This is a genomic window from Leptotrichia hongkongensis (assembly GCF_041538065.1).
Taxonomy (GTDB): Bacteria; Fusobacteriota; Fusobacteriia; order Fusobacteriales; family Leptotrichiaceae; genus Leptotrichia; species Leptotrichia hongkongensis.
On sequence record NZ_JBGORW010000009.1, the window covers coordinates 57,672 to 115,342 of the forward strand.

Sequence of the window (57,671 nt, forward strand, 5' to 3'; positions counted from 1 at the left end):
AAAAAATATCATTTATTCAGTAAAATTTAAAAAATAAAAAAGGAAAAATTATATGAAAAAACTTGAAAATTATGAACAAATACTGAATAAAATAAAAGAAGAAAAATATTTTTTATTATATGTTTCAATAAATAATTGCAGCATTTGTCAGATTGATATGCCAAAAGTTGAGAAAATTGTTAATGAAAAAAATTTTACTGCTTATTATATAGAAGCATCTGAAATTCCTGAAGCAGTCGGACAATTAATCCTATTTTCAGCTCCAGTAGTTATTCTATTTTATGAAGGCAAGGAGATACATAGACAGGCTAAAATTATTGATTTTGAGGAATTAAATTATAGAATGGAACAAATATGTGAAAATAAATAAATTAAAAGGGAACTGATTCTAATAAAACTAGAACCAATTCCCTTAATTTTATTTATCCAATAATTTCAACCCATAAGATCTAAAAATTTCTTCAGCTTTTTCAACTAATTCTCTCGTTGGTGTTGGAGTATCTTTCAGTTTATATTCTTTCCCAACTTTTTCCCATTTATACTGCCCCATTTGGTGAAATGGTAAAACATCCACTCTTTCCACATTCTTTAACTGGGAAGTAAACTTTGCCCACTCATGCAAATCATTTTCATCATCAGAATACCCAGGAACTAACACATATCTTAACCAAGTCGGCTTATTAATCTCATTCAAATATTTTGCAAATTTTAGAGTATTTTCAAGCTCTACTCCAGTTAATATTTTATATCTTTCAGGATTTATCTGCTTAATATCAAGAAGTACCATATCTACAAGCTCCAACACTTTTTTTGCCTTTTCATTAAAAATATACCCGGATGTATCAAGTGCCGTTTGAATCCCATTTTCACGACAAAGCTTAAACAGCTCCATCAAAAATTCAGGCTGCATCAAAGGCTCACCACCAGATACAGTAACCCCTCCAGTCTTTATAAATCCCTTTACTTTTAAAATTTCATTCATAACTTCCTGAGCCGTCATAATCATCTTATTGTCCTTAATTTCCCAAGTATCCACATTATGACAGTACAGACATCTAAGAGGGCATCCTTGCAAGAACAGCACAAATCTAATCCCAGGCCCATCCTTAGTCCCAAATGATTCGAATGAATGTATATACCCTTTTACTTCCATATTAGTTTTCTCTCTTTCTTTTTTATTCAATAAATTATTTGATAACTTAAATTTTATTTTATACTATTTCCTAGTGAAATTTAATACTATATTATTTTCCCTTTTTAAACATAGTCTCGTATAAACTAATCCGTCGGAGCATTTTTCTGTGCTGGCAAAACTGTCTGAGCATAGCGAGTTTTTTGTCAGTGCAGAAAAATGTCGTAGACTAGCCATAGGTTATTGCGTAGCAATCTTGCCAAATATTTTGATTATCAGGATAAACCTTTACTGCAAGATAAGGTTTTGCGGCAATGAGCAATCCTACGAAAATAAAAAAGAAAAAACATAGTAATATGAAAAAATATTTATTAATTAAAATATCTAAAAAATAATAAAAAATAATTTAGTTGAACGCTTATGAACTAACTATCAAACAACCCTATTATAAAAATTTATTTCCACTTTTAAATAGAGTTTAGTATAAATTATCATATAATAGAAAAGAATGCCGCATAACTCATATTTTATGAAACTATGCGACATTTCTCATATTAGTTGAAAATTATCGGTTAATTTTCAGATTTTTTATCAATTTTAAATTACATTTTATTTGATATTGTTCTGTTAATTACATCTAATTGTTGTTCTTTAGTCAATTTAACGAAGTTTACTGCATATCCAGAAACTCTGATTGTTAATTGAGGATAATTTTCAGGATGTTCCATTGCATCTTCCAACAATTCTCTTCCGAATACGTTTACATTCAAGTGATGTCCTGTTTGATTGAAGTATCCATCCATTAATCCAACTAGGTTAGTTTGTTTTTCATTTGAATTTTTACCTAATGTTTCCGGTGTAATTGCAAATGTGTAAGAAATTCCATCGTTTGCATCTTCAAATGGGATTTTAGCTACTGAGGCAAGTGAAGCAACAGCTCCTCTTGTATCTCTTCCGTGCATAGGGTTTGCTCCTGGCCCAAATGGTGCTCCAGCTCTTCTTCCATCAGGAGTATTTCCTGTTTTCTTACCATATACTACGTTTGAAGTAATTGTTAATACAGATTGTGTTGGAGTTGCATCTCTGTACATTTTATGAGTTCTTAATTTGTTCATAAATCTTCTTGTAATGTCTACTGCAAACTGATCTGTCGCATCATCATTATTTCCAAATGGAACATAGTCTTTTTCATTGATATAGTCAACTGCATCCCCTTCTTCATCTCTTACAACTTTTACTTTACCATATTTAATAGCTGCCAATGAATCTGCAATAATTGATAATCCCGCAATTCCAAATGCTTCTGTTCTTCTGATATGAACATCATGCAATGCCATTTCTAACGCTTCATAAGAATATTTATCATGCATGTAGTGAATAATGTTTAATGATTTAACATAAGTTGAAGCTAACCAATCTAACACTTTATCAAGTTTTTCCCATACTTCATCAAATTCAAGATATTCGCTCTTAATTGGTTCAAATTGTCCTTCTGGAGTTACTTGTATTTTTAATTTTTCATCTTTTCCACCATTAATTGCATACAATAATGCTTTTGGCAAGTTTACTCTTGCTCCAAAGAATTGCATTTGGTGTCCGATAGTCATTGGAGATACACAGCAGGCAATTCCGTAGTCATTACCAAATTGTGGTCTCATAATATCATCATTTTCATATTGTACTGATGATGTATCAATTGATACTTTTGCACAGAATTTTTTCCAAGTTTCAGGTAATTGTTCACTCCATAGAACTGTTAGGTTTGGTTCAGGTGAAGTTCCCATGTTATATAATGTATGTAAAATTCTGAATGAGTTTTTAGTAACTAATGATCTTCCATCTTCTCCAATACCACCGATTGATTCAGTTACCCAAACTGGATCTCCTGAGAATAATGCATCATATTCAGGTGTTCTTAAGAATCTGATTATTCTTAATTTCATAACAAAGTGATCCATTATTTCCTGAGCTTCTTTTTCAGTCAAAGTACCTTCTTGTAAATCTCTTTCCAAGAAAATATCTAAGAATGTAGAAGTTCTTCCAATACTCATTGCAGCTCCATTTTGATCTTTTGTAGCGGCTAAGTATGCAAAATATAGCCATTGTACAGCTTCTTTACCGTTAGTAGCTGGTCCAGAAATGTCAAAGCCATAAGATTCAGCCATTCTCTTTAAAGCATGCAATGCTTTAATTTGTTCAAAAACTTCTTCTCTAAGTCTTATTACATCTTCTGTCATTTCAGCCGGATCCATATTTTTCAATTGATTTTGTCTGTCAGCAATTAATCTGTCTACTCCGTAAAGTACAACTCTTCTATAATCTCCAATAATTCTTCCACGTCCGTAAGCATCTGGAAGTCCAGTTATAATTCCTGTTTTTCTTGCTTTTCTGATTTGATCAGTATATGCTGAGAAAACTCCATCATTATGAGTTTTTCTATATTTAGTAAAAATTTCTTCAGTTTGGGGATCTAGTTCATATCCAAATGCTTCCAAACTGTTTTTTACCATTCTCAATCCACCATTTGGGAAAATTGCTCTTTTTAAAGGTGCGTCAGTTTGCAATCCTACAATCTTTTCCAAATCTTTATTAATATATCCTGCTCCATAAGCGTCAATTTGTGAAGGTATCTTAGTTTCAGCATCGTAAATACCTTTTTCTCTTTCTACCTTAAATTTTTCTGAAAGGCTTTTCCATAGTTCAGTAGTAGCTTCTGTTGGTCCTTCTAAAAAACTGTCATCTCCTAAATACTCAGTGTAATTTAATCTGATAAACTCTGTAACATCAATGTTGTCTTTCCAATTTCCTTCTTTAAATCCTCTCCATGCGTCCATTATTTAACAACACATCCTTTCAATTTATATTATATTTACCATAATTTTATAATTATTGTAATATCATCTCCACTCTATGATAATTATACCCCAAAAATTTTGAAAAGCAAATACATTTTAGGATTTTTTTAATTCTATAATTTTGATTTTTTACGAAATATTTTTCTATCTTTCTTAAATTCCAAATATTGAAACATCATTGTCCGTAAGTATATCATTTGTTTTAAAATATACGTTCTGCTTTGCAAAGTTCCTTTTTCTTTTCCCAATTCAAAATGATAAATCGGGATGCTCGAAAAATTTCTTATTATGTTTACAAATTTTGAACTTGAAATTAACAATATCTGTTCATAGTTGCTATTATCTTTTGTTATAATTTTTTTAAAGCTATTTAGATGTTCGACTCTCACTATTTCTAAAAAATTAAAGACTTTTCGTACTTTATTAAACGTCTTTAAAATCTGATTTTCTTCCAAATCAACTAAAACTAATGTTTTAATTTTAGGCATTTCATCTGGCCGTATATACTGTTTTACAAGTTTTTTATTTAACAAATTTTCATTTTCAAAATTTACAGATGATTCTGCAATACTATAAATCTCGATTTTATCTCTATCTCTTTTTTTCTTCACTTCTATTTTTTTAACTTCTACATTTTTTATACTTTTTTCTAATTCTAAATCTTTATTAATCTGATTTAATATTTTTTCAGGATTTCTTTTCTTTCTGTGTAATTTTTTATAAAATATTGTAAGGAACTTGTAATTCATCTTTAGCTTTTCTCTTTTATAAATTTTATCCATCATTATAAAAAACTCTTTATTTTCATCAGTTTCTTTTATCTGGTAATTAAACTTTATATCTGGATTGTGTACATTTAAAATAAAATACATTAATATTGAATATTTTTCATCCATAGAAATTATATCTGTAAACTGTTCCATATAAATAAAAATAAGCTTTTTTATATATTTGATACTTTTTATTTTCAAAATTTCCTGAAGCATCTTAAAATAAAAATTTTCCTGATATGTACTTTTTCCAATATAAACCTTCTCCATCCTTCTCATTAGCATTTCCTTCAAATGATTTTCTCTCAGTTCTTTAAAATTATAATTCCTGCTTTCAAATAATTTTTCAAGATTTGTTGACTTTGCATATTCTGAATGCTTTATATTGTAAAGTTTCAAGATTTGTTTCAAATCATTCTGAATGTTTTTAGTATTTTCTTCAGTCCTTCTAATTTGTTTGTTAAATTTGTAAATATTTAACTTTTCTTTTCCAAGAAGTAAAATAAGCAGGATAAATTCTCTTCTAAATGACATTTTCAAATTTATGCTTCTATCATTTACTTTAAATAAACTTTCATAATATTTTCCAAAGTAATACAAATAATTTTTACTTTTATGTATTATTCCGTTATTATTTTCACGTAAAAAATTATTTACATGCTCAATTGTGTAATCCAGCCTTTTAAATCCGTATCTTTCCTCCAGTTTTTTCCTATTAACAATTTTAAAATTTAAGACATCTTTCAACAAATCTGTTTCATTAAAATCAATTTCCATTGATTATTTTCACCCCATAATTATTATTCACCTTGTAATACCGATAATTACAAGCATTTTCATAATAACAATTATGAGTTTATTTTTTTAGACGAGATTTTTGATTTTCTTGTTTGATAAAAACACCCTTTAAATACTGGGTTTGAACGATTTATAAAAATTAATTTAAAATTAAATGATGATAATTATAATTCAAAAAATATACTTTAAAAATACTGAATTTATTAATTAAATAAACACTAATAATTTTCAAAATCTATGATTTTTTTTGTAAAAAAATAAAATTTATCAATATTCCAGTTAAACACTAGATTAAATCAGATTTTGAAATAATTTATACATTAATCCATTAATTATAATAACTTATTTTTTGACTAAATCTCTATACAAAAATTTTTACAAAGCAAAAAATAGATTTTAAATTTTATAAAATGATGTATAATAGTAAAACTTATTTAAAACCAAACTCAAAAGCTATGACTATTTTACTCAAACCATAAATTTATATAATTTTAGCAGTTTAATTTAAAATAGGTTTGAGTATATCTTTGAATACGAAACTATTCATAAGTGAAATTTAAATATAACAAAAATCCCCTAATCTTAATTGACTAGGGGTATTTATTTTAAAATTTTTGAAATAATTTTGAAATTTCAGATTTTTTCTGTTCCAGCCGATCTTCCAGCTCATTCATCCACACCAGCGGATCTTTAGGATTTACGAGCCTTTTTATATTATCTCGATTTTTTTCTTCATCAAACCAGATAAGTTTCGTAATCGCTCCAGCTCCAATTCCAATGATTGTCTTATTTTCCTCAATCATTTCTATATTGTAAATCGACTCGCTTCCATTTAGTGAATATCCTAGATTTTCTCCCCATTGAAAGCTATTTTTCTGGCGATACATATAATATGGAAAAAGCTCTTTATTTTTAGTTACATTTTCGATTTTTTCGTAAATTTTTTCATAATCTAATATGTCTTCGTGAGCATAATTTTCTTTGTTAAGACGACTTGCATTTTTTATTGCTAGATTATGAATTGTCAGATTTTCCATATTATATTTGGAAATTTCGTCCATTGTGTACAAAATATCTTCTGTAGTTTCACGTGGCAAGCCTAAAATCAAGTCCATATTTATTTCCAATTCATAATTTTTAGCAAGTTTGTAGACATTATCAAACTGTTCCCTGTCGTGATAACGATTTACAAGTTTTAAAGTTTTTTCATTAAAAGACTGCGGATTTATACTAATTTTATTTATTCCATAGCTTTTGATAATAGCTAATTTTTCTTCATCCAGTGTATCAATTCTTCCAGCTTCAAATGTAAATTCCTTTAAATAATCTAAATTATAGTTTTCTTTTACTGTTTTTAGCAATTTGTCAATTTCTTTCGCCGTTAAAATTGAAGGTGTTCCTCCACCAATATAAATCGTGTTAATTTTTAAGCCTAATTCCTGTGTTAATTGCCCAATTTCACGCACTTCGTGATAAATAGACCCTATGTATTCATCATATCGCTCTGCATATTTTCCACGTAGCAGATAGGCTGGGAATGAACAATATGAACATTTTGTAGGGCAAAAGGCAATTCCTATATAAATTCCAATTGTTTCTTTGTCCAGATATGGCTCTTGACGTTTTACAATGTTTAGCAGAAGTTTCCTTTTTTCATTGCTTACAAGATATATTTTTTCCAATATTTCGTTAATTTCATTATAAGATAACCCCATCTTTAAAAAACGCCCTATAATCTTTGTAGGACGTACTCCTATTAAAATACCCCATTTATATTCATTTTGTTTATCAAAAAGTTTCATCAAGGAACTTTTTGCCATAACTTCTGCCTGATCAAAATATTCTTCATTGACTTTCTTATGTGAAAATGTTACTTCTTTTAAAATTTTTCCATTTTTATTATCAATTAATACTGTATTTACAGTAATTATTTCTGTGTTATCACTTTCTGAATCTTTTAGTTTTCCACAATCGTTGTCAAAGTTTTCCACATCTTGATTTTTTCTAAAATTAACACTAATTTCCACATCATTTTCACTATTTTCAGAAAAAATATCATAATGCTCAGGCAAAAGCACACGCATAAATTCCTCAAGTTTATTCTTATTAATCTCAATATTCGCTCTTATCATCTATTTTATAACTCCCATAAAGTATAATAACAGCACAACTATCCCAAGAACAATCCGATAATATCCAAATATCTTGAAATCGTGCTTTTTAATGTAATTCATAAATACTTTTATCACAGCATACGCAAATACAAATGACAGCACAAAACCTAATGCAATTAAAAACCATTCATATCCGCTTAAAGCTGTACCAAGTTTCACTAGTTTTAAAAGTGTCGCCCCAAGCATTGTCGGAATCGCAAGAAAAAATGAAAATTCCGTTGCTAAAACTCTATTTAATCCTAGCAAAACTCCACCAATAATCGTAGCAGCCGATCTCGAAGTTCCAGGAATCATCGCAAGACATTGAAATAACCCTACTCCAATTGCAGTTTTTACTGACATCTGAGTAATTGAAGTAATTCCGCCTTCCTTTTTCTCTCTTGACTCAAGCCAAATAAGTATAACTCCATAAATAACCAGCATTACTGCCACAACTACGGAATTAAACAGCACTTTGTCAATAATATCATCAAAAAGAAGTCCCAGCACAACTGCAGGAAGCACTGCAATTACTATTTTTATCCACATCTGAATAATATCTGCTCTTTGACTCTTGCTAAGCCCTTTTGCAAATGGAAAAATTCTTTTCCAATAATATACAACTACCGATAAAATCGCTCCAAGCTGTATAATTATCTTAAACGCATTGGCAAACTCCTCGTTTTGAGAAAGCTGCAAAAACTGATCCACAATAATCATATGCCCTGTACTGCTGACAGGTATAAACTCTGTAAGCCCTTCCACAAGGCTTAAAATAAATACTTTAATAATATCTGCAAACATAATATTTTCCTTTCTACTTTATTAAACCTATTTTTTAAATTATCATTTATTATATCACATATTTTTTACTTTATTAATAGCCATAAAATTTTCTTGTTTATTTATTTTAAATGTGATATTCTAAAATCATAACTATTTAAAGAGGAAAGATAAATGAAAAAAAATAAAATTCTTTATACTATAAATTACGATAAAATCGTAAATTTCAAAGAAAGAGTTACTCGATTTACAGTAAGATTTGAATTTAAAAGCAACTGTAAAAATGAAGATTATTCTGGAAAAGATTTTGCTCATTTACATGATACGGGCAGGCTGACGGAATTATTGATTGATGGAGCTGAATTGCTTATAAAAAAGGCTAATAATGAGAATCGAAAAACTAAATGGGATGTAATCGCAGTAAAGGTTCATGGAGAAATTATACTTATTAATACAGCTTTTCATCGCTACATTACAGAATCTATATTTAACAATGCACAAATTTCACCATTTGGAAAACCTTTGTATATAAAGCCTGAAATTAAGTATAACAATAGTAAACTTGATTTCTACCTGGAAACTGAAAAAGATAAAATTTACGTTGAGGTAAAAGGCTGTACTTTGGTAAATGGAAAAACTGCCCAATTTCCTGGCTCTCCTTCCGTGCGTGCCTTAAAACATCTGAAAGAACTAATAGAACTTAAAAAAGAGGGATTTAGAACAGCTGTCTTTATTTTGATTTTTAGAAAATCAGAAATTTTTGCACCTGAACATATTATCGATAGGGACTTCTCAGAAACTTTTTATGAAGCGATAAAAAATGGAGTGGAAATTTATCCAATGCTTTTGGAATATAGAGAAGATGAAAAGGTAAGTTTTGTGAAAAATATAGAAGTTGCAAAAAAACTGTTTTAATATCCAAATAAAAAAAATCGGAAAATAGTTTGAAAATTTAAATCAATAAAAAATCGGAATTAATCAAATATTTTGAATATATTCCGATTTATTTTTTTATACTTACATTTTATTCAACTTTTCTTTTGCCTCTTCCACAATGTATAACTTATTTCCGTTTTCAATAACTTCTTCGTATAATTTTTTTGCTTCTTCCATTTCACCTACTTTTGACTTATAATTTGCTAATAAATGTTTAATTACCAAAACTTGACGTTTAACGCTTAACCTTTTTAATGTTTCTGATAAAATTTCTATCATTTTTGTGCTATCATTTTCATAAAATAAAATTCCATTTAAAAATTCAATCATAGCATTTGTTTCATCAAGTCCTTTTTTAGTTTTAAATTTCTTCATCATTTTTAAAACTTTTTCTTTGTAAATCACTATTGCCTCTTCTTTTCTTTCGAGTCCATGCAATAACAGCGCTTCATTATAATAATACAGGATTTTATCCTGTTCCCTGAATAATGATTTTTTAGATAAATCTATATCCTTTAAATTTTGATACGCTTCTTCTACTTTTCCTAGTGAAGAATATCCCGCACAAAGATTCAGTTTCATATAATTTCTATATCGCTTATTTTTATTTCTGTCGTATTCATTTTGCGTAATTTCTATAAATTTTTCAGGATCAAGTTCTTCATTTAATATATTCATATATTTTTGATAAAAGTACACATACATTCTTTTATCTATTTTCAGAAATTCAAATACCAAGATTAACGAAATAATCAATATGTAATTAAAAATTGAGTGTTGCATTCGTAACCACAAAGCGAATACAATTAGCAATACAAATATCGTAACGGAAAAATTTATTAATATATATTTTTTTCTTATTGTCATTTTTCTCCTTTCACAAAAAACTGAAATCAAACTTATAACTTTTAAATCAACTCTGTCTTTATTTTAAGAAAGATTCCGATTTTTTATTTTTCATTTTTTAGTAATTATTTCTTCTCAGAAAACATGAAATCAAATTCATAATTCATATCTGTCATTTTCCCATCCTTTATTTCTTCATAAATACTTTGTAATGAAATTTTGTAATTTATATTTCCTGCTGTTCCAATGTATTCAAAGTCTTTTTGAGGAACTTTGTATTCTTCATCTTGACTTCCTATATTTTCAAGTTTCAAAGTTTTTAATTTTGCTGATACTTGCTTTATTACATCTTCGTAATTAAATTTCGCAAGTTCTGTACCGTTTTTAGCACTTATTGTTATCATTTTATTTAGAATAACAACTTTGTATTTATCAGATTCATTTGTCTGAGTAGATGCTTCTCCCCAGTCTTTTCGGTAATGAATGACATTATCATAGCCATTTGTTTCCAAAATAGCTGAAGTATTCTCGTTTGTCTTTAAGTTATATGTAATTACTTTTCTTTCATCGTAACTTTCTCTGTCATCATCTTCAATACCATAAGAATAATACTCTCTCCAAGAATCTTTAATTCCCAAATCCTTTTCCAAATCATGAGAAGTTTGATAGATTTTTCCAGCAGAATTTTTTAATCCAAGATTTTTAACCGATGAGCCTTGCCTAGTAGATATATAGTCAATCGCTGTATAAAGTTCATTTCCTTGTCTATTAGTCAAGTTTTGTGTAGTTTTGGAAACTTTTCCATCTTTTAAAGCTCCATATTTTACAAGCATTCTCTTCAGTCTTTGACTTTGACTGTAAACACTCACTTTTTCTGCACTAAATGGAGTATAAACAGCAATTATTAAACAAATAATCAAACTTATAAAAACTCCTGTCACTTTTGATTTTATTATGTATAAAATCATGCAGAAAAATAGCCAGAATATAAGAAGAAGCACATAATATCGGTTCTCTGTAATTCCATACTGGTAAATTCTTTGAAAAATTGCAAACAGTGAAACAAAAATTAAAGGTATAGAAAAATATGGAAAATATTTTTTAAAATTACCTAAAAATTTGTCATTTTTAGCAAACGGAGTTATCAAAATTATAATAATAAGGCTAAACGCTATGTACCAAAGGACAAAACGAGAAATTATCCCCTTTGGTAATTTCATAAATATAACTACAGTTGCAATATAAACATATAAAATCCCTGTATAAATAATAATTAACGGAGTAATTACAAATTTTATAAGCATTTTTAAAATATATGGAAAATCATAATTTTCCAAGTTATCACCAGGATTTTTCAACAATGACAAGAAAAACGATATTCCCAAAACATCAAATACAAATACCCCCAAATACATATAAAATCTTAAAACAAAGCCATAAAACAACTCAAACCCAAATAATACAGTAATTGTTGCTAGAATTAAAAAAATCCCAATATAAAGCACAGTTGCAAAAATTGATGATACAACAAAATTTACAAACACAGACTGTAAATATTTTTCCTTATTTTCATTTTTTAAAATAGGTACTAAAAGAAAAATTAATATTGAAATAGGCAACAACATCCAAAATCCGATTTCAAAATTATAAATAACAAAGCAAAGAACATAAGCTCCAAATCCGATAATAACAGTTAAAACTGTATAAATAGTTCTAATTATCCATTTTTTTCTTTCTTCAAAATATTGTTCCCTAATAACTTCAAACATCGCAGTTAAAAAAATACCAAGCACAAAGCATTTATTTACCTCTATCAAACTCGAAGAAACAACAGAAAGCTTTTCATAACTAAGATTCTCAAGTTCTGTAGTCAAAACAACTAATCCAAAAACCATTAACGTAAAGACAACCGTCACTCTAAACCTGTCAACCCCTCCCTTAAAATATCCAAATAACTTCTTAAATTTTTCTGTAATTTTTCCCATTGATAAACACCTCTTATCATAATTTTTGATTTTGCTATTTATTTTTATATTATAATATCACATTCTTAGCTAAAAAAAATGAGAAAATTATTTTATTTTCTTTTTTCTCCCTCAATAAAGTTATTTTCTAAATTTTCTTTATATTTTTTTGGTTAATAATAATTTTTTTATAATTTTTATATTTTGCCTTTTTTTAAGTATAAAGGGGATCAATCGCCATCCCCTTTATAATCCTGGCTCGTCTAAGCATTTTTTTGAAATAAAATTGAAACTCGCTTTTTAATAAAATTTATTATTAACTCTTAAATTGATTATAACTTAAATGTTTTGAAAAAGCTCAAACAGTCAATTTCATTCCAAAAAAATCACGACAATTTTTAGTATAATTACAAAAGATAATTTCATTAAAATAAATTCCAAGCAAAATTTCGTTAGAAGAAAAATAGCTGTTTGAGCTTTTGGAACAAATTTTAAATTAGATAAGATTGTTTGAATTAAAATTATTTATATTCAAAAGCGAGTTCTATTTTTCTTATATAAGAAAGTTTTGCGTAAAGCGGGGTTGTAAGGGCATGGCGTCTGATGCCCTTACGTCAAAAAAGATTTAGAATTATAAATAAAAAAATAATAATTAATTAAAATAATCTAGAAAATAAGTGATTTATAAAATAACTTAATTAAATAAGCAAAAATTTTCTTTAATGATTACAAAATAATAAAATCCAAATTTTAATTTTTTTATCTATCAAATAACAAATCAATATGGTATAATTTGTCATAAAATATAAGTTATTTTATTTAAGTGGCAGATTTGGGGGAAATTTCAAGTATAATATAATCAAAAGGGGGATTATTTATGAAAATAAAATATGTCATTATTTTTGTAATGCTGTTAATTGCGGGAAATTTTTTAAGACTTTTAATCGAGGACAAAAATATTCCTGAAATTGAAATTAGTAAGGAAAAAGATTATAAAAAGGAAAAGGCTAAAAAAGATGCTGATTTGACAAAAAGTAATGTGAAATTTGACATTAATAATGTTGAATACAAGGATTTGCTAAAATTGGGAATTAATAAAAATAAGGCTGAAAAATTTGTAAAATATAGGGATGAAGTTGGTATTATTAAAGATGTTAATGAAGTAAAAAATATTTCAGGATTTGGAAAATCTGGATTGGAAATCGCACAAAAATTTTTGTTCGTGGATAATGAAAAAATTCAGGATTCAACCAAAAATTATGGACGTGAAATTACAAAATACAACATTAACAAATTAAATGAAAAAGAATTAAAAAAAATAGGATTTACAAGTAAAGAAATAAAAAAATTACTTCCTGAAATTGAAAAAAATAGCATAAGATCGAATGTCGATTTAGAAAAGATTATTGGAAAAAAGCGTTATGCAGAAATTGAAGATAAAATAAAATTTATTGAATAAAAATATAATGTATTAAATTAAAAAAATCTGCTGCTTAAATAATCTAATTTATTACTACTTTTATTTTATTATTTTATTAAATTGTCAAATTTATCCTTAATTATCCAGATTAATAATTTTTAATTAAAATTGATAAGAGCTATTTTTATTAATAAATATTTTTTCTACTTTTTTATATTTTTTCTTTTTTATAAAGCAAAGGAGAACAAACGCCATCCCCTTTGCAAACCCGGCTTGTCTAAGAATTTTTTTGAAATAAAAACGAAACTCGCTACGTAAAACTTCGCTCAAACAATCGTTTTCATTCCAAAAAAATCACGACAATTTTAGATTAATTATAATGTTAGTTTAATTAATTCAAATAACAAGTAAAATTTCGTTAAAGGAAAAATAACTGTTTGAAATTTTGGTATAAAATCGAAATTGTGTTTGGTTAATTGTATCAAAATAATCTTTATTCAAAAGCGAGTTTTATTTTTTATAAGAAAATTTTGCGTAAAGCGTGAGTAGTTCGTAGAACTTTCGCAAACATTATTAAGTGTTAATTCGTTAATTATACTAAAATAACTGTTATTGCGAAACAGAGGAGATGGCGTCTGATCTCCCTGCTTAAATAAACTTAGATATAAACAAAATAAAAAAATATAAAAAAAAGAAAGAAAGGGGATATATTTATGATAAAAAAAGTATTGATTGCAAATCGTGGGGAAATTGCGGTTAGAATTATTAGAGCTTGTAGAAATATGGGGATTTTGAGTGTTGCAATTTACTCAAAGGAAGATAAGGATAGTCTTCATATAAAATTGGCTGATCAAAGTATTTGCATTGGAGAAGGTCCTGCAAGAAATAGTTATTTGAATAAGGAAAGTATCATTACGGCTGCCTTGAATGTGGGAGCAGATGCGATTCATCCTGGATACGGCTTTTTGTCGGAAAATTCAGAGTTTGTAAAAATGTGCGAGGAAAATGGAATAAACTTTATTGGTCCAACAGCCAAAGTTATTGACAGAATGGGAAATAAATCTCAGGCTAGAAAAACAATGATGGATGCTGGAGTCCCAGTTGTACCAGGAACAAAAGAACCTATTTACGATGTAGAATCTGGAATGAAAGCTGCGGAAAACATCGGCTACCCTGTTATGGTAAAGGCTTCTTCTGGTGGTGGCGGAAAAGGGATGCGTGTTGTAAAGGATAGGAATGGTTTTGAATTTTTATTTAATGTGGCTCAGCGGGAATCTATAAATGCGTTTGGTGATGATACTATGTACATTGAAAAATTTATAGAAGATCCAAGACATATAGAAATTCAAGTAATTGCTGATAATTTTGGAAATGTAGTGGCTCTTGGGGAAAGAGACTGTTCCGTTCAGAGAAACCATCAAAAATTAGTAGAAGAATCGCCATCTCCTGCAATTTCCCCAGAAATTCGGGAAGCACTAAATAAATATGCTATTCTGGCAGCAAAAGCAGTAAATTATACAAACGCTGGAACGATAGAATTTATAATGGGTGCGGATGGCTCATATTATTTTATGGAAATGAATACCCGAATTCAAGTAGAACACGGAGTTACTGAAATGGTGACAGGAACAGATTTAATCATTGAACAGATTAGAGTGGCAATGAATGAAAAATTAAGTTTTGCACAGGAAGATATACAATTGCGAGGACATGCAATAGAATGTCGTATAAATGCAGAAATTCCTGAAAAAAACTTTATGCCAAGTCCAGGAAAAATAACAAACATACATTTACCAGATGGTAATGGAATAAGAGTTGATACTGCCATTTACACAGGCTATACAATACCAACTGAATATGATTCAATGATTGCCAAAATTATAGTTCACGCTCCAACTCGTGAAATGGCACTTCAAAAAATGCGTTCAGCACTAAATGAAACTGTTATTTTAGGTGTAGAAACGAACTTAGATTTTCAATATCAAATTATGAGAAACGAGGTTTTCTGTCAAGGGAAAGCAACTACAAGTTTTATTGAAAATGTATTGCTTTATTAAAAATTTAAATAAAAAATGAAAAGAGGTAAAATATGGCTTTTAAAGTGGATTTGAACTGTGATTTGGGAGAAAGTTTCGGTAATTATAAAATTGGAGGAGATGATAAAATTATTCCTCTTATTTCCAGTGCTAATGTAGCTTGCGGATTTCACGCAGGAGATCCTGTCGTTATGAAAAAAACGATAGAAACTGCTAAAAAAAATAACATTGGAATAGGAGCTCACCCTGGATTTCTGGACTTAATGGGATTTGGACGACGTGAGATGAAAATTTCAATAGACGAAGCGAAAGCCTATGTGCTGTATCAATTAGGAGCTTTAGGAGCTTTTTGTAAAAGTGAAGGTGTAAAGCTGCAACACGTAAAGCCTCATGGAGCTTTGTATAATATGGCTGCAAAAGACTATAATCTGTCAAAGGCTATTTGTGAGGCTATTGCTGATTTTGACAGTTCTCTCATAATTCTTGGACTTTCGGGAAGCGAAACTTTAAAAGCTGCAAAAGACTTAGGTTTAAAATATGCCAGCGAAGTTTTTGCAGACAGGGCTTATGAAGAAGATGGAAGCCTTGTGGCACGTTCAAAGGAAGGGGCAATGATTCACGATGAAAACGAAGCAATAAAACGTGTAATAAAAATGATAACAGAACAAAAAGTAACTTCAATAACAGGAAAAGAAATACCGATAAAGGCTGATTCCATTTGTGTTCACGGCGATGGTGAAAAAGCTTTGCTTTTTGTAAAAAAAATACGTGAAAAATTAGAAAATGAAGGGATTATAATTCAAAAATTATCAGAAATTATATAATATACTAAACCTATTTAAAATTAAACTACTAAAAATTATATAGATTTAGGGTTTGAGTAAAATAGTCATAGCCTTTTGAGTTTAGTTTTAAAGCAGTTTTACTATAAATTTGAAGTTTGTTAATTGATTGAATTAAGCAAATCTAAAAAATAAGAAAGGAGTTTTATTATTTTTCTTAAAAAATAAAATTAAAAAATGAGTTTACTATCAGATATTGCAGTGCCAATCGCAAAATTGGTGAATATGAAAAAATATAAGGAAAAAGATTTTTTAAATCCAAGGAGAGATACAGATTTTTTGAATAAAAAAAATTTTGACAAATCGCTTATTATTGACGAACAGTTTATTGATGAATATCAAGTTTTGACAGTTTTTTCAGAAGAAAGCTATAACAGACACGTTGTTTTTCTACACGGTGGAGCTTATGTAATGCGTGCTGTCAAAGCTCACAAAAATATTATTGAAAAATTAGTAAAGAAATTTCATTTAAAAGTTACATTCATTGACTATCCACTTGCTCCAGAAAATACTGCTGACAAAGCTCATAGAGTATTAATGGATGCCTACAGACATATAACTAATAACTATAAAGATGATGAATTTTACTTATTTGGTGATTCTTCTGGCGGTGGCTTGGCACTTGCATTTTTACAAATATTGAAAAATAAGAAAGATTTGCCATTTCCAAAGAAAACTGCGTTAATGTCACCTTGGGTAGATGTTTCAATGACAAATGAAGAAATACCCGAATTTGCTGAAAAAGATCCTCTCTTGCCGCTGAATGGACTTATTATAACAGGAAAACAGTTTGCAGGAGAACTGGATGTGAAAAATCCTATGATTTCACCAATTTATGGAAATATGGATAATCTTGGAGAAATTTTTCTAATTTTCGGAACAAATGAAATATTATATCCTGATTGCTTAAAATTAAGTGATTTGATGGAAGTTGCAATCGGAACAAGTGTAGAAATAAAAATTGGGGAAAATTTGTGCCATGACTGGATTTTGGCACCTCTCAAGGAATCAGAAGAAACTATTGATGAAATTGGAAATTTTTTTCTGAAATAAAATAATAAATAATAAAACGAGGAATTTTAATTATGTCTGAAAAAAAACAAAAAAAGAATATAGAAAGCAATGAAATTAGCAAAAGAATTGATAAGGATAAACACGAAGAAATTCTTAAAATTTATAAAGAAATAAAAAAAGGTATCGAAAAAGCTATAGAAGGCTATAAAAAGGCTTGGAAAGGTACAGAAAAAGAAGTATTTGCGGAAATGGCATTTTGTATTCTGACACCTCAGTCAAAAGCAAAAAATGCTTGGCAAGCCATTACAACTTTAGTAGAAAATGGACTGCTTTACAACGGAAAGCCTGAAGAAATAGTAGAATTTCTAAATATTGTCAGATTTAAGAATAATAAATCACGATACTTGGTGGAATTACGGGATTTAATGACAAGAGATGGAAAATTGCAGCCAAAAAAAATATTATCAGAAATTGGTGATACTCTTGAAAAAAGAAAATGGATTTTGAAAAATATTAAGGGAATGGGATTAAAAGAGGCAAATCACGTATTGCGAAATCTTGGATTTGGAGAAAATATTGCCATTTTAGATAGACACATTCTAAGAAATCTTAAATCACTTAATGTAATTAGTGAAATTCCTAAAACAATAACAGAAAAAAAATACTATGAAATTGAAGAAAAAATGCAGGAATATTCAGAATTTTCTAAAATAAAAATGGATGAGCTGGACTTGGTTTTATGGTACAAGGAAGTTGGCGAAATTTTTAAATAATTTTATAGTGAATTCTTTTTCAAAATATGATAAAATATCATTGGAAAATTATTATAAATGTCAAATTACACATAATTTAACTTTAAAAAATAAATTTATAAATTAAGATTCAAAAAACAATATTAAAGTATTGAAAGGAGAGTGTTTTTTATGACTTCTAATTTAAAGCAATTAAAAAATGATATAAAAAAAAGGTCAATCCTTATCGGAATAGCTGCTTTGCTAGTTAGCTGCGGCGGAGGTGGTGGTGGCGGAGGTTCAACATCAGCTGCAACACCAACTACACCAACCACTCCTGCTACACAGCCTACTACCCCAGCACCTGTAACAAATAAACCAACTGTAACAACAACAGCATCTGGGTTAACATGGAATGATACAACTCTATCATATAACAAAGATAACCCACATAACAATTCAAATACTGCACTTACAGGTTCGAATGTTAAAGTAGGAATTATTGACGTAGGATTTGAAAACTCAACTTTTTCAGCTGATCTTACACAAAAATTTGGAAGCCGTTTAACAAAACTTACAGTTCCAGGATTCACATCACAAGCTACCGCAAATGATGATCACGGAATAGTTGTCGCTGATCTTGCAGCAGGCGCTTCTAATGGAATTGCTAAAGGTGCCAGCGTTTATGCAATTGATGCAGCAAAACATGAAGCAAACAAAAGAACATACCCTCATGTAACATTAGATATGTACCAACAACTAAAAAATCATGGTGTTACTATTTATAACCAATCTTTTGGAATTGATGGAGTTGTGACAGATTTTAACAGCATTCCAACGTCAAGCCGTTATTATGGTTATCAAATAGGAAATGATATCCTTAACTTCTATAAAAACGAAGTAAATAATGGTTCATTATTTGTATGGGCTGCAGGAAACGACTCATCTGATAAACAACCTACTCTTGAAGGAGGATTGCCATATTTTGAAAATAGCCTTCAAAAAGGATGGATAAATGTTGTTGCTTTAACTTCAAAAGTCGAATCAAAATTGGGAGACACCAGCTGGAATAACTTGACTCCCCTTTCGCCAGCAGGAGTTGCTAAGAACTGGACTGTAACTGCGGTTGGAGATCAAACATTTACAATAAAAGGACAAAATTATGTTGGTGGAGGTTCTTCTTTTGCAGCGCCACTTGTAACAGGAACTGCGGCATTGCTTAAAGAAAAATATCCTTGGATGGATGCTAGCCTAATTCGTCAAACAATCTTATCAACTGCGACAGACATAGGAGCAACTGGGGTTGATGAAGTTTATGGATGGGGACTTTTAAACATTGATAAAGCACTTAAAGGACCTGCATTATTTGATAAAAGCCTTGCACTTGGAGATACTGTAAATATTAATATTCCTAATGGAAGTTATACTTTTTCAAATAATATTTCAGGAGACGCTGGTGTAATTAAAGATGGAAATGGAGATTTGATCTTATCTGGACACTCTACATTTACAGGACCTACGACAGTAAATGCGGGAAGATTGCAAGTAAACGGTGTTTATTCTTCCTCTATTAGTGTAAGAAGGCAAGCTACTCTTTCCACAAATAATGCTGTAATAAAAAATGATATTACAAATAATGGAACTCTAGAAAACTCTGGTTCAACACAAATTACTGGAAATTATGAGGCTTTGGAAAATTCAAGAGTTGTATCAGATTTAAATTCTAATATTCATGTAAAAGGAAAAGTTAATTTAAACAATTCAAGACTTGAAATTAAGCCAGAAGAAAATGGTGAAAGAAAATACGTAACAGCTAATGGGACTACACAAAATGTAATTACGTCAGATAACAAAATTGATGGAAACTTTGAAAATGTAAATACTGATGATATGCTAAATGCTAAAATCAATCAAAATGAAAATACTGTTTCAGCAGAAGTAAGCAGAAAAAATGTATTAGAGTATGTAGAAAAAATAGCAGAATCTGACGAAATGCAGAAAAATACTGCTCAAAACTTGGAAACTGCTTTCCAAAACCTAGATCAAAGCATTGAAAACGGAACTGCTGGAAATGTAGCTCAATTTGAAAGAAAAGCTGCCACTCTACAAGCTCTTACTTCTTCTAACAGGGCTGCAGTCCTAGACAGTCTGTCTGGACAAATTTACGCTTCTGCACAAGCACTTACATTCCAACATTCACAAACTGTAAACAAGGATTTATCAAACAGATTAGTTATGCTTGGAACTCTTGATAATGTTGGGGATAAATTTGGACTATGGATTTCTGGTTTTGGTGCCAATGGTACGTTAAAACAGGATGGATATGGTAAGGGAGATACTAAAGTTGCTGGTGGACAAGTTGGAGTGGACAAGCAGTTTGGTGAAAACCTTATCTTAGGTACTGCACTTTCCTATTCAAAAGCTGATGTTAAATTTGACAGATATGGTGGAAAATCTGATGCTAACAACTTTGGAGTTTCATTATATGGAAGATTAGGAAACAAGGATGTTCCGTTCTACCTTCAAGGCCGTCTTGGTATCGGATTTGTTGACAGTGATGTTGAAAGAGACATTATTTTAAGCAATAATGATTTTACAAGAGCAAAAATTAATCATAATGACAAAGTTTATTCTGGATATTTAGAAACAGGATATGATATTAAAAATAGTAGTGGAGATTTCGTTGTAACACCATTTGTAGGATTAACTCATGATACAGTTGTAAGAGGTTCATTCTCTGAAGAGAAGAGCCAGTTCGGACTGACTGCGGACAAGAAAAACTACAACCAGACAGCAGCATTACTTGGACTTAGAGTTGGGAAATCTGTAAACTGGAACAATGGAAGCAAGACTACATTCCAAGGTTATGTAACGCATCAGAGAGCATTCAATGAGCAGGACTTGAGCTTTGACGCAAGATATACTGGACTGCCTGGAGCAACTTTCAAGGTAAAAGGTATTGGACTCTCTAAGAACAAGACCTGGGCAGGAGTTGGAGCATTGACAGAAGTAAATTCCGGATTTGGATGGTATGTGAACTATGACGGTTCTATTGACAGTGGAAAAGGTAAAGGAAATAACAATGTCTTTACTACTGGTCTTAGATTTAACTTCTAATATGATTTTGTCATAAATAATTACTTCTAAGATAGGAAGGGCTGTAACATAAAATTTGAGTTACAGCTTTTCTTGTTTACTTAGATTTTTTAACACGAACTTCCATTTATAAAATAAGAATAAATTTTTTAATAGTGATATTCAATAGTTAATTCACAATTATTCAATTTTTTATTTTATGCTAAATCCTGTTAAAAAAATGAAAACCATATCTTAGAATTAATTGAAAATATTAGGTTTATATCCTTTATAAAAAAGTTTGTAATAAACTTGTTATTAAAATAAAGTTTAGTATAAAATTATAAAAATGACTTTGTTGACTTTTGGTATAACAAGTGTTACAATATTATAAATGAAAAAAATGGAGGTTTTAATTATGAAACAGAATGCTTTGATTAACAATATCATTAAAATTGAAACAAAAGAAAAAGAAATTTTAAAAAATATTCTTTTAGTATTAGGAGGAGTAGCATTTCTAAGTTTAATGGCTCAAGTTATGATTCCGTTACCTTATACTCCTGTACCAATTACACTTGGAACATTTGGAGTTACATTAATGGCATTACTATATGGTAGAAAATTAGGAACTGCTACTATACTTTCCTATGTTGCGGCAGGTAGTCTAGGCGCTCCAATTTTTGCTGGTGCCAAGGCAGGATCTTTATTTTCACCAACAGGAGGATATCTTTTAGGATATATTGTTTCTACAATTATTTTAGGATACTTAGCTGACAAGGGAGTTACAAAATCTTATGTAAAAACAATTCTTTCATTAATGCTTTCCAGTACGATTATTTTGACATTAGGTGCATTAGTGCTATCATTATTCGTAACTAATAAAAATGTACTTATGATAGGTGTATTGCCTTTCCTTCCAGGAGATGCATTAAAATCAACTGCTGTAACATTGCTTGTTCCTACATTATGGAAATTTGTTCCTAAAAATGATAAATAATAAAATTTAAATATTATAAATTCCCATTTTTATGAAAAATCTAGATGGGAATTTTTTTTATGTAACTAAAATCACGCTATAATTCTAAAAAAATGTTGTACAATAAAAATGGAGAAAAAATTAAATTTGAAATTGATTTAGGAAGTTATATATAAAACTGAGTAATTTTTTTACTTGGTCTTCTATATCTTCTTTATCTTTCATTCAGTTAAGTGCACTTTAACATCAGTTAAATCTGTATTATAAAGTGCATTTTTTTATTTACCAGATTTTAAAAGTATTTTTAGTATAATAATTATGATTTTTAAATCAATCTTACTAATTCTTTAAAAGTTTTATTAATTGGTATTGACAATTTAAATATTTGGTGGTAATATAACATTGTTAGGTTTGCCTAATTTTATAATTAGGCATATCTAAGAAAGAAAGAAAGGAGTTGAGATGAGTAAAAGTATTGAAGATTATTTAAAAGGGATATACACTTTGAAAAAGAAAAAAGAATACTCCAACAAAAACCTTGCAGAATATTTAAATATATCTCCAGCATCAGTTAGCGAAATGATAAAAAAGCTAGTAAATGAAGGATATTTAACTATTGAAAAAAAGAAAGTGAAGCTTACTGAAAAAGGAAGTAATTTTGCATTAGATATTATTCGTAAACATAGAGTTTGGGAAGTTTTTCTATTTGAAAAACTGGGATATGATAAGGAAGATGTTCATAAAGAGGCTGAGATTTTAGAACACGTTACAAGTAACAAACTCCTTCAAAAACTTGAAAAGTTTTTATTTTATCCAAAAGAATGCCCGCATGGAAGTCCAATTTTTTATGATTTGAAAGACTTTGATGAAGGAAATGTCATAAAATTGTCAGAGGCTGAAGAAGATGATGAAATTGTTATACTGAGTGTAGAGGATAATATTGAATTATACGACTATCTGCGGGATTTAAATATAAATTTAAAAGAACAGTATATTGTTGAAAAAAAAGATCCCTTTGATGGTCCAATATATTTAAAAAGTAAAGAAAATAATAAAAAAATAGTAGCTTTTAATGCAGCAACAATGATTGAAGTTTATAAAAAAAATAAAGACTTGGAGGAGATTGACTATGAGTAAAAACAATATTCTTAAAAAATTAAATTTATTAATTGCAATATGTGTAGTAATGATGTTACTTGTATCCTGTGGAAAAAATGGATCCTCATCAGGAAAAAAAATAAAAGTTACTACTACTACTACAATGCTTACTGACCTTGTAAGAACAATCGGTGGAGATAAAGTTGAAGTTACAGGTCTTATGGGAGAAGGAGTAGATCCACATTTATATAGTGCCAGTGCAGGAGATATTGAAAAACTTGGAAATGCAGATATTATAGTGTATGGTGGATTACATCTGGAAGGTAAAATGACAGAAATTTTCGAAAAATTAACTTCTCAAAACAAAAATATATTAAATGTTGGGGACAAACTGGATAAAAGTAAAATTCATCTAGTTGACCAAAATACTCCTGACCCGCATGTATGGTTTAATACTGAACTATGGGAAAAAGAAGCTGAAGCTGTAGAAGCTGAATTAAGTAAATTTGACCCTAAAAATAGCGACTACTACAAAGAAAACTTAAAAAAATATAAAGCTGAACTAAATGAACTTACAACTTATGTAAAAACAAGAATCAAGGAAATTCCTGAAAAAAGCAGAGTCCTTGTAACAGCTCACGATGCATTTAACTACTTTGGAGAACAATTTGGACTAGAAGTAAAAGCAATACAAGGTGTTTCTACAGATTCTGAAACTGGTACAAAAAACATAAGCGACTTAGCCAACTTCATTGTTCAAAGAAATATAAAAGCAATATTTGTAGAATCTTCTGTTCCAAAAAAAAGTATCGAAGCTCTACAGGAAGCTGTAAAATCTAAAGGAAAAGAAGTTAAAATAGGTGGAGAATTGTATTCAGACTCATTAGGAGACAAAACACACAACTCTGAAACTTATATTAAAACAGTTAAGGCAAACGCCGATACCATCGTAAATGCTTTAAAATAAAAATTAAACTCGCTTTTCTCAGACCATAATTTTTATTTTCAAAAATCAAGATATTTTTGATTTAATTACAATAATTAATTTAATAAAAATAAATATTAAGCAAAATTTCGTTAAAGAAAAAAGAACTGTTTGAGCTTTTGAAAAACATTTTAAATAAAATTAATTTATTTGATATAAAAATAACCTATATTCAAAAGCAAGTTTTCTTTTTTCTTTATAAGAAAGTTTTGCGTAAGCGGGAGTGCAGAGGTATGGCGTCTGATACCTCTGCGTTAAAAAATTAATATAAATAGAATTTAGGAGAAAAAATGAATACAAATATTTCTGATGATGTTATTATAAAAGTTGAGGATTTGACAATAGCCTACGAGGATAAACCTGTTTTATGGGATATTGAACTGGGGATAAAAAAAGGTATTCTTATGGCTATTGTTGGACCAAATGGAGCGGGAAAATCTACATTGATTAAGGCTATGCTTGATTTGATAAAGCCTATTACTGGGGAGGTTAGGTTTTATGACGAAAAATACAGCAAAGTACGTGATAAAATAGCGTATGTGCCTCAAAGAGGTAGTGTTGACTGGGATTTTCCTACTACTGTGTTTGATGTTGTGGAAATGGGACGTTACGGAAAAGTTGGATGGTTAAAGAAAGTTAGAAAAATTGATAAGGAAAAGACTAAGGAAGCTATTCATAAAGTGGAAATGGATGAGTTTTCAGATAGACAGATAAGCCAGTTATCTGGTGGACAGCAGCAAAGGGTATTTCTAGCACGGGCATTGGTACAGGATGCAGAAATATACTTTATGGATGAACCATTTCAAGGAGTTGACAGCAAAACCGAAAAATCTATTATAAATATTCTAAAAAAATTACGTGATGAAAAAAAGACAGTAATTGTTGTTCACCACGATTTACAGACCGTAAAGGATTATTTTGACTATGTAACATTTATAAATGTTTCTGTTGTAGCTTCCGGACCTGTAGAAGAAATTTTTACTCCAGAAAACATCGAAAAAACATATAAAAGTAAAAAAACAGTTCAAAATAGTGTAAAGGAGGGTTAATAAATGAATATGTTAAATCTTCTTATAACTGACCATACCTTTAGAACAGTTGCACTTGGATGTTCTTTACTTGGAATGGTTTCTGGAATACTTGGATGTTTTGCCGTTTTACGAAAGCAAAGTTTATTGGGAGATGCAGTTTCTCATGCTTCACTTCCTGGAGTTTGTTTAGCCTTTTTATTTACAAATGTGAAAAATACAGAAGTTTTACTGCTGGGTGCTTTAATAACAGGAATTGTATGTATTGGTTTAATTCAACTGATTCAAAATTATACAAAAATAAAATTTGATAGTGCTTTGGCATTGATTTTATCGGTATTTTTTGGGTTAGGGTTAGTTTTACTTTCTTATCTGAATAAATTGCCAGGTGCAAATAAATCAGGATTAAATAAATTTATTTTCGGACAAGCGTCAACATTTATTAAAAGAGATGTAAATATTATTCTGATTACAGGGATTATTCTTTTAATTATAATTATTCTTTTCTGGAAGGAATTTAAAATTGTTTCATTTGACTCTGATTTTGCCAAAACATTAGGGTTTCCAAGCAAGAAAATCGAAATATTAATTTCCATATTGATTGTAACTACTGTAATAATAGGTATTCAGGCGGCAGGAGTAATATTAATAAGTGCAATGCTTATTTCTCCAGCAGTTGCAGCACGGCAATGGACAGATAAACTTTCAATTATGGTAATTTTAGCAGCATTTTTTGGAGGAATATCAGGTCTGCTTGGAACTTTGATAAGTATAAGTGAAAGCAATTTGCCAACTGGACCTGTTATCGTTATAATTATAAGTATAATCGTAGTTATTAGCATTCTTTTCTCAAACAAAAGAGGGATTGTATTTAAAATTATAAGAAATCAGAAAAGAAAAAAAGAATTTAGAGAAAAACTTGAAAATAAAAAAACTGAATTAAATAGTTTAAAAATAAATAATTTGGAAGGGGGAAAATAAATTATGGGTTTTTCGTTGGAAATACAGCTTATCGCAATAATGGTGGCAAGTGCCTGCTCTATTTTAGGAACATTCCTGGTTTTAAAAAGTATGGCAATGGTTTCAGATGCGATTACGCACACTATCTTACTTGGAATTGTAATTGCATTTTTTGCAGTTCATGATTTGAACTCCCCTTTGTTAATTGTTGGTGCGGGAATAGTTGGAGTTTTAACAGTTTACCTTGTGGAACTTCTTAATTCGACAAGGCTTGTCAAAGAGGATTCAGCAATTGGAGTAGTTTTTCCGCTGTTATTCAGTATCGCTGTAATTTTAATTTCAAAATATGCTGGAAATGTGCATTTGGATTTGGATTCAGTATTGCTGGGAGAACTGGCATTTGCGCCATTTAATCGGGTACAGATATTTGGTTTCAGTGTTGCTAAAGGGCTAATTGCAACTTTTATCGTATTTTTAATAAATTTATCTTTTATTGTTATTTTTTTCAAGGAATTAAAAATTTCGGTATTTGATAAGGCTCTTGCAATAACACTTGGAATGAAGCCAATATTAATTCACTATATTCTTATGTCGCTTGTATCAATGACAGCAGTATCCTCATTTGAGGCAGTAGGTTCAATACTGGTAGTTGCATTTATGATAGGACCTCCAATTACAGCATATCTATTGACTGACAAGCTAAAAGTAATGATAGGGTTAAGTATTCTTTTAGGAGCAGTTGCAAGTATTATAGGATTCCATTTTGCACGATTCTTTGATATTTCAATTGCTGGAAGCATTGCAGTAATGATAGGTATCATTTTTCTAATGACCTTGATTTTCTCGCCTAAAAAAGGGCTAATTTTCACAATAAGACGTAAAAAAAGTCAAAAAATAACTTTTTCTGTAAGAATACTTCTGATTCATCTATCCAATCATACTAACACAAAACAGGAAAAAGATGAATGTGGAATTGACACCATTGATAATCACTTACGTTGGAATAAAGTCTTCTTGAATAAAGTTATTGAAAAAGCTAAAAAGGAAAAATATATTTATGTTGATAGCAGAGTTTATAAACTTTCTGAAAAAGGAGAAAAATATTTACTAAATATGTAGTCATATGTAGTCAACTTATTCAAAAATATTAAATTGACTATAAATACAATATCTTCTACTCTTATTTCAAACTATAATCACTGCAATATTTTAAAGATTGGTTTCTGCAAAATAAAGAAATCAGTCTTTTTTTTATAAAATTTTATATTATACTAAACTTCATTTAAAAATAGGAATAATTTTTTATAATAAGGTTATTTGATAACTAATTTATAATTATTCAACTAAATTATTCTTTAGATATTTTAATTAATAAATATTTTTTCATATTACTATGTTTTTTCTTTTTTATTTTCGTAGGATTGCTCATTGCCGCAAATCCTTATCTTGCAGTAAATATTTATCCCAGTTTGGCAAGATTGCTACGCAATAACCTATGGCTAGTCTACGACATTTTTCTGCACTGAAAAAAAACTCGCTATGCTCAAACAGTTTTGCCAGCACAGAAAAATATTCCGATGGATTAGTTCATGCCAGATTCTGTTTAAAAAAGGAAAATTATATTTTAAATTATTTGAAAATATTAGATTTATATCCTTAATAAAAAAATTTATAATATATATGATTCAAAAAAATTAAATAAATTTTTTTAATGCAAAAAATGGGAATTAAAAAGAAAAAATTTTTAAAAAATAACTAATTATGGAATTATATATTTTTTTTATGAAACTTGAAAAACACAAAATATTGTGTTATCATTATGTTATAAAAACTATATATAGTGTTTTGTGTTTTAAATAAGACTTATTATAATTCATAGGGAAGGTTAATTGGGATTTAGAAAAATAAGAAAAAAATTTTAAAATTGAATCTAAAAAACTAAATTCAGGAAATTTAAGTTTTTAAATAAATTTTGAAAAATACCACAATTAATATTGCAATTTATGTGAAAAAATCAAACCTTTTGTTCAATTCTAAAATATTTTACTTTAATTTGTTAGAAAAAATAGGGAGGAACGGAAATGCAAGCACAATTAACAGAGAATTTAAAAAATATAATAGCAGGAATAGTAAATGTCGAATCTAATGATACGAATAATGAAAATGCCAATATGTCGGCAATGACACCAGCTGGGCAAATGATGAAATTTGCAAGCGAAGTTTCTAAAATTTACGCTTTGGAAAATTTGATTTCACCACAATTCAAGGAAGCCCATGAAAAAGGACTTATCCATATTCATGATTTAGACTTTTATTCCAGCAAGACTACAACTTGCCTGCAGTATGACCTTGAAAATATGTTTGAAAACGGATTTTATACAAAGCACGGATATATTCGTGAAGCACAGAGCATTTCTACTTACGCCACGCTTGCAACCATTATTTTTCAAACAAATCAGAATGAACAGCACGGCGGACAGGCTATCCCAGCATTTGACTTTTATATGGCAAAAGGAGTCTTAAAATCATTTAGAAGGCATCTAAAAAAACGAATTTTAAGTTTTCTAAAAATAAAAAATGGAATTGAAGTTACTAAGGATCAGGAAGAAAATATAAAAAATTTTCTAAAAGAAAATATTTCTTCAATAAAGTGTAGCGAAAATGTAATAAAATTAATGGAAAATTTTTTTGAAATAAAAAAAGATGATTTAATTAAACTTTTGACAGAATCCTATCAAGATACTGAAACTGAAACTTATCAAGCAATGGAAGGATTTTTGCACAATCTGAACACGATGCACTCACGTGGCGGAAATCAAGTTGTTTTTTCTTCAATAAATTATGGAACAGATACTTCAGAAGAAGGAAGAATGGTTATCCGTGAACTTCTAAAAGCAACATCAAGCGGGCTTGGTAAACATGAAACACCAATTTTCCCAATACAAATCTTTAAAGTAAAAGAAGGTCTTAATTATTCTGAAAATGACTACAATCTAGCTAGAAACGATTTTGATGGAATTTTAGAAACTGTTAAAAAACAAAAAATTTCTTATGAAAATAATTCAAAAAACAAAAAAAATATTTTTGAAACACCAAATTTTGATTTACTACTGCTATCCTGTGAAACTTCAAGCAGAAGACTATTTCCAAATTTTGTTTTTCTAGATTCAGAATTTAACAGACACGAAAAATGGAAAATGGATGATCCGAAAAAATATAAATACGAAATTGCTACAATGGGCTGCCGTACACGAGTATTTGAGAATGTGAATGGTGAAAAAAGTAGTCTTGGACGTGGAAATCTATCATTTACAAGCATTAATTTCCCTAGAATTGCAATATTGACAAGAAAAAAAGTAGAAAATGAAATTTTAAAAATGGAAAAAGCTGGTAAATTTTTAAACGAAGAAGAAAAAAATAATAAAAAAATCGAACTTCTAACAGAAGAATTTCAGAAAAAAGTCCTAGAAACAACATATCTAGCTGGAAAACAGCTTTATGAACGTTACAATTTCCAAAAAACTGCTCTTGCAAAGCAATTTCCATTTATGAGAAGCAATAATTTGTGGAAAGGGCTTGGAGTAAAGGATGGAAATGAAGAAGTAGGAGAAGCCATAAATTCAGGTTCACTTTCGATAGGATTTGTTGGTGGATCAAATGCAATGTACGCCTTATTTGATGTAGAACATGGAACAAGCGAAGTTGCCTATAAAGTGCTTTATGACACAATTGAGAAAATGGGCACAGTCGCAGATGAATTTAGAGATAAATATCATTTAAACTATTCGATTCTGGCAACTCCAGCTGAAAGTCTGACAGGAAGATTTTTGCGTATTGACAGAAATGAGTTCGGAGTAATTAAAAATGTTACAGACAGAGATTATTACGTAAATTCATTCCATATTGACGTAAAAAAAGAAATCAGTCTTTTTGACAAAATTAGAAAAGAAGCGCCGTTTCATAAACTAACAAGAGGAGGGCACATCACTTATGTGGAACTGGATGGAGAAGCTCGTAAAAATATAGGTGTTATGCTAAAAATTGTAAAAGTAATGAAAGATACGGGAATTGGCTACGGTTCAATAAACCACCCTGTTGACAGATGTAGAGATTGTGGAACAGAAGCGATAATTTATGATAAATGTCCAATTTGCGGAAGTCACAATATTTCTAGAATTAGAAGAATAACAGGTTATTTGACAGGAGACTTGGACAGCTGGAACAGTGCAAAACAGGCTGAAGAGCAGGATAGAGTAAAACACGGCATAAAATAATGCAATAAGTGAGGTAATTTAAAGTGAATGAAGAACAAGAAATAAAAGAAAAAAATTCAGAAAATCTAAAAAATGATTTTACATTAAGGCTTTTAATGACTTATAAGGAAACCATTGTTGATGGTATCGGTCTTCGTTATTCACTTTATTTTGCAGGTTGCTCACACGCCTGTCCTGGCTGCCACAACGAATATTCATGGAATCCCAATCATGGAAATATACTCACATATGAAAAACTAGAAGAAATTGCTAAGGAAATAAATGAGAACACCTTGCTTGATGGAATTACAATAAGTGGCGGCGATCCTCTTTTTAATCCCACAGATATGTTAAAAGTGCTAAAATTTTTAAAGGCAAAGACAGGAAAAAATATATGGCTTTACACTGGCTATACAATCGAACAGTTACGTGAAGATGAATTACGTAAAAAATGTCTTAAATATGTAGATGTACTAGTCGACGGACGATTTGTAAAAGAACTTTATGACCCAAATATAAAATTTAGAGGAAGCAGTAATCAGAGAATTATTAATAAAGAAGAATTCTTTATTTAAATCTTAAAAAATAAAAATTTCATTTTATACCAAAAACATATAGAAAAAACTCAAAAATAATGCTAAAATACTTGTATAAAATTATGTTTTATAAAAAATTTTAATAAATAGAGGTGAAAAGTGAAAGAAAAAATTATTATCATCGATTTTGGTTCACAATACAGCCAATTAATTGCCAGAAGAATTAGAGAGATGGAAGTTTATTGTGAAATTGTGCCTTTAATTGATATTGAAAAAATAAAAAATGGAGAAGAAAAGCTAAAAGGTATCATCTTTTCAGGAGGTCCTGCTTCAGTTTATGAAAAAGGTGCTCCAACTGTAAATCCTGAAGTATTTAACTTAAATCTTCCTATTTTGGGAATTTGCTATGGAATGCAACTAATCACACACTTAAACGGCGGAAAAGTTGAAAAAGCAGATTCAAGAGAGTTTGGGAAAGCTGTATTAGAAGTAGAAAATAACGACAATCCTTTGTTTACAGGAGTAAAAAAATCTTCTAACATCTGGATGAGCCACAACGATCACATCACAGAATTGCCAACAGGCTTTGAAATTATCGCAAAAACAGATTCATCAATCGCCGCAATTACAAACAACAACGGAATTTATGCACTTCAATTCCACCCAGAAGTAGTCCATTCTGAATGTGGAACACAAATTTTAGAAAATTTTGTATTTAACATCTGTAAATGCGAAAAAAACTGGAAAATTTCAAGTTTTATTACTGAAAAAACAAAATCCATCAAGGAAACTGTCGGAGATGAACACGTACTGCTTGCCCTTTCTGGTGGAGTAGATTCATCAGTTGCCGCAGTTCTGATTAACAACGCAATCGGACACCAGCTTACTTGTATGTTTGTAGATACTGGTCTTCTAAGAAAAGATGAAGGAAAAAAAGTTCTTGAATATTACAAAAAACACTTTGACTTAAACATTGTTTTCGTTGATGCAAAAGACAGATTTTTAAACAAATTAAAAGGCGTAGATGAACCTGAAGCCAAGAGAAAAATCATTGGAAACGAATTTATCGAAGTCTTTAACGAAGAAATTAGAAAACTTAAAGGACAGGAAGGTGCAAAATTCCTAGCACAAGGTACAATCTATCCTGATGTAATCGAATCACAATCCATAAAAGGCCCTTCGCACACAATAAAATCTCACCATAACGTAGGAGGATTGCCAGAAGACTTGCAATTTGAATTACTTGAACCTTTAAAAGAACTATTTAAAGACGAAGTACGAAAAGTAGGACATGAACTTGGACTGCCTGACACAATTATAAAAAGACATCCATTCCCAGGTCCAGGACTTGGAATCAGAGTTATCGGAGAAGTAACTCCTGACAAAGTAAAAATCCTTCAAGAAGCCGACGATATCTTTATCACAGAACTAATAGAAAAAGGACTTTACGACAAAGTAGATCAGGCATTCGTAACATTATTACCTGTAAAAACTGTCGGAGTTATGGGCGACCAAAGAACTTATGAATACGTAGCAGCTATTCGTTCAGTAAATACCATCGACTTCATGACTGCTACTTGGTCAAAACTTCCTTACGAATTCTTGGAAGAAGTGTCAAATAAAATTATAAACAAAGTAAACGGTATTAATAGAATCGTGTATGATATTTCTTCTAAACCGCCGGGAACTATTGAATGGGAGTAATAATCATTTTTTTTAATAACCTATACAAAAATTAGGAGGATAATATGTCAAATAGAGGCTCAGAATGGAGAAAATGGGATTTACATTTACATACAGCAAGCTCTTATGATTATAAATATAAAGCAGGTGATTCAGACGAAATTTTAATAGATAAATTAACAGAAAATAACATAGAAGGTGTTGTAATAACAGATCATTTTGTTATAGATAAAAATAGAATAGAGAATTTAAAGCGGATAGCAGAAGAGAAAAAAACTAAAATTAAATTTTTTCCAGGAGTAGAACTTAGAACTGATAAAGGAGATACAAATATTCATATAATTCTAATATTTTCAAATGAAACTGATATAGATACATTGTCTAAAGATTTTGAATATTTTAAAAGAAATACTTCAAAAGCAAACGATAGTGAGACTACTATTTACTGGGACTATAATGATATTGTTAAATTTGCTCAAGAACGAAATGGACTTATATCTATTCATGCTGGACATAAATCTAATGGCATTGATGAAAGAATAACAAATAAATTAGAACATAATCAAGCTATCAAAATAGAATATTCAAAAACTGTTGATATATTTGAAATGGGAAAAGTCAAAGATCTGGAGGGTTATAAAAATCATGTTTTTCCTAAAATTGGCAGGCGTCCTTTGATTATTTCTTCTGACAATCATGATCCACGATGTTATGATAATAATAAATGTTTATGGATTAAATCTGATTTAACATTTGAAGGTTTAAAACAAATCATCTACGAACCAGACGAAAGAATAAAATATGGAAAAAGTAATCCAAATGATAAGTTAGATTATCTATTAATCGATTATTTAGAATATGATGATAATAAAAAGATATTTTTTAATAGTGGATTAAATACAATTATAGGCGGAAGGAGTACAGGAAAATCCACTCTATTAAATTCTATTGCTAAATATCAAAATAATCCAAATTCAAAAGAAGATCATTACACATTACCAAATGTTAAAGTTATATGGCGTGATGGACAATTAGATGCAGCAAGAGAAGTAGAATTTATTCCTCAAGAATTTATGATTAATATTTCAAAAAACACTAAAGATTTGAATAATTTACTTCATAAAATAATTAAAGAAAAAGATATGACTAAAGAAGAGGATAAATACAAAGAGAATGTTAATGAAGTCCGAGAAAACATAAACAGATATTTAAATGAATATTTTTCTAAAATAGATTTAATAAATGAAATATCTAAACCAGAAGGAGACAGAGAAGGTATAACTAAAAGTATAGAGGAACTAAATAAAAAAATTAACTTAATACGATTGAATAGTCAATTTGATGAAAAAGAAAATAACTTGTATCAAGAAAAATGTCTGGAACTTGCTAATTTGCAAGAGGATTTACAAAAAAATGAATCTGAAAGTAAAAACTTATTAATATTAAGAGATAAACCTCTTACTGTCAATATCAATCTAGAGAATATTAGTGATGAAAATAAACAATTATTAAACACAAAATTATCCGCTATCGTAAGTCAATTAAATAATGAATGGGAACATTCTATAAATGAGGTTATAAATGAAGTTAATCATAACATAACAAATTTAAAAAATAATATTAATACTGTAGAAGCATCTGAAATATACATTAAAGGAAATGAACTAAAAGATAAAAATACAGAATTAAGTGAATTAGAAACAAAACTTTCACTAGAAAAACAAAAATTAAATGTAATAGAAAACTATGAACAAAAAATTATGAATCTAAAAGAGCAAATAAAACATTATTCTATAAATATTGTAAAAGAATTTATTAAATATAAAGATGAAATTAGTTTATTAGAAAAAACTTTTAATATCAATGAAAATGAACTATCAATAAAAATAAATCCTGTACTAACTGACTTTTCAAAAAAAATAGACTATTTAAATGCTCGTAATAAAAATAGCAATGACTTTGTTGAAAAATTCAAAAATATTATGATTAATAACAACAATGAAGGGATGAAAAAAGAATTATTAGAAATTTTTAATAATAATGATCTAGTATTTAATAGAAACAAAACTCTTAAAGATTTCATTAATGATATTTTTTCTTCTAATTGGTTCACATATGATTATATCATCACTTACCAAAAAGATGAGTTCAAGAATATGTCTCAAGGTAAAAAATCATTTGTAATTTTAAAATTATTATTAGAATTTAGTGATAATAAAAAACCTGTGTTAATCGATCAACCTGAAGATAGTTTAGATAACAGAGCAATTTATCATGAATTAAGAAATTATATTCTAAAAACTAAAAAACAAAGACAAGTTATTATTGTTACACATAATGCTAATGTAGTAGTTGGAGCTGATGCTGAAAATATAATTATTGCAAATCAACACAATGAAAAAGAAAAAAATAGAGATTCTGTTAAATTTCAATATGTCAATGGTTCATTAGAAAATACAAAACCGAAAGATGAAAAATGCGAATATATTTTAGAATCACAAGGAATTAGAGAGCATATATTCGATATTTTAGAAGGTGGAACAGAAGCATTTGTTAAAAGAGAACAAAAATATAATGTTAATAATTCATTGAAAAATAAATACAAAATGTAACTTTCCTAATTTAAATCCAAATTCCCAGTTTGTTAGATTATGTTTTTATTTTATTATACTGTTTACTATCTCATGTTAATTCCATAAGAAAAATTAAAAACCAGAAACATAGCTAGAAAAAATTTCATAACCTTTATCTCTAACCTCAGTTTCATTATATATAACACAGTTTATTGTACCGTAATATTACATTCTCTTCATTTGAATAATATGAAAAACTAGGATAGTTTGAATCTGATTTTCTTGTAGAATAAAAAAATTCATGCAGTATATCAAAAATACATTATAAAACCTCCAAATTTATCCTTTTAAGTAAAAAATAATAATAAATATAAAAGAAACAAACTTTTTTATGTTATAAATTAATTGATAATAATAAAAAGGAGAAAATAAAAATGAAAAATTTGAAAGTAATTATGATTACATCTATGCTAGTTATCTCAATTACTGGAATGGCAGCAAATTTTAAGATGTTTAAAAAGAAAAAGAAAGACAATACTTCTTCAACACAAATTGCTCCATCTACAAAAACAGGAAATCCAGCATCTGTTTACTGTGAAAAACAAGGTGGTAAGTCTGTTATTGTAAAAGGAAGCAAAGGAGAATATGGTGTTTGTCAATTAAAAGACGGTACATCTATTGAAGAATGGGAATTTTATAAACAAAACAATACTCCACAAAGTCTTGAAGCAGAAATGATAGGAACTCCAAATCCAGCTGCAAAATTCTGTGTTGACAAAGGTGGTAAATCTATTACAGTTAAAGATAAAAGAGGTAACGAAAAAGGTGTATGTAAATTTAAAAATGGTACACAAATTGATGAATGGGATTATTACAGACAAAATAACTAATGATTTTAAACTCCATAATACTATTTAAAGATGACAAATTTATTGATTTGTCATTTTTTATTATCAAAAAGTTTAAAATCTGAAAATATACTCAAACCTATTTTAAATTAAACTGCTAAAATTATATAAATTTAAGGTTTGAGTAAAATAGTCATAGCTTTTGAGTTTGGTTTTAAAGTTTTACTATAATAGTAATTCTAATTTGAAATATTATACTGATACTATTCCCCATTTAAATAACTGACTTAATTACAAACTTTTTTAATAAAGTATATAAAACTAATATTTTTAAATGATTGAAATATAATTTTTATTTTTTAAATATAGTCTAGTATAAATAAGTTGAATGATTATAAGTTAATTATCAAATAATCTTATTATAAAAACTTGTTACTATTTTTAAAAATGATTTATTATTAAATAATATCTGTGTTTTTTTAATTTTGCTCTAATTTCTAAGAAAATTAATTATAAATATGAAAAAATTGATATAAAAAAGACTTATATTTAAAACTTTTTTGTCGTTTTATATGGTATAATTATAACGAATGAAAAATTAATTATAAACAAATAATATACAAAGGAGTTTTAATATGAAAAAGATTTTATTATTAATTAGCCTTATTACCGTGCTATCAAGTTGTGGCGGTGGTGGAGGCGGTGGAAGTTCTTCATCACAAACAGGTTCAGCCACTCCGGTTCCAACTCCAAACCAGCCGAGCAATAATAATAACCAGACACAAAATCCAAATCTCCCAAATAACAGTCAAACACAAAATAATCCATCCCAATCGGGATTAAATAATCAATCAGGAACTAACAACAATAATTCTTCTCCAAATCAAGTTCCAGAAAATAAAACTTTTACAGGAAGAGGAGTTGATGTTGCTGTATTAGATAGTAATTTTTTATCATCTGATGTTCATACTAATCAATTGTACAATAAGCAAAGTTATATTAATGAAATAATAGACAAAGAGTTTAAAGACAGGTTTATTAAAGAGCCAATGGCTAATACAGCTTATTTAAGCAAAAATGATCACGGGATACTTGTAGCTTCTATTTTAGGTGGAAATAGTGGTACTGGTGCGACTGGTGCAAAAATTCACGGTGTAAGCATTAGTCAAGGAAGCGGATTTTATTTAGATATAAACAAATATCAAGAACTTCAAAATAGAGGAATTAGAATATATAGCCACTCTTTTGGTACACAACAAACATTAGGAGAATTTAATTCTACTAATTTTAGAGAGCCATTTAGAATATATTTAAGAAAACTTGGTGAAACAATTACTCTGCCAGAAAATGATAACAGAGTTAACAATTTAATAAATTTTTACAAAAATGCGGTAAATCAAGGTTCATTATTTGTTTGGGCTGCAGGTAACAGACGCGCTGATGAAACGACTATGGATGAAGTAAGTATTCAAGCAGGATTGCCTTATTATGTATCTGGACTTTATAAAGGATGGATTGCTGTAACAGGAGTACATTCAGATGGAAGCGAATATAATCCTCATCTAGCAAGAGCAGGAAGAGCTAAATGGTGGACTGTAGCTGCAAATGGTGAATGCGGACTTCCAGGATGCTCAGAATACGGTTCATCCTTTGCAACACCAAAAGTATCTGCCCTTGCTGCTAAATTAAAAGAAAAATTTCCATGGATGACTGGACACGAAATACAGCAAACGATACTTACAACTGCCACAGATTTAGGAGATCCAGGCGTAGACAGTACTTTTGGATGGGGATTTTTAAATGAAGAAAAAGCATTAAAAGGTCCTTCTCAATTCAGTAATGAACTACTTGTTGGGGAACATGCTTCTAATGCAGGAGCAAAAGGTCAATTTAATGCAAATATTGGAGATAATATAACTTCAAAATTTGAAAATGACATTACAGGTTTAGGTGGTTTAAAAAAATCTGGTAATGGTACATTAATATTATCTGGAAATAACGACTATCAAGGAGCTACTACTATAGAAGGCGGAACTTTAGAAATACAGAAAGAAAATGGATCACCAATAACTATAAAATCAGGCGGAACTTTAGTAACTACTCCTACAACTGTTATTGGATTGAAAAATTACAGCGGAAACCTATCGCCAGTAAATGTTAAAAATGAAGGTGGAACTCTAGAAAATAGAGGCTCTGGAGCAGTTATAACTGGAAACTATGAAGCAACCGCAGGTTCTGTAACAAAAGCTCAAATAGGAACAAAACTCACAGTAAGAGGAACAGTAAACTTAAACGGAGGAAATACAACTTTACAAACATTAAGCAATGGAAGATATATTACTGCAAAACCTCTATCTTCAACAGTAATCGAAGCTGAGAAGGGAATTAATGGAAATTTTGATAAAGTAGAAACTCCTGAATTGATAAATGGAACTGTAGAAACTGTTGATAATAAGATAAATGTAAAATTAAGCAGAAAAAATGTATTAGACTATATAGAAAAAATATCAGAATCTGACGAGATGCAGAAAAATACTGCTCAAAACTTGGAAACTGCTTTCCAAAACCTAGATCAAAGCATTGAAAACGGAACTGCTGGAAATGTAGCTCAATTTGAAAGAAAAGCTGCCACTCTACAAGCTCTTACTTCTTCTAACAGGGCTGCAGTCCTAGACAGTCTGTCTGGACAAATTTACGCTTCTGCACAAGCACTTACATTTCAGCATTCACAAACTGTAAGCAAGGACTTGTCAAACAGATTAGTTATGCTTGGAACACTTGACAACGTTGGAGATAAATTTGGACTATGGATTTCTGGTTTTGATGCCAATGGTACGTTAAAACAGGATGGATATGGTAAAGGAGATACTAAAGTTGCTGGTGGACAAGTCGGAGTAGACAAGCAGTTTGGTGAAAACCTTATCTTAGGTACTGCACTGTCCTATTCAAAAGCTGATGTTAAATTTGACAGATATGGTGGAAAATCTGATGCGAACAACTTCGGAGTTTCGTTATATGGAAGATTAGGAAACAAAGATGTTCCATTCTACCTTCAAGGCCGTCTTGGTATCGGATTTGTTGACAGTGATGTTGAAAGAGACATTATTTTAAGCAATAATGATTTTACAAGAGCAAAAATTAATCATAATGACAAAGTTTATTCTGGATATTTAGAAACAGGATATGATATTAAAAATAGTAGTGGAGATTTCGTTGTAACACCATTTGTAGGATTAACTCATGATACAGTTGTAAGAGGTTCATTCTCTGAAGAGAAGAGCCAGTTCGGACTGACTGCTGACAAGAAGAACTACAACCAGACAGCAGCATTACTTGGACTTAGAGTTGGAAAATCTGTAAACTGGAACAATGGAAGCAAGACTACATTCCAAGGTTACGTAACACATCAGAGAGCATTCAATGAGCAGGACTTGAGCTTTGACGCAAGATACACTGGACTGCCTGGAGCAACTTTCAAGGTAAAAGGTATTGGGCTTTCTAAGAACAAGACTTGGGCTGGAATTGGAGCATTGACGGAAGTAAATTCTGGATTTGGATGGTATGTGAACTATGACGGTTCTATTGACAGTGGAAAAGGTAAAGGTAATAACAATGTCTTTACTACTGGACTTAGATTTAACTTCTAATTACTTTAAATAAAAAAGGACTGACTTAAAATTTAGGTACAGTCCTTATTTTTATTGTTATTTTGTAAGATTACATGAAATATCTTTACCGTCTTGATTGAATACTGCCTCATCACCTTTTATGTGAATTTCAATTTTTCCATTGCTATATCGTGAACCGCTTCCCGATACAACCTGATCCAGTTGAAATTTAGCATTTGATGCAGCATCTACTAGTTGAATACTATTATTTGTAATATAATTTACAACATATTGCTTTCCATTACAACTAAATTTTTGTGAAACAATAGCTTTACGTCTGTCATTTATTACTGGATGTTTTCTCTTTATTCTTCTATGTCGGCTTGCTGCGACTACATTTAATGAACTTCCTAATAATAAAATTCCTGCTATTATTGTCACTGCTTTTCCAATTAATTTCATAAAATTCCTACTTTCTTTTTATGCATTGTGAACTCTCACACCATATTTAAAATATTTTCTCCAATAAGGGCTCTTTAATGAAGACATTACTACTCCTTTTGAAGACGATGCATTTATAAACAATGAATTTCCAACATAAACTGCTGTATGGCTTACTCTATTATCTGGTCTAAAATAAACAATATCTCCTGATTTCAAATTCTTCGCTGAAACTCTTGTCCCTTTTTTTATTTGTTGCTGTGAAACTCTAGGAAGTTCTTTATTAAAGGCTTCACGGTAAACTCTACGTGTTAAGGCCGAACAGTCAATTCCATTTTTAGAATCTCCACCCCATGCATATTTTGTCCCTCTCCATTTTTTGTAAGATGTCAAAAGTTTTCTTTCAACAGCTACTTTTTTTCTTTCATGAGCAGATCCTGAAGACATTACTTTAGCATGTCTTTGTCTTAATTCTGTCATTTTTGTCTCAATAAGAGCACTTTTATTATTTGAAGGAATTCCATAAATTCCTGTATTTCCTGCACTATGACTTTTTCTGTTATTTACAGGTTTGTGAGAAGTTTTCGCTTTGTCAATTTTTTTAGTTTTTGAAGTTTTTGCGTGTAAATTTGATCCTACAAAAGCAGATAACATACATACTGCTGTTAAAAACTTATTTTTTCTCATATATTTTTTATTCCTTTCAAATTTAATTTTATATTATAATATTTCACCTTAACAATTGTATCATTTATTTTGGAAAAAGTAAATTAACTTTCTTATATTTTTTTTTATTATAACTTATTTTTCAATTAAAAATGAAAAGAAATAGCAAACTTTATTAAATGTATCTAACAACCTAGTCTTTTTTATTTAAAACAAAAAACCTTATTCCATTTAAAAATTTTTGTTTTTAGAAAAAGTCTAATCATAAATTTTTTCAAAAGTTAAAGTTTTCCCATTTTCTGTAGTCAAAACTAAACTTCTCTCATCAGTCATTTTCATTTTTTTTACTTTTTCCAAAAGACTTAGATACTCTGTTTCTATTTTCATTAAATTTTGAGAACCTGCCATTTTTGTAGCACCAATTCCAGCAATTTCAATAATATTACCTGTTATCTTGTAATTTCCAAAATAATTATTTATTCCTGCATTACCATTTATCCCATTTTCGTTAAAGATAAGAGTAATACCATCTTCATATTGTAAAAAAGAAGAACTTATATCTTTTCCTGCCATATTTACAAGTTTCCATTTTGTATTCTGTATTTTTTTACTTAAATCCATAACTTTAAAAGTCCAAACTTCTCCTTTATTATTTCTCAATATTAAAGATGTTCTATTATAATTTATTTTTGGAAAAGATTGGAGAATATCAAAGAAACTTTGCTCAATATCCATTTTTTCTTCAGGACCTGCCATCAAAGTAGTAGCTACACTAGCTGATAAAATAGAATTATTTTTAATTTTATATTGACCGTTATAATTATTCACTCCTGAAAAACCACCAATTTCATTTTTGGTAAAATTAATTGTAATATTCGTCTCCTTCGGAATAACAGCATTTTTCCCTTTTTTCTGAATCTGTACCAATTCCCATGATGTTCCATTCAAATCAATAGTTTTAACTGCACCTAAGACAAAACAATTAACAATAAACATCGAAACAATCCCGATTAAAATAAATGCTCTTTTCATTTTAAATACCTCTTTTCATCTTTCTTAATTGAATAATATCACATTTTTATTAAAGAAAAATGAGAAATTTAAAAAATTATAGAAAATTTTAAAAAATTTTGATAAAATTAATTTATAAAAACTTGAAAGGAAACCAATATTATGAAGCAATATATAGTTGACGCTTTTACAAATAAAATTTTTTCAGGCAATCCAGCCGCAATATGTATTTTAGAAGAATGGCTTTCTGATGAAACTATGCTGTTAATTGCAAAAGAAAATAATTTATCTGAAACAGCTTTTTTAGTAAAACAAAAAAATAAAAATGTATACAAGCTCCGTTGGTTTACACCAGGTGGAGAAATTGACTTATGTGGACACGCTACACTTGCCTGCGCTTTTGTAATTATGAATTATTATGAAAAAAATTTAAAAACTGTAATTTTTGATACATTGAGCGGAAAATTGACTGTAAATAGAAAAAATGGAGATTTATATGAGCTTGATTTTCCCACTTATGATTTGAAAAAAGTTGAAATAACCAATGAAATGATTCAATTAATTGGGAAAAAACCGTCTGAAGCATATTTAGGACGGGATTTGATTTGCATCTTTGACGATGAAGAGTTTATTTTAAGTGCAGATTTAGATTCAGAAAAAATTAAAAAACTTGATGGACTATTGTTGCATATTACTGCTCAACATAGTGATTATTTCTTAAATTCTAAAATAAAAAATACAACAGACAAAATAGACTGTATTTCCCGTTCCTTTGCTCCAAAATTAAATGTTTATGAAGATCCTGTCTGTGGCTCTGGACATTGCCACATTGCTCCCTACTGGATGAAAAAACTGCAAAAGGAAAATTTAATCGCTTATCAGGCTTCAGAACGAAGTGGAACACTTTACTGCACTCTTGCAGATAATGGAAGAATGAAAATGAGTGGAAAAGTAACTTTATTTGCAATTTCAGAAATTTTTATATAGCAAAATGTTTTTAAACCTGTATCCACAAATTACGATAGATTACCAAACTTTAAATTTTGCAATTTTTTTCTACCTTTTTAGATTGGATTTTAATTATAAATAAAAAAGGGGAAATTCTCCCCTTAAAACAATTTTTTATTAAATTTCAATAATTTCTACAATCTCTTTTCCAAAATAAATATAGAAACAAAAACTAGCAAAAAACCAATTAACTCAATAAAAGAAAATTTTAAGCCAAAAATAGCAACAGATAATATTGCTGCAAGTACAGGCTCAAAAGCTGTTAAAATTCCCGCAAGGGAAGAAGAAATATAGTTTAGGCTTGCAATATAAATTAAATAAGCTATAGAAGTTCCTAAAATTACAACAATCATTACTTGAATGATTGATTGTATATTTACATCTCCTTCAATTTTCCAAATTGGATGAATAACATTTGAAATTATGCTCCCTATTATCATTCCCCATCCAACTACTGTAATGCTTCCGTATTTTTTTAAAAGTTTTTTTGGATATGTTGAATAAAAAGCTATCATAATTGCTGAAATTATTCCTAATAATAATGCTTCTAGCGAAACCGATAAATTTGAAAAATTTCCCTTAGTTGCAATAAATATAACTCCTAAAATTGTCATAAGCAACAAAATCACAGTTGAAACAGCTGGAACTTTTTTATTTTTTATAGATTCATAAATAAATATAAAAAATGGTGCAGTAAATTGCAAAATTGTAGCAAATGAAACATTACTTAATTCGATTGTCTTAAAATATGTATACTGAACTAAATACATTCCTGCTGTCCCAAATAAAATTATTCCAACACAATCTCTTTTATTTTTTAATAGTTTTAAAACAGATTTTTTTTCAATGAAGATAACAATTAAAAATAGTAAAATTCCAGAAATTAATGTTCTAGTCGAAACTAACCAGTCTGAAGAAAAATTAAATTTTTTAAAAAGAATTTCTCCAGAAATTCCTGAAACAGCCCATAAACTTGAAGCTAGACTAGCCAATGTCATTCCACGTAACTTTATTTTAGTTTCCATACTCATCTTTCCTTTCAAATACATAACGATTCTCTTTATAAATTATATTATAGTATAAAACTATTTCTATCATTAATTTATTGATTTTTACTTCAAATTTTAAATATACTCAAACCTATTTAAAATTAAACTACTAAAAATTATATTGATTTAGGGCTTGAGTAAAATAGTCATAGCCTTTTGAGTTTAGTTTTAAAGCGCTTTACTATCTATTGACTATAAAATAAAAAAATAAATATAAAAAAAATGCCTTTCCAAATAACTTGTCAAAGCATCTTTTTAATATTAACTTATTTTATTACTATCTTAAAGATTTAATTAATTCAAAGTTATCGATAATTTGTTGCTCTTTAGCGATTTCTTTGTCTAATTGATTTCTTAAGTTTTTGTATTCAGAAATTTTTGCTTTAAATTCTTTTCCGAAGATACTTGTATCAACATTTGCTTCAATTTCTGCAAGTCTTTCATCAATTTTAGCTTGCATTGCAGTGTAATTGTTTAATCTTTGAGCTGCTTCATTTGCTTGAGCTTCTTGTTGTCTAAATTTTGCATCTTCCATTTGTTGTAATTTTTCTAATTGGTTTTCTAAGTTACTTAAGCTGCTTTCAATTGATCCACCTGCTGCTTTTGCAGGTGCTGCAAATGAAACACTACTTAATACTAAAACTCCTAATAATACTGCTAATTTCTTTTTCATCTTTCATCCACGAGAACTCAATATAAATATACTGTATATATTATATTTTCTTTCTCGCATCTCCTTTCACTGTTTTAATTTTGATTAATTTCCTTTTAACGCTTCAATTGCTGCGAAATTTTCAACTCTAGTGCTTAAAGTTTTGATTTCTGAATCTAATGCTTTAACTACAGCTTTGTATTGTTTTACTAACTCAGAATATTGAGCTTTAAACGCTTTTGAATCTGCTGCTGCTTCAATTTTAGCAATTCTTTCTTCGATTTGAGCTTTTTGAGCTTCTTTTTCAGCTAATTTATTAGCTGCTACTTCAGCATTTGCTTTTAACTTGTTGTACTCTTGATTTTCCATATTTACTAATCTTTCATATTCTGCTTCAAGTTGATTAAATCTACCACTTACTGATTGAGTTGTTACTGTTTTTGAAGGTCTTGAAGGTTTTGTAGATTTTGTAGAAGCAGCTGAAAATGATAAAGCACTTAAAAGTACAAATAAAATTCCAACTTTTTTCATTTTTTGCCTCCTAAATTAGTTATTAGTTTTAATTATCTTTTATATTATATATCATTTAACAATAATTGTCAATTTTTATTTAAAAATATCTCTTTCAAATGTGTTCTAATTACTTTCAAAAGAGATATTCTTAATCTTTTGACTTTTATTAAAATTTTATATTATTATTTAATATTGATGTTGTAGAATGCTTTTTTACCTTCGTAAACAGCTTCTTCTGCCAAGTCATCTTCGATTCTTAATAATTGGTTATATTTAGCCATTCTGTCTGTTCTTGATGCAGATCCTGTTTTAATTTGTCCTGCGTTTGTAGCAACTGCGATATCAGCGATTGTATCATCTTCAGTTTCTCCTGATCTATGAGATACTACTGCAGTATATCCAGCTTTTTTAGCCATTTCAATTGCATCCAATGTTTCTGTTAAAGTACCAATTTGGTTTACTTTAATTAGGATTGAATTAGCAATTCCTTTTTTAATTCCTTCAGCCAATCTTACTGTGTTAGTAACGAACAAGTCATCCCCTACTAATTGAACATCTTTTCCAATTGCATCAGTTAATTTTTTGAATCCATCCCAGTCATCTTCAGCAAGTCCATCTTCAATAGATACGATTGGGTATTTAGAAGTTAAATGTTTGTACCATTCAACCATTTCATCTGAGTTTCTTACAACTCCACCTTCTCTTTTGAATGTATAAGTATAAGATCCGTCTGCATTTTTAGTTGCAAATTCTGATGAAGCAGCATCCATTGCAAATGTAATATCTTCTCCTAATTTGTATCCAGCAGCTTCTACTGCTTGAGAAATTACATCTAAAGCCCCTTCAGTTCCATTAATATTAGATGGTGCGTATCCACCTTCATTTCCTACGTTAGTAGAATCTCCGTTTGCTTTTAAGATTTTTCCTAAGTGGTGGAAAATTTCAGAACCCATTCTTAATGCTTCTTTGTATGTTTTAGCTCCTACAGGTTGTACCATGAATTCTTGAACGTCTACTGCTGAATCAGCATGTGATCCACCATTTAAGATATTCATCATTGGTACTGGTAATTCTTTAGCGTTTACTCCACCTAAATATCTATATAAAGGTATACCTAATTGATTAGCTGCTGCTTTTGCCACTGCCAATGATACACCTAAGATTGCATTAGCTCCTAATTTACCTTTGTTAGGTGTTCCGTCTAGCTCAATCATAGCTTTATCAATAGCTACTTGGTCTAAAGCGTCAAATCCGATTAAGTGCTCAGCAATAACTTTATTTACATTTTCTACTGCTTGTAATACACCTTGTCCTAAATATCTAGATTTGTCACCATCTCTTAATTCAACTGCTTCATGTTCTCCAGTTGATGCTCCAGATGGTACAGAAGCTCTTCCCATTGCTCCACCTTCTAAGTAAACTTCAACTTCCACAGTTGGATTTCCTCTTGAATCAAGTATCTCTCTTGCATAGATATCTTCAATTCTAGTCATTTCTAATTACCTCCGTAAATTTATTTATTATAATATTTCTCAACTATAATTATATCACAATGTGTGCCGATTTTCAAAACAAAATTTCAATTTTTTCCAAAAAATTTAATAAAATTTGTTAAATTTCAATAAATGAAAATGTTTCTGTTTTATCATTCCAAATTTTAAAGTGCTTGTAATACTTTCTCCATAACTTCTTTCAAATTCTGGATTTCCAAATATAAACGTTGAAAACATCAACATTATTGCTAACAAAATTTATTTATAATTTTTCCAATAATTTTTTGTGACTTTTCCCAAGTAAATTATCCAATACTCTATAAAATTCTTCATTTCTTACAGAAGTTTCAAAAGAATAATGTTCATTTTTATCGTAAATCGCAATCCTACTCTCAGGGTAATAATCCCTAACAATCACATTTTTATCTGGTTTTTTAATTCCATTTACTATCTGTTTCATTATTTTATTTTTTTGTTTATAGTATTTTAAAACTAAGGCAATTTTTTTTGAATAGTTTTTTTCTTCATTTAAATAGGAAATACTGCAATTTAATTTTATACACTCAAGATTCCATTCATAATATACTGAACTTGCTTCTCCCATAAAAGATTCCTTATGCTTGAAATCATAGTTTTTACTAAAATCCAAATTTTTTAAATCTTTATTGCTGTATTTCTTTCTATCAAATTTTCCACAAGAAATAAATATCAAGATTAAACATATAAATAAAAATATTTTTTTCATATTCAATTTTCTCCACTACATCTCATTCAAATATTTATCCAGATAATCTACATCTTTTGCAGTTGCTTTCTTTATTTCCTTAGAAATATAGGTGCTTTCCAGTTTCTGTTTATTTTGTTCACGCAACTTTTTATTTGCAATTTCTTCATTTATCATCAAAACATTTAATAATAGCAATGTTTCTTTTCGTCGGTTATATTCGTGAACTTCATTTGATACATTGGCATTTACGATGTTGTTTATGTATTCTGAAACCGCTTTTTCAATTTTGCCGTCATTATAGTATTTTCTCACTTCTGTTAATGTGTAAGTCAAGTTCATTGAATGAACTTCTTCATCTGTCATTCCAAGCTGTCTTTTTACATCTTCACTTTTTAATAAATTTAAAACTTTCTTTATTTGAATCTGTCTACTATTTTCATCTGCAATGTTAAATATTTTTACAATTTCCATAATAGGAGTATTGTTATACTTTTTTTCTAGTTCTTTATAATAGCTATCACTTTTATCTTTTTTTCCAATTCCACGATAATACACCATTTTTGCGAATAATTTTTCATACTCATAAGGAGTGTATTTTGTGAATAAATCTAAATATTTTTCATAACCTTTTCCGATTTTAGACTCATAAATTGTGATAATATCTTCTGATACAATGTAATTTCGCTCATCTTTTTTCAAGATGGCAAGTAGCTTATTCAATTTTTCCCCAATTACAGTTTCATCATTTTCAAAAGCCACAATATCTCTTATTTCATAATCAATTTTTTTTGTTTCATCAATTATTGCCTGCTTTATTCCTATTTTTGAAAGATTTTCCTGAATCTGCTCCTTTCTTGTGTAAGCAAAGCTCAGACTGCTTAACAGTAAAAATACTATTGTTAATTTTTTCATAAATTGTTCTCCATTTTTGTGTTTTTTTATTTTTATTCTTTCAGCAAATCTAAATTATAATCCAATTATTTCCCAGTTATTATGGCTCTTTCCATCAATTACACCATTTTTTACATTTCGAATATAGTCAATCATCATATTTTGGATAGTTCCCTTTATATTTCCAATTGCTTCTTTCGATGCCCATAAAACTGGAATTTCCTGCCCGTCAAAAATACCGCCTTTTCTAGCCAGCTGTTCAAACCTATAGGCATTCATTCCAACTTTTAATTTCATTTCAGGCGTTACTTTAGTTCCGTTAACTAACATCAGATTAGTAATTTTATTCCCTTTTTCATTTCTTAAATCAATTTTATATCTCACCCCGCCAAAAATATCAAATGTTACATATTTTCCGTTGGCACGTTCTGGATTATAATGATACTCAGTATCTCCAGGCCGAATTGTATCAAAATAGTCAGCAGACCATTCCATATAGTCTTTTAACTGTTTTCCTGTCATTTCATAAATTGTAACATCTCCACCTGTGTAACGATAGTTGTAAACTATGTCTTTTCTCTTAATTTCCCCTTTATCTAGTTTTACATTTTCATAATTGTATGCAAATGAAACGACATCTGCCCCGCTGTAATAAAGCTCAACATCAGTTATAAATGATGACAGTCCTGTATCTTTAGCAAAAGCTGCTGACACACCATAATATTTTTCTTTGGGAACCATATCATTTAGTGTATTTCCTATTTTTTCATTTGCAATTCTGCAAAGCCTATTGTGAAAAGGTTTATAAATCTCTTCAATTTTTTTATCAGGCTCTTCATCTTTTACAGGAATGGTCGTAGAATCTTTGCTTATTAATTTAACATTTTCATCCAACACTTCAAATTTTAAGTCTACTTCTGAAATAACAGTTCCATATCTATGAGGTTCTGTAATAAGAACACCGTTAATTATTTCCTTTGGTATATTCTGATGCATATGCCCAGCTACAATTACATCAATTTCGGGTACAGCGTTTGCTAAATCTCTTACTCCTGTTTCAGGAATTCCATTTTCATTTTCAATGCCCATATGAGCTACTGCAACAATAGCGTTCGCACCTTCCTTTTTAAGTTTTTTTACTTGTTTTTGAGCTTCCTTTATAGGCGACACAAAATAAAAATCCTTCAAATAGCCAGTATCTTCTTCAAATTGTGCTGACATTGGAGTTGATAATCCAATAATTCCAATCTTCACGCCATCCTTTTCAATAATTGTGGAAGCATCTAAATATCTGCTTTTATCTTTTGAAAAATTGGTATCATTTTCAGTATTTTCATTGTAATACAAGTTAGCAGTTAATTTTTTACATTTCATATCTCGCAAAATATTTGATAAAATTGGCATTCCGAAGTTAAATTCATGATTTCCTGGTACAAAAATATCATATTTCATATAATTTAACATTTCTGGAATGGGGTGTTTTGGTGCCATTGCAAATTTTTCTATCCAATTATCCTGAATTGCATCCCCAACTTCAACCAAAATTACATTTTTATTCTTTTTTCTAATTTTTTTCACCAATGTTGAAATCTGTGCATAAGAACCTGACCTATCCTCTTCATCAGCCGCATAGTTCCAAGCAAGCACTCTTCCATGAACATCACTTGTTCCCAATATTTTTATACTTACTTCCCTTTTTTTTAAAGAAGTGTCCGTATTTTTTACTGTCATTCTATATTTCCTTTTCTTTTATAAATATTTAAAATTTTTTTACAATACTCAAGTCTTTCAAAAAAAACAAATAAAATATTTATTTAAGCAGATATTCCTACTTCATAATTTTATTTTTTCAAGCTTTTCCATTTTTCTCTAGCTTCAAAAATTGAAAATTCCCTGTCATATTTTATTTCATTTACTTCGTCTTTTATATAAAAAATCTTTTCCAAATCAATTTCATAATCATTAGCAATTGCAATAATATAATAAAAAACATCAAATACTTCCTCTTCAATAGTTCCTTTTATGTTTTTCCCATCATATCTCACATTTTTTCTAATATTTTCCGCAAGTTCCCCAAATTCTTCTATTAATTTCAAAATAAGTCTTTGTCCATTTTCCTTTTTATTCTGCTTAATTTTATTATCCTTTGTTTCATCCAGAGTTCCTTTTTCTATTCTTTTTATCAAATACTGCACTTCTTTAAGTGTCATATCATCAGTATTTTTATTTTTTTTACTATCCATAACTCAAATTACCTCCTTCTTTTTATATTTTTTATTTAACATTATTTTTATTTCTTGAATTTAATTTTTAAAGTTATTTTAAGCAAGGGTATCAAACGCTATACCCTTGCATCCCTGCTTCTCGAATTTCAATTTTACAGCAAAAGACAAAACTCGCTTTTAACAAAAATTATTTTAATTCCATAAAGTTATTACAAATTCAAATATAATAGAAAAGCTCAAACAAGTTGTCTTTTACTGAAAAATTAAAATCTCGGAAATTTACAATAAATGTTTTAATACTAAATCCCATTTAAACAACGAACTTATTATAATCTATTTTATAAAACCTAATATTTTCAAATAATTAAAATATAATTTTCATTTTTTAAACAGAATCTATCATAAACTAATCCGTCGGAGCATTTTTCTGTGCCGGCAAAAATGTTTGAGCATAGCGAGTTTTTTGCCAGTGCAGAAAAATGTCGTAGACTAGCCATAGGTTATTGCGTAGCAATTCTTGCCACAATTTTAATTATTAGGAGAAACCTTTACTGCAAGATAAGGATTTGCGGCAATGAGCAATCCTACGAAAATAAAAAAGAAAAACATAGTAATATAAAAAAATATTTATTAATTAAAATAGCCTATAATAAATTTTATAAAATAATAAACAATATAAAGTATCATTTATTTTCAAATTTTTTAAAAAATTAGTATTTGAAGATTACGTTTGTAGATTTTGGTTTTCCTATTTCTTTTTTCTCTTTCAAATAATCTATAAATATTTTTGTATCACTTAAATGAGTGTCTGTTCCACGTTTTTGAGCAGTGATTTTCCCTAATGTTGTGTAACCATCTTTTCCTTTGGCTATATAAGAGTTTACAGCTAACATATAGGATTTTTTAGCATCAATTGGTACCCATTTGTTTGCTTTAAAGTCAAATACTTCTATTTTTTTGACTCTTGTTCCAAGTTTTCCTTCTTTTGTGGCTTCGTATCTGATTCCTGCACCATAAGGGAATGCTCCTGTTGAACCTCCGTTTAGTACATAGTCAATCGCATCTTCTAATGTCTGTTTCACTTCTGCACCTGTAATATCAGTTATGAATACTGTATTTGAAGTGAATGGCAATAATGAATATGCTAAATCATAAGTGAATACACCAGGATTTAGTGTAATTCTTACATTTCCCGCATTTCCAATCACAAAATCAACATTTCCAGTTCCTGTATTTCTTAACTTATGTAAAACTGATTCAGCTACAAGAGTTGTTGCGAAAGAACCGTCCTTATTGTGTTCATTTGGTACTCTGTTGTCTGAACCTCCTGGGATTTCTTCTGTAATTTTACCAACTGTACGTTTCCCAAGTTCTGTTTTTTCTTTCTGGTATCTTTCAAGAAGTTTTGCTAAAGCTGGATCATTTTTGATGGCAGCTATATTTTTATTATTTTTTATTGAACTTAAAATTTCATTTTTTTCTTTTTGATCTAATTGAACTCCTTTTCCTTCAGCATTTTTCACTTCAAAAAAGTCATCTCCAATTAAAACTTTTGGAGTTGGAATTAATTCAGTAATTACTCCGTTTTTATCGAATTTTGCCTTCATTTGTCCCAATAAATATGAATAATTCCATGCTTCCGCAATATAAACTGGATTTCCATTAGGAGAATTCACTTTTTTAGGATAACTGTCTGCTTCTGGAACTAACCCAAATTGTTCAAATTCTTTTCCTAAAAGATAGTGAGTATCCCCAGTTATAATTAAATCTACACCGTCAACTTTTTGTCCAATTTCAACATTTTTTTCATATCCTGCATGAGATAATAATATTATTTTATTTATTCCTTTACTTTGTAATTCATTTACGTATTTTCTTGCTGTTTCAATTTCATCTAAAAATTTGATATCGTCTCCAGGACTTGATGATTCCTTAGTCTTTTTCACAACATCTATTCCTATAATTCCAATATTCTGACCACCAATATTCTTTATCATATACGGTTTCCATTTTCCTTCCAGAATACTTCCTTTATCAGGAACAACATTGGCTGAAACTACTGGTATTTTTAAAACATCTAGAAATGATTTCAAAAATTTGTTCCCATCATCAAATTCATGATTTCCCAATGTATAAACGTCAAAATTTATTGCATTCATAAGTTCAGCATCGGCTTTTCCTTCAAATAACGTATAATAAAGTGTCCCTGTTACAGCATCTCCTGCGTGTAATACAAGAGTATTTTTATTATTCTGTCTAAAATTTTTGATTGCCTGTGCCACTCTTGGCAATCCTCCAATATGTACCGTAACAGTCTTCCCATTAAGTTTAAGAGGCATTTTTTCCTCTTCAAGATGCGAATGATGGTCATTAATATGAGCCACATTTAGCTCAAATGCTCCAGATGAACTTTGGCTGTTCGCTTTACGACTAGTCTTTGCCTCCAAATTAGCTGCTGAAAATAGTGCTAATGTCAATCCCAATAATAATAATTTTTTCATAATTTTTCCTCCTTAAAAAAAGTTATATTTATTAATATAATTATAACTTGATTTCCAAAAAAAAACACTAAAAAAAATAAAATTTTTAAAAAACATAAATTTCAAATAGATTTTACAATATTTTAAAATAAAATAATGTTATAATTCCTTAGATAATTTTTTTAAATTATCAAAAAAGAATTTTTGTAAAGGAGAAAAGAAAATGAATATTAAAAATTTTATGAAAAAACTAATTTTAATTTTAGGAATACTTGGAATTTCAGTTACTTCATTTGCAGCAACTAGAAGAAATAACAGGGTTGTATACGTAAAAAGAGAACCTTCTCGTAGAATAATAAGAAGAAGATACATCTTTGTAAGAGTTCCAAGAAGAAAAAAAGTTGTATATGTGAAAAAAGAGCCTTCTCGTAGACAAAGACGTGCAAGAATAGCTGCTGGAAGAAGAAGATAGATTTAACTTAGTAAGGCATTTTGTTTGTTTATAATTTGAAAAAATTTAATATTTTAAAACACAAGGGGCTTCAATTCTCTCTTATGAACTGTACCCCTTGTTTTTTATTGCTATTTGTTTTTAGTTCTTAATTTTAATTTGTTTAAGAAGATTATACAAAATTCCTAAAATTATACTTATTCCAATTGTCATTACTGATTTAAAAATCATTTCATCGCTTATCTTTATAACAAAATGAAGCACTATAAGATGAACTAGGAATGCAAAATATGTAGAATCTGCCACTATTTTTATAATCCTGTCTCTTTTAGAAAAGTTAAATTTACACCAAAATACAAAAAAGGAAAGCGTCATAATAAATGTTCCTAGTGAATTTTTATCAAAAAAATCAGATACACGTTTTCCTGTTACTGCTAAAACATATTTAGTAGATAAAAAACTTAGCAAGAATCCTAAAGCATAGATAACTATTATTAAAATAAATGATGCCCTTTTTACTTTATTGTCGTATTTCTTTACAAAATACCCTAAAATATAATACCCAATAAAGCCTGTCAATGGAAAATTAGAAAATGGAATTTCAGCAAGATTAAAATATCGTAAATACGGATTTAAAATATTGCACAAAAACCAGAGAAAAACTACAAAAAGAGTCTCTTTTTCTGCATATTTCAACACCTTTTGCAACCACGGCGTAAGAAGATACAGCCCCAGTATCATATAAATATACCAAAAATGCGATGCTGAAATCGCTTTCCCTTTCAAAACTGGTATAATCGGAATTTTTCCAAAATAAATATATATAATATTAAATACTAAAAAAAGTGGTAAAATATTTAAAATCCTTTTTTTAAAAAATACTATTGTCTCTTCGGTTTTATCAAGCAGCAAATATCCACTAATCATAATAAACAAATTAACCCCAATCGAAATAATTGCATAACCTCCCATCCATACATCTACTCCAAACTGCCTATTTAAAGTATGTAAAAACACAATAAAAACAAATGCAAAAATTCTTATAATATCAATTGCCATCCTATTTTATTCTCCTTTTTTCTAAATTATAAAAAAATTCTAAGTTTTTGTCAATATATGCTCAATCCTTTTAATTTTCAAATGATAAATTTCATTTTAATCAATAAAATTAAACTAAAAAATAGAATTAAAAAAATTTTTTGAAAAGAAATTTAAATAAAGACTATGAAAATTAAAAAAAATATGCTATACTTAATAAAGGAAAGTATAATTTAAATATAATAAAAAATATAAATAAAAAAGGAAAAGAGGTTTAATATGGAGAAAAAATCAAAAATAACTGCAATGCTATCTGTATTATTAGTTTCTGCTCCAACTACAGCTAAGAAAATCACAACATCAAACCTACGTGACAATGCGATGAGAACAACTGCAATTGAAGTTGATGAAGCAAATATAGATAATATTGAAGCAGAAGCATCAAAAAATCAAAAAGAATCTGATATTGTTGTATTAGATGCAAATAAATTAAAATTTGATTTTAATAGTGCTACAATAAAAGATGAATACAATTCTGTACTAGAAAAACTTAAAAACTATATTGAGGCTAAAAATCACAAAATCTCAATTACTGGTTATACTGATTCTAAAGGAACTAAGGAATATAATAAAGAATTGTCACTACGAAGAGCTGAAAGTCTTGAAGAAAAATTAATCGAATTAGGACTCTCTCCTGATAAAATTGTTGAAACAAAAGGAAATGGAGATAATAATCCAGTAGCTTCAAATGATACAGAGGAAGGAAGAGCTGCGAATAGACGTATTGAAGTTCAATTTATAAATTAAAATTTGTATAAATTTTAAAATATATTGTAATAAAAAGCCCAGTATTTTTACTCGGCTTTTTTATATTTCATTATTTTAATTAATAGTCTTTTTTAGGTATTCAGATACTTCCTGTACTATTTTTTCGTCAGTTTCTAGAATTTCAAATTCACTAAACCCTTTTATTCCCATATTTATATCCTGTTTTTTATATTCCATGTCACTCTTTCTTACTTTTTTTCCAGAAAAATGAAAATTATTTGCACCTGTAAAATTTTTTATTTCCCCAATATTTAAAATATTTAATCCTGCTCCAACAATTATTTCGATTTTATTTTTATTATCTTTATTTGAAAGCTCAATTAATTTTTTTAATAATTGTTTACCTTTTAGGCAATTTTCTTCCTGTCCTGATGTTAATATAGCCTTCACCCCTATTTTTTTTAATTCATCAAATGCCTCTACTGGATTTTTACATACATCAAATGCCCTATGAAAAGTTACTGGAATATTTTGTGCTTCAGAAATAAAACTTTTCATATTTTCCAAATCTATTTCTCCTTCTTTAGTCAAAATTCCCACAACTATCCCATCCGCTCCCATTTCTCTAAACATTCTTATTTCATTTTTTATAATTTCAATTTCATATTTAGAATACAAAAAATCACCAAATCTCGGTCTTATCAATACATTTATTGGAATATTCACATTTTTACGCACTTCTTCAAATAAACTCTTTGTAGGTGTAGTTCCTCCAATTATCAAGTTGCTGCAAAGCTCCAGTCTTGTAGCTCCGCCTTTTTGAGCATTTATTGCAGATTCCACACTATCCACACATATTTCAAGAGTATACTTATTCATTTTTCTCATCTCCTATAGTTACATAATATATAACAATTCTAATTTAAAATAAAAGGTTAAAATTATCTATAACCAATCTACTAATTTTTATATGCTTTTATAGTAAAACTTATTTAAAACCAAACTCAAAAGCTATGACTATTTTACTTAAACCTTAAATTTATATAATTTTAGCAGTTTAATTTAAAATAGGTTTGAGTATATTTTGACTTTTAAGCAGATTGAATATAAATATTAAAATTTAAATATGAAAAAACATTAGAAAATACTAGTTTACCAATATTTCTAATGTTCACTTCATTGTTTAATTCTTTATAATCCTGCTCCGAATTCAAATCCTTTTCCAGAATATTTAAACTGTGCATTCTTTTCTGGGAATGGTGTTACTCCAAATTTTAATGAAACTACTGGATAATAACCTAATTTTTTATTACTTGGCTTATCCCACTTCATTCCTGCTCCAATTTCCCATTCTACATTTTCAAATCTATGAGATAAAGTTGCCATTCCTAAAGTTATTTTGTTAACTTTTCTTGCATACCATGAACTTTCATAAATTTCAGGATCGGAAGCTTTTGAAGCTCCATTTTGTACATATTGAATTTTTCCTCCAACCCACCATGGTTTATCAGGGTCATTCGAAAACATATATTTTCCTTCAAATTCATGTTTTCTAAAGTCAAATGTACTATTACGAGTTGCATTATTTCTATAAATTCTGTCAGGCCGTTCCATTATGAAAGCATATCTTACAAACATTTTTTCTAGATATCCTGCTTCCACTTTAAAGGTTAAGTCATTAATTCTGTTAAATCCTTTCATTCCACTAGGATTAGCAGCATCAGAGCCGTCTATTTGCATATCCATTCCAATTTGGAAATATTTTTTATGACTTCTTAAATTTTGAAGTTTTGCATTAAAATCATTTAAGCTAAATTTATTTTGACGATAATTTTCTTCTTCTACATAACTCTTGTATGCTTCTTCTTCCTCACTGCTCAAAAATAATCTATCATCACTATTTACCAGAATTTTATCAATTGAATTTTTGTTGGCATTATTAATAGAAAATTCTTGCGTGTTTGAATTTCTTACCATATTTGTACTTTTTATCTGATTTTCAGTTGTCTCAATTTCAGCTTCTCTATTATTTTCTTTTTCTTTTTTCTCTAAATCAGCTGCATATCTTGGTTTTGCATTATTTTCATATTTATACAAAAAACCAATTGTCGTATAGTCATTTCCACGAATATATCTGTCATCTGAAGTAATAATTGGAGTATTATTAAGATCTCTGTATATTTTTTTACCAAATCCAAAATTTATTCTAAAATAGTGATCTGATTCAAATTTCTTATTTTTCATTTTTGAAGTATCGTAAACAAATCCCAATCTATGATAATTAGTTTTTAATTTTAATGCAGGCAATCCAAAAGTTGCCACATTTCCATAAATATCATTTGCTTTATTTACTGA

General features: G+C 28.9%; 49 protein-coding genes (2 of these 49 cut by a window edge). 26 read left to right on the forward strand and 23 right to left on the reverse strand.

Going from position 1 to position 57,671, the window contains the following annotated elements; all coding sequences use genetic code 11:
- Nucleotides 1–37, forward strand: partial view of a 2'-5' RNA ligase family protein gene (locus tag ACEG17_RS07855; RefSeq protein WP_372583266.1) — the 3' portion only. 617 nt of this gene lie to the left of the window's left edge; only the last 37 of its 654 coding nucleotides appear in the window; the start codon falls outside the window, past its left edge; its stop codon occupies nucleotides 35–37.
- 15 nt (nucleotides 38–52) lie between these two features.
- Nucleotides 53–370 (forward strand): thioredoxin family protein, encoded by a 318-nt coding sequence (locus tag ACEG17_RS07860; RefSeq protein WP_372583267.1) that lies wholly within the window; start codon nucleotides 53–55, stop codon nucleotides 368–370.
- A gap of 48 nt (nucleotides 371–418) precedes the next feature.
- Here ACEG17_RS07860 and pflA read toward each other — a convergent pair whose 3' ends face one another.
- Complete coding sequence (gene pflA / locus ACEG17_RS07865; protein WP_299574819.1) at nucleotides 419–1,153, reverse strand: pyruvate formate-lyase-activating protein; 735 nt, start codon at nucleotides 1,151–1,153, stop codon at nucleotides 419–421.
- A 148-nt stretch (nucleotides 1,154–1,301) separates the two neighbouring features.
- Here pflA and ACEG17_RS07870 point away from each other — a divergent pair, with 148 nt between their 5' ends.
- A complete protein-coding gene (locus tag ACEG17_RS07870) occupies nucleotides 1,302–1,484 on the forward strand; it encodes a hypothetical protein (RefSeq protein WP_372583268.1) in 183 nt (60 codons plus the stop codon).
- A 250-nt stretch (nucleotides 1,485–1,734) separates the two neighbouring features.
- Here ACEG17_RS07870 and pflB read toward each other — a convergent pair whose 3' ends face one another.
- The 4 genes from pflB to ACEG17_RS07890 all read right to left on the reverse strand — a co-directional run bounded on the left by pflB (nucleotide 1,735) and on the right by ACEG17_RS07890 (nucleotide 8,512).
- A complete protein-coding gene (gene pflB, locus ACEG17_RS07875) occupies nucleotides 1,735–3,966 on the reverse strand; it encodes a formate C-acetyltransferase (protein ID WP_147006172.1) in 2,232 nt (743 codons plus the stop codon).
- Nucleotides 3,967–4,100: 134 nt separating this feature from the next.
- Nucleotides 4,101–5,534, reverse strand: coding sequence for a hypothetical protein (locus tag ACEG17_RS07880; protein ID WP_372583269.1), 1,434 nt, complete (start codon nucleotides 5,532–5,534; stop codon nucleotides 4,101–4,103).
- 626 nt (nucleotides 5,535–6,160) lie between these two features.
- Entirely contained in the window at nucleotides 6,161–7,687 is a 1,527-nt protein-coding gene (locus ACEG17_RS07885; protein WP_372583270.1) for a coproporphyrinogen III oxidase, read from the reverse strand.
- Entirely contained in the window at nucleotides 7,688–8,512 is an 825-nt protein-coding gene (locus ACEG17_RS07890; RefSeq protein ID WP_314113425.1) for an undecaprenyl-diphosphate phosphatase, read from the reverse strand.
- A 153-nt stretch (nucleotides 8,513–8,665) separates the two neighbouring features.
- On the opposite strand from ACEG17_RS07890, the gene sfsA reads away from it, so the two are divergent.
- Nucleotides 8,666–9,406: a DNA/RNA nuclease SfsA gene (gene sfsA, locus ACEG17_RS07895; protein ID WP_372583271.1), complete on the forward strand. Its 741-nt coding sequence runs from the start codon at nucleotides 8,666–8,668 to the stop codon at nucleotides 9,404–9,406.
- A gap of 102 nt (nucleotides 9,407–9,508) precedes the next feature.
- Here sfsA and ACEG17_RS07900 read toward each other — a convergent pair whose 3' ends face one another.
- Together ACEG17_RS07900 and ACEG17_RS07905 are read right to left on the reverse strand one after the other, a co-directional pair.
- Nucleotides 9,509–10,294, reverse strand: coding sequence for a hypothetical protein (locus ACEG17_RS07900; RefSeq protein ID WP_372583272.1), 786 nt, complete (start codon nucleotides 10,292–10,294; stop codon nucleotides 9,509–9,511).
- Nucleotides 10,295–10,398: 104 nt separating this feature from the next.
- On the reverse strand, nucleotides 10,399–12,258 hold the full coding sequence (locus ACEG17_RS07905) for a DUF4153 domain-containing protein (protein ID WP_372583273.1): 1,860 nt from the start codon (nucleotides 12,256–12,258) through the stop codon (nucleotides 10,399–10,401).
- An 856-nt stretch (nucleotides 12,259–13,114) separates the two neighbouring features.
- On the opposite strand from ACEG17_RS07905, the gene ACEG17_RS07910 reads away from it, so the two are divergent.
- The 12 genes from ACEG17_RS07910 (at nucleotide 13,115) to ACEG17_RS07965 (ending at nucleotide 27,521) form a co-directional block, all read left to right on the forward strand.
- Nucleotides 13,115–13,696 carry a helix-hairpin-helix domain-containing protein gene (locus ACEG17_RS07910; protein ID WP_372583274.1) on the forward strand — a complete coding sequence of 194 codons (582 nt, stop codon included), beginning with the start codon at nucleotides 13,115–13,117 and terminating at the stop codon, nucleotides 13,694–13,696.
- 674 nt (nucleotides 13,697–14,370) lie between these two features.
- Nucleotides 14,371–15,714 (forward strand): acetyl-CoA carboxylase biotin carboxylase subunit, encoded by a 1,344-nt coding sequence (accC, locus tag ACEG17_RS07915; protein ID WP_372583275.1) that lies wholly within the window; start codon nucleotides 14,371–14,373, stop codon nucleotides 15,712–15,714.
- A gap of 32 nt (nucleotides 15,715–15,746) precedes the next feature.
- Nucleotides 15,747–16,517 (forward strand): LamB/YcsF family protein, encoded by a 771-nt coding sequence (locus tag ACEG17_RS07920; RefSeq protein WP_372583276.1) that lies wholly within the window; start codon nucleotides 15,747–15,749, stop codon nucleotides 16,515–16,517.
- A gap of 195 nt (nucleotides 16,518–16,712) precedes the next feature.
- Nucleotides 16,713–17,588, forward strand: a complete 876-nt coding sequence (locus tag ACEG17_RS07925; protein ID WP_372583277.1) for an alpha/beta hydrolase fold domain-containing protein — start codon at nucleotides 16,713–16,715, stop codon at nucleotides 17,586–17,588.
- 86 nt (nucleotides 17,589–17,674) lie between these two features.
- Nucleotides 17,675–18,322, forward strand: coding sequence for an N-glycosylase/DNA lyase (locus ACEG17_RS07930; protein WP_372583325.1), 648 nt, complete (start codon nucleotides 17,675–17,677; stop codon nucleotides 18,320–18,322).
- A gap of 150 nt (nucleotides 18,323–18,472) precedes the next feature.
- The gene (locus ACEG17_RS07935; protein ID WP_372583278.1) at nucleotides 18,473–21,397 is read left to right on the forward strand and encodes an autotransporter domain-containing protein; all 2,925 of its coding nucleotides are present in this window, start codon (nucleotides 18,473–18,475) and stop codon (nucleotides 21,395–21,397) included.
- Nucleotides 21,398–21,773: 376 nt separating this feature from the next.
- Nucleotides 21,774–22,352, forward strand: coding sequence for a biotin transporter BioY (locus ACEG17_RS07940; RefSeq protein WP_372583279.1), 579 nt, complete (start codon nucleotides 21,774–21,776; stop codon nucleotides 22,350–22,352).
- A gap of 441 nt (nucleotides 22,353–22,793) precedes the next feature.
- Entirely contained in the window at nucleotides 22,794–23,468 is a 675-nt protein-coding gene (locus ACEG17_RS07945; RefSeq protein WP_372583280.1) for a metal-dependent transcriptional regulator, read from the forward strand.
- A complete protein-coding gene (locus tag ACEG17_RS07950; RefSeq protein ID WP_372583281.1) occupies nucleotides 23,461–24,396 on the forward strand; it encodes a metal ABC transporter solute-binding protein, Zn/Mn family in 936 nt (311 codons plus the stop codon). The genes ACEG17_RS07945 and ACEG17_RS07950 overlap by 8 nt, the downstream gene beginning before the upstream one ends.
- 308 nt (nucleotides 24,397–24,704) lie before the next feature.
- Complete coding sequence (locus ACEG17_RS07955) at nucleotides 24,705–25,463, forward strand: metal ABC transporter ATP-binding protein (protein ID WP_372583282.1); 759 nt, start codon at nucleotides 24,705–24,707, stop codon at nucleotides 25,461–25,463.
- Nucleotides 25,464–25,466: 3 nt separating this feature from the next.
- Complete coding sequence (locus tag ACEG17_RS07960; protein WP_372583283.1) at nucleotides 25,467–26,423, forward strand: metal ABC transporter permease; 957 nt, start codon at nucleotides 25,467–25,469, stop codon at nucleotides 26,421–26,423.
- Nucleotides 26,424–26,426: 3 nt separating this feature from the next.
- Complete coding sequence (locus ACEG17_RS07965; protein WP_372583284.1) at nucleotides 26,427–27,521, forward strand: metal ABC transporter permease; 1,095 nt, start codon at nucleotides 26,427–26,429, stop codon at nucleotides 27,519–27,521.
- 306 nt (nucleotides 27,522–27,827) lie between these two features.
- Here ACEG17_RS07965 and ACEG17_RS07970 read toward each other — a convergent pair whose 3' ends face one another.
- The gene (locus ACEG17_RS07970; RefSeq protein ID WP_372583285.1) at nucleotides 27,828–27,965 is read right to left on the reverse strand and encodes a hypothetical protein; all 138 of its coding nucleotides are present in this window, start codon (nucleotides 27,963–27,965) and stop codon (nucleotides 27,828–27,830) included.
- 518 nt (nucleotides 27,966–28,483) lie between these two features.
- Here ACEG17_RS07970 and ACEG17_RS07975 point away from each other — a divergent pair.
- The 6 genes from ACEG17_RS07975 to ACEG17_RS08000 all read left to right on the forward strand — a co-directional run bounded on the left by ACEG17_RS07975 (nucleotide 28,484) and on the right by ACEG17_RS08000 (nucleotide 39,942).
- Complete coding sequence (locus ACEG17_RS07975) at nucleotides 28,484–30,676, forward strand: anaerobic ribonucleoside triphosphate reductase (RefSeq protein ID WP_372583286.1); 2,193 nt, start codon at nucleotides 28,484–28,486, stop codon at nucleotides 30,674–30,676.
- A 23-nt stretch (nucleotides 30,677–30,699) separates the two neighbouring features.
- Nucleotides 30,700–31,230 carry an anaerobic ribonucleoside-triphosphate reductase activating protein gene (gene nrdG, locus ACEG17_RS07980; RefSeq protein ID WP_299570764.1) on the forward strand — a complete coding sequence of 177 codons (531 nt, stop codon included), beginning with the start codon at nucleotides 30,700–30,702 and terminating at the stop codon, nucleotides 31,228–31,230.
- 120 nt (nucleotides 31,231–31,350) lie between these two features.
- The gene (gene guaA / locus ACEG17_RS07985) at nucleotides 31,351–32,895 is read left to right on the forward strand and encodes a glutamine-hydrolyzing GMP synthase (protein WP_372583287.1); all 1,545 of its coding nucleotides are present in this window, start codon (nucleotides 31,351–31,353) and stop codon (nucleotides 32,893–32,895) included.
- 44 nt (nucleotides 32,896–32,939) lie between these two features.
- Complete coding sequence (locus ACEG17_RS07990; protein ID WP_372583288.1) at nucleotides 32,940–35,486, forward strand: TrlF family AAA-like ATPase; 2,547 nt, start codon at nucleotides 32,940–32,942, stop codon at nucleotides 35,484–35,486.
- A gap of 395 nt (nucleotides 35,487–35,881) precedes the next feature.
- On the forward strand, nucleotides 35,882–36,337 hold the full coding sequence (locus tag ACEG17_RS07995) for a putative hemolysin (RefSeq protein ID WP_372583289.1): 456 nt from the start codon (nucleotides 35,882–35,884) through the stop codon (nucleotides 36,335–36,337).
- 593 nt (nucleotides 36,338–36,930) lie between these two features.
- Nucleotides 36,931–39,942: a S8 family serine peptidase gene (locus ACEG17_RS08000; RefSeq protein ID WP_372583290.1), complete on the forward strand. Its 3,012-nt coding sequence runs from the start codon at nucleotides 36,931–36,933 to the stop codon at nucleotides 39,940–39,942.
- Between the two features lie 57 nt (nucleotides 39,943–39,999).
- Here the strand turns inward: ACEG17_RS08000 and ACEG17_RS08005 are convergent, their stop codons facing one another.
- The 3 genes from ACEG17_RS08005 to ACEG17_RS08015 form a co-directional block, all read right to left on the reverse strand.
- The gene (locus tag ACEG17_RS08005; protein WP_299575863.1) at nucleotides 40,000–40,365 is read right to left on the reverse strand and encodes an MliC family protein; all 366 of its coding nucleotides are present in this window, start codon (nucleotides 40,363–40,365) and stop codon (nucleotides 40,000–40,002) included.
- An 18-nt stretch (nucleotides 40,366–40,383) separates the two neighbouring features.
- Entirely contained in the window at nucleotides 40,384–41,031 is a 648-nt protein-coding gene (locus tag ACEG17_RS08010) for a C40 family peptidase (protein WP_147006191.1), read from the reverse strand.
- A 237-nt stretch (nucleotides 41,032–41,268) separates the two neighbouring features.
- Nucleotides 41,269–42,042 carry an META domain-containing protein gene (locus ACEG17_RS08015; protein ID WP_372583291.1) on the reverse strand — a complete coding sequence of 258 codons (774 nt, stop codon included), beginning with the start codon at nucleotides 42,040–42,042 and terminating at the stop codon, nucleotides 41,269–41,271.
- A 141-nt stretch (nucleotides 42,043–42,183) separates the two neighbouring features.
- On the opposite strand from ACEG17_RS08015, the gene ACEG17_RS08020 reads away from it, so the two are divergent.
- Nucleotides 42,184–43,008: a PhzF family phenazine biosynthesis protein gene (locus ACEG17_RS08020; protein ID WP_372583292.1), complete on the forward strand. Its 825-nt coding sequence runs from the start codon at nucleotides 42,184–42,186 to the stop codon at nucleotides 43,006–43,008.
- Nucleotides 43,009–43,163: 155 nt separating this feature from the next.
- Here ACEG17_RS08020 and ACEG17_RS08025 read toward each other — a convergent pair whose 3' ends face one another.
- The 8 genes from ACEG17_RS08025 to ACEG17_RS08060 form a co-directional block, all read right to left on the reverse strand.
- Nucleotides 43,164–44,054, reverse strand: a complete 891-nt coding sequence (locus ACEG17_RS08025; RefSeq protein WP_372583293.1) for a DMT family transporter — start codon at nucleotides 44,052–44,054, stop codon at nucleotides 43,164–43,166.
- A 301-nt stretch (nucleotides 44,055–44,355) separates the two neighbouring features.
- Nucleotides 44,356–44,751 (reverse strand): adhesion protein FadA, encoded by a 396-nt coding sequence (locus ACEG17_RS08030; protein ID WP_372583294.1) that lies wholly within the window; start codon nucleotides 44,749–44,751, stop codon nucleotides 44,356–44,358.
- A gap of 84 nt (nucleotides 44,752–44,835) precedes the next feature.
- Nucleotides 44,836–45,261 carry an adhesion protein FadA gene (locus ACEG17_RS08035; RefSeq protein ID WP_372583295.1) on the reverse strand — a complete coding sequence of 142 codons (426 nt, stop codon included), beginning with the start codon at nucleotides 45,259–45,261 and terminating at the stop codon, nucleotides 44,836–44,838.
- Nucleotides 45,262–45,425: 164 nt separating this feature from the next.
- Nucleotides 45,426–46,736: a phosphopyruvate hydratase gene (gene eno, locus ACEG17_RS08040; protein ID WP_021745279.1), complete on the reverse strand. Its 1,311-nt coding sequence runs from the start codon at nucleotides 46,734–46,736 to the stop codon at nucleotides 45,426–45,428.
- 262 nt (nucleotides 46,737–46,998) lie between these two features.
- Nucleotides 46,999–47,481, reverse strand: coding sequence for a hypothetical protein (locus tag ACEG17_RS08045; RefSeq protein ID WP_372583296.1), 483 nt, complete (start codon nucleotides 47,479–47,481; stop codon nucleotides 46,999–47,001).
- 15 nt (nucleotides 47,482–47,496) lie between these two features.
- Nucleotides 47,497–48,375 (reverse strand): hypothetical protein, encoded by an 879-nt coding sequence (locus tag ACEG17_RS08050; RefSeq protein ID WP_372583297.1) that lies wholly within the window; start codon nucleotides 48,373–48,375, stop codon nucleotides 47,497–47,499.
- Nucleotides 48,376–48,429: 54 nt separating this feature from the next.
- A complete protein-coding gene (locus ACEG17_RS08055; protein WP_372583298.1) occupies nucleotides 48,430–50,085 on the reverse strand; it encodes a bifunctional metallophosphatase/5'-nucleotidase in 1,656 nt (551 codons plus the stop codon).
- Nucleotides 50,086–50,195: 110 nt separating this feature from the next.
- Nucleotides 50,196–50,597 carry a MazG nucleotide pyrophosphohydrolase domain-containing protein gene (locus ACEG17_RS08060; RefSeq protein WP_372583299.1) on the reverse strand — a complete coding sequence of 134 codons (402 nt, stop codon included), beginning with the start codon at nucleotides 50,595–50,597 and terminating at the stop codon, nucleotides 50,196–50,198.
- A 411-nt stretch (nucleotides 50,598–51,008) separates the two neighbouring features.
- On the opposite strand from ACEG17_RS08060, the gene ACEG17_RS08065 reads away from it, so the two are divergent.
- Nucleotides 51,009–51,293: a hypothetical protein gene (locus ACEG17_RS08065; RefSeq protein ID WP_372583300.1), complete on the forward strand. Its 285-nt coding sequence runs from the start codon at nucleotides 51,009–51,011 to the stop codon at nucleotides 51,291–51,293.
- Here the strand turns inward: ACEG17_RS08065 and nadN are convergent.
- The gene (gene nadN, locus ACEG17_RS08070) at nucleotides 51,290–53,080 is read right to left on the reverse strand and encodes an NAD nucleotidase (RefSeq protein ID WP_372583301.1); all 1,791 of its coding nucleotides are present in this window, start codon (nucleotides 53,078–53,080) and stop codon (nucleotides 51,290–51,292) included. The two genes, ACEG17_RS08065 and nadN, sit on opposite strands and share 4 nt — an antisense overlap.
- A gap of 202 nt (nucleotides 53,081–53,282) precedes the next feature.
- Between nadN and ACEG17_RS08075 the strand changes: the two genes are divergently transcribed.
- Nucleotides 53,283–53,531: a hypothetical protein gene (locus ACEG17_RS08075; protein WP_372583302.1), complete on the forward strand. Its 249-nt coding sequence runs from the start codon at nucleotides 53,283–53,285 to the stop codon at nucleotides 53,529–53,531.
- 120 nt (nucleotides 53,532–53,651) lie between these two features.
- On the opposite strand, the gene ACEG17_RS08080 is transcribed toward ACEG17_RS08075, so the two are convergent.
- Nucleotides 53,652–54,569 (reverse strand): acyltransferase, encoded by a 918-nt coding sequence (locus tag ACEG17_RS08080; RefSeq protein ID WP_372583303.1) that lies wholly within the window; start codon nucleotides 54,567–54,569, stop codon nucleotides 53,652–53,654.
- A gap of 258 nt (nucleotides 54,570–54,827) precedes the next feature.
- Here ACEG17_RS08080 and ACEG17_RS08085 point away from each other — a divergent pair, with 258 nt between their 5' ends.
- Entirely contained in the window at nucleotides 54,828–55,355 is a 528-nt protein-coding gene (locus ACEG17_RS08085) for an OmpA family protein (protein ID WP_372583304.1), read from the forward strand.
- 75 nt (nucleotides 55,356–55,430) lie between these two features.
- On the opposite strand, the gene ACEG17_RS08090 is transcribed toward ACEG17_RS08085, so the two are convergent.
- Together ACEG17_RS08090 and ACEG17_RS08095 are read right to left on the reverse strand one after the other, a co-directional pair.
- Nucleotides 55,431–56,195, reverse strand: coding sequence for a copper homeostasis protein CutC (locus tag ACEG17_RS08090; protein WP_372583305.1), 765 nt, complete (start codon nucleotides 56,193–56,195; stop codon nucleotides 55,431–55,433).
- Between the two features lie 312 nt (nucleotides 56,196–56,507).
- Nucleotides 56,508–57,671: the 3' end of an LPS-assembly protein LptD gene (locus ACEG17_RS08095; protein WP_372583306.1), read on the reverse strand. The gene runs 2,523 nt beyond the window's last position; the window shows 1,164 of its 3,687 coding nt (coding positions 2,524–3,687); its start codon lies beyond the right edge, outside the window — the gene reads right to left on this strand; the stop codon is at nucleotides 56,508–56,510.

What these genes read in the sequence shown, in the direction of transcription:
- ACEG17_RS07960 (WP_372583283.1), top strand. Translation starts at nt 25,467, where the DNA reads ATGAATATGTTAAATCTTCTTATAACTGACCATACCTTTAGAACAGTT.
- ACEG17_RS07905 (WP_372583273.1), bottom strand. Translation starts at nt 12,258, where the DNA reads ATGGGAAAAATTACAGAAAAATTTAAGAAGTTATTTGGATATTTTAAG.
- ACEG17_RS07995 (WP_372583289.1), top strand. Translation starts at nt 35,882, where the DNA reads ATGAAAAATTTGAAAGTAATTATGATTACATCTATGCTAGTTATCTCA.
- ACEG17_RS07975 (WP_372583286.1), top strand. Translation starts at nt 28,484, where the DNA reads ATGCAAGCACAATTAACAGAGAATTTAAAAAATATAATAGCAGGAATA.
- ACEG17_RS07910 (WP_372583274.1), top strand. Translation starts at nt 13,115, where the DNA reads ATGAAAATAAAATATGTCATTATTTTTGTAATGCTGTTAATTGCGGGA.
- ACEG17_RS08025 (WP_372583293.1), bottom strand. Translation starts at nt 44,054, where the DNA reads ATGGAAACTAAAATAAAGTTACGTGGAATGACATTGGCTAGTCTAGCT.
- ACEG17_RS07880 (WP_372583269.1), bottom strand. Translation starts at nt 5,534, where the DNA reads ATGGAAATTGATTTTAATGAAACAGATTTGTTGAAAGATGTCTTAAAT.
- ACEG17_RS07955 (WP_372583282.1), top strand. Translation starts at nt 24,705, where the DNA reads ATGAATACAAATATTTCTGATGATGTTATTATAAAAGTTGAGGATTTG.
- ACEG17_RS08050 (WP_372583297.1), bottom strand. Translation starts at nt 48,375, where the DNA reads ATGAAAAAATTAACAATAGTATTTTTACTGTTAAGCAGTCTGAGCTTT.
- ACEG17_RS08055 (WP_372583298.1), bottom strand. Translation starts at nt 50,085, where the DNA reads ATGACAGTAAAAAATACGGACACTTCTTTAAAAAAAAGGGAAGTAAGT.
- ACEG17_RS07860 (WP_372583267.1), top strand. Translation starts at nt 53, where the DNA reads ATGAAAAAACTTGAAAATTATGAACAAATACTGAATAAAATAAAAGAA.
- ACEG17_RS08020 (WP_372583292.1), top strand. Translation starts at nt 42,184, where the DNA reads ATGAAGCAATATATAGTTGACGCTTTTACAAATAAAATTTTTTCAGGC.
- ACEG17_RS08045 (WP_372583296.1), bottom strand. Translation starts at nt 47,481, where the DNA reads ATGAAAAAAATATTTTTATTTATATGTTTAATCTTGATATTTATTTCT.
- pflB (WP_147006172.1), bottom strand. Translation starts at nt 3,966, where the DNA reads ATGGACGCATGGAGAGGATTTAAAGAAGGAAATTGGAAAGACAACATT.
- ACEG17_RS07885 (WP_372583270.1), bottom strand. Translation starts at nt 7,687, where the DNA reads ATGATAAGAGCGAATATTGAGATTAATAAGAATAAACTTGAGGAATTT.
- ACEG17_RS08005 (WP_299575863.1), bottom strand. Translation starts at nt 40,365, where the DNA reads ATGAAATTAATTGGAAAAGCAGTGACAATAATAGCAGGAATTTTATTA.
- ACEG17_RS07945 (WP_372583280.1), top strand. Translation starts at nt 22,794, where the DNA reads ATGAGTAAAAGTATTGAAGATTATTTAAAAGGGATATACACTTTGAAA.
- ACEG17_RS08015 (WP_372583291.1), bottom strand. Translation starts at nt 42,042, where the DNA reads ATGAAAAGAGCATTTATTTTAATCGGGATTGTTTCGATGTTTATTGTT.
- ACEG17_RS07925 (WP_372583277.1), top strand. Translation starts at nt 16,713, where the DNA reads ATGAGTTTACTATCAGATATTGCAGTGCCAATCGCAAAATTGGTGAAT.
- ACEG17_RS07940 (WP_372583279.1), top strand. Translation starts at nt 21,774, where the DNA reads ATGAAACAGAATGCTTTGATTAACAATATCATTAAAATTGAAACAAAA.
- ACEG17_RS08030 (WP_372583294.1), bottom strand. Translation starts at nt 44,751, where the DNA reads ATGAAAAAGAAATTAGCAGTATTATTAGGAGTTTTAGTATTAAGTAGT.
- ACEG17_RS07900 (WP_372583272.1), bottom strand. Translation starts at nt 10,294, where the DNA reads ATGACAATAAGAAAAAAATATATATTAATAAATTTTTCCGTTACGATA.
- pflA (WP_299574819.1), bottom strand. Translation starts at nt 1,153, where the DNA reads ATGGAAGTAAAAGGGTATATACATTCATTCGAATCATTTGGGACTAAG.
- nadN (WP_372583301.1), bottom strand. Translation starts at nt 53,080, where the DNA reads ATGAAAAAATTATTATTATTGGGATTGACATTAGCACTATTTTCAGCA.
- ACEG17_RS07990 (WP_372583288.1), top strand. Translation starts at nt 32,940, where the DNA reads ATGTCAAATAGAGGCTCAGAATGGAGAAAATGGGATTTACATTTACAT.
- sfsA (WP_372583271.1), top strand. Translation starts at nt 8,666, where the DNA reads ATGAAAAAAAATAAAATTCTTTATACTATAAATTACGATAAAATCGTA.
- ACEG17_RS08060 (WP_372583299.1), bottom strand. Translation starts at nt 50,597, where the DNA reads ATGGATAGTAAAAAAAATAAAAATACTGATGATATGACACTTAAAGAA.
- ACEG17_RS08035 (WP_372583295.1), bottom strand. Translation starts at nt 45,261, where the DNA reads ATGAAAAAAGTTGGAATTTTATTTGTACTTTTAAGTGCTTTATCATTT.
- ACEG17_RS08080 (WP_372583303.1), bottom strand. Translation starts at nt 54,569, where the DNA reads ATGGCAATTGATATTATAAGAATTTTTGCATTTGTTTTTATTGTGTTT.
- ACEG17_RS08090 (WP_372583305.1), bottom strand. Translation starts at nt 56,195, where the DNA reads ATGAATAAGTATACTCTTGAAATATGTGTGGATAGTGTGGAATCTGCA.
- ACEG17_RS08010 (WP_147006191.1), bottom strand. Translation starts at nt 41,031, where the DNA reads ATGAGAAAAAATAAGTTTTTAACAGCAGTATGTATGTTATCTGCTTTT.
- ACEG17_RS08000 (WP_372583290.1), top strand. Translation starts at nt 36,931, where the DNA reads ATGAAAAAGATTTTATTATTAATTAGCCTTATTACCGTGCTATCAAGT.
- accC (WP_372583275.1), top strand. Translation starts at nt 14,371, where the DNA reads ATGATAAAAAAAGTATTGATTGCAAATCGTGGGGAAATTGCGGTTAGA.
- ACEG17_RS07890 (WP_314113425.1), bottom strand. Translation starts at nt 8,512, where the DNA reads ATGTTTGCAGATATTATTAAAGTATTTATTTTAAGCCTTGTGGAAGGG.
- ACEG17_RS08085 (WP_372583304.1), top strand. Translation starts at nt 54,828, where the DNA reads ATGGAGAAAAAATCAAAAATAACTGCAATGCTATCTGTATTATTAGTT.
- ACEG17_RS07935 (WP_372583278.1), top strand. Translation starts at nt 18,473, where the DNA reads ATGACTTCTAATTTAAAGCAATTAAAAAATGATATAAAAAAAAGGTCA.
- eno (WP_021745279.1), bottom strand. Translation starts at nt 46,736, where the DNA reads ATGACTAGAATTGAAGATATCTATGCAAGAGAGATACTTGATTCAAGA.
- ACEG17_RS07950 (WP_372583281.1), top strand. Translation starts at nt 23,461, where the DNA reads ATGAGTAAAAACAATATTCTTAAAAAATTAAATTTATTAATTGCAATA.
- ACEG17_RS07920 (WP_372583276.1), top strand. Translation starts at nt 15,747, where the DNA reads ATGGCTTTTAAAGTGGATTTGAACTGTGATTTGGGAGAAAGTTTCGGT.
- ACEG17_RS07965 (WP_372583284.1), top strand. Translation starts at nt 26,427, where the DNA reads ATGGGTTTTTCGTTGGAAATACAGCTTATCGCAATAATGGTGGCAAGT.
- ACEG17_RS08075 (WP_372583302.1), top strand. Translation starts at nt 53,283, where the DNA reads ATGAATATTAAAAATTTTATGAAAAAACTAATTTTAATTTTAGGAATA.